Below are 56280 nucleotides of genomic sequence, written 5' to 3' on the forward strand. Positions count from 1 at the left end.
GCCCCACCGCGGCCGGAGCCGCGAACTGATCAGCCGCCACCGCGCCGGCCAACGGCTGCCGCTCCTGCGCCTCCGCCACCACCGGAGCCGCGGCCTGCGCGGGAATCCGGTCTTCGGCCTGCTGCTGGGCGGCCTGGGCCAGCCCACCGCTGGTACGCAACGGAACCTCCTTGATGAAGAGCACGACGACGAGGGCGACGAACGCGCAGGGCGCGCCGTAGAGGAAGACATCGGCGATGCCGTGGCCGTAGGCGCTCTCCAGCCAGGTGCGCACCGCGTGCGGCAGCGCCTTCATGTCGGGCAGCGCCCCGTCCCCGCCCATCGCCTTGGCGGCGGCGGCCCGTGCCTGCGGGGCGAGGGAGGTGATGGTGTCCTTGGCGTGGTCGGCGATCCGGGTGGACATCACCGAGCCGAGCACGCCGACGCCGACCGCGCCGCCGAGGGTGCGGAAGAAGCTGACCGTGGAGGAGGCGGCGCCGAGGTCCTGCGGGGCGACCTGGTTCTGGGTGGAGAGGACCAGGTTCTGCATCGTCATGCCGACGCCGATCCCGAGCAGCGCCATGAAGACGGCCAGCCGCCAGTACGGGGTGTCGTAGCGCATGCTGCCCAGCAGGGCCAGGCCCGCGGTGAGCGACACACAGCCGCTGACCAGCCACGCCTTCCAGCGGCCGGTACGGCTGATGATCTGGCCGGAGACCATGGAGGCGACGAAGAGGCCGCCGATCATCGGGATCGTCATGACACCCGACATGGTCGGCGTCTTGCCCCGGGCCAGCTGGAAGTACTGCGAGAAGAACACGGTGCCCGCGTACATGCCGACGCCGACGAACAGCGAGGCCACCGCGGCCAGCGCGATGGTGCGGTTGCGGAACAGCCGCAGCGGGATGATCGGCGCGCCGGCTCTCGTCTCGGTGAAGACGAACAGCAGCGCCAGCACGATCGTGCCGCCCACCATGAGCGCGGTCTGCCACGACATCCAGTCGTACTTGTCGTTGGCGAAGGTGACCCAGATCAGCAGCAGGGACGCGGCGGCGGTGATGAAGAAGGCACCGGTCCAGTCGACCTTGACCTGGCGCTTGACGACCGGCAGGTGCAGGGTCTTCTGGAGCACCAGCAGGGCGATCAGCGCGAAGGGGATGCCGACGAACAGGCAGTAGCGCCAGCCGAGCCAGCTCGTGTCGGTGATGACACCGCCGAGCAGCGGGCCGCCGACGGTCGCGACCGCGAACGTGGCGCCGGTGTAGCCGGAGTAGCGGCCGCGCTGCCGCGGGGCGATCATCGCGGCCATGATGACCTGCACGAGCGCGGACAGGCCGCCCGCGCCCAGGCCCTGCACGACACGTGCGGTGATCAGCATGGCGGGGTTCTGCGCGAGCCCCGCTATGACCGAACCGCAGACGTAGATGATCAGGGCTATCTGGACGAGCGCCTTCTTGCTCAGCAGGTCGGCGAGCTTGCCCCACAGGGGGACGGAGGCCGTCATGGCGAGCAGCGCGGCCGTGACGACCCAGGTGTAGGCGGACTGGCCGCCGCCCAGGTCATTGATGATCGTCGGCAGGGCGTTGGTGACGATCGTGGAGGACAGGATGGCGGCGAACAGGCCGAGCAGCAGCCCGGAGAGCGCCTCCATGATCTGCCGGTGCGTCATCGGACCACTGTCCGGGGACGTGCCCCCGTGCTTGGCGTGAGCCCGCACACCGTCCGGTGTGGTCGTTGCCATGGGCTTCCTTTGCTTACGTGCGTGCATGCTTGCGTGTTTGCGGGTGTACCGGTGTACGGGTGTACTCAGGTGCTTGCCGGTGTACGGGCGGTGTCGTGGGCCGCGGGCCCGGGGACGCGCACCGCGGTGGCCCGGCAGTCGCCGAAGCTGACGCGCAGCCGGGTCATCAGCCGGATCAGCTGTCCCACCTCGTCGTCGCTCCAGTCGCTCAGCCGTTCGGCGAGCAGCCGCGAGGTCCGCCGGGAGAGGTCGTCGAGCCGGTCGAGGCCCGCGGGTGTCAGGCGCAGGATGCGCGAGCGCTTGTCCACCGGGTCCGGCAGCCGGTCGATCCAGCCGCGCGCCGCGACATGCGCCACGTGCCGGCTGACGACGGACATGTCCACCGCGAGCAGCTCGGCGAGCTTGCTCATGCGCATGTCGCCGTGATGGCCCAGCAGGGTCAGCACGGCGGCGGAGCCGGCCGGGCAGTCGGCCGGCAGGATCCGGCCCAGGTCCCGTTTCACGGCACCGACGGCGCTGAGCTGACGGGCCAGCTCCTCGTACTGCGCCTGCTCGGCCATCACACCTCCGGTAATCGTTGCTTAGAGCAACCATAAGCCCGCCAGGTTGCCTCGGGCACCCAAATCGGCGGGCGCGGGCTAAAAAGTTGGCAAAGGCAAGCATTGCGAACGTAAATGCTGGTGCGGTCGCCCCGGACACGGCGAACGGCCCGGTGCCGTCCGGCCCTGTCGGTGGGACAGGGCCGGACGGCACCGGGCCGGGTTCTTCTCGCGGAGGCGGGCCGCTTCCGTCAGCTCTTGCGCAGATCGGGGGCGGGCACGCCGATCAGCAGACGGCGCAGGGCGTCCCAGGCGGCACGCAGGGCGCGGGCGACCACGGGCGGGTCGCTGCCCATGATCCGGGCCCATGCCCCGCAGTCGTCGGGCAGCACGCTCACGCCGAAGGCCGGTCCGGTGCCGGCCAGTGCCTCGTGCAGGGTGTCGGCGACCTCGGCGGCGGGGGCCAGCGGGGTGAGGGCGTAGAGCGTGGCCATCAGGTCGTGGCCGCCGAAGACCGCCGGGCCGGTCACCGAGCCGGACTCGTGCGGGTCCAGCCGGACGGTGTCCACCACCAGGAGTTCGCCGTCGGGGCGGCTGATCTCCAGGTCGCTGTAGAGCAGGCGGTAGGCGTGCCGCTCGTCCCGGGCCAGCCGGCCCGCCGCGATCGTCTCGCCCAGCAGCACGGTGGCCGTCGGGTCGGCGGTCACCAGGGTCTGCTGGTAGAAGCGGGCGTCCCGGTACGGGATCAGCGGGTCGGGCAGGTACTCGACATAGCTGTCGGCGCCGGCCGTCAGGTGCACGACCTGGGTGGCGTGGTCGAACTCCATCCGGTGCAGCTTGGTGGCGGCCTGGGTGGTCAGGTGCACGGCGGCGCCGGCGCCGCAGTCGATGTCGACGCGGTTGCGGTCCGCCTGGACGATGCCGCCGCCGGTGGACATCAGATAGGTCACCGGCATGTCGGGCCGCGCGGGGTCCACGTACAGCGGGCGCATGATCTGCAGCGGCGACTTCTGGTAGCGGTCGACGAGTTCGGTGCGGTCGCCGACCCGCGCGTAGCGCAGTTCGAGCAGGCCGACCTTGCCGGGGCGCCCGGCGGCCAGGGTGTCCGGAATGCCGGTGAGGCCGAGCATCCGGGCCGGTACCCGCCGGGGTTCGTAGTGTGCGGGGTCCAGCCGCGCGGGCGCCGTGGTCATGCGGAGGCCGCCGCCCGGCCGGCCGGCCGGGCGGCCTCGTGGGCGAGCACGAAGTCGGCGATGGCGTCCAGGCCCTGACCGGTCAGGGAGTTGGTGAGCACCACCGGCCGCCCCTGCCGCACCTCGTGGGCGTCGGACTCCATCCGGTCCAGGTCGCAGCGCACGTACTGGGCGATGTCGACCTTGTTGATGACGAGCAGCTCGCACTCGGTGATGCCCGGGCCGCGCTTGCGGGGCATCTTGTCGCCCTCGGCGGTGTCAAGGACGAACAGGAAGAGGTCGACGAGCGCCGGGCTGAAGGTGAGCGTCAGGTTGTCGCCGCCGCTCTCGAAGAGCAGCGTGTCCACCTCGGGGAAGCGTTCCAGGATCTCGTCGGCGGCGGCCTGGTTCATCGTCGGGTCGTCGCGGACCGCGGTGTGCGGACAGGCACCGGTCTCGACGCCGACGATCCGGTCCGCGTCGAGGATCCCGGCCAGGGTGCGCCGCACATGGGCGGCGTCCTCGGAGGTGTAGATGTCGTTGGTGATCACGGCGGGGGTGCGGCCGCGTTCGATCAGCACCGGCACGAGCGCTTCGATCAGGGCGGTCTTGCCGGAGCCGACCGGCCCGGCGACGCCGACGCGCAGCACGCCGTCCCTGGGCCGCTGGACGAACTCGTCGTGGTCGTGGTGGTGGGAGCCTCGGACCTGTGTGGGGTCGTGCATGGTGGTGATCCTTGTCAGGGGTGGTGGGGTGACTTCACGGGGGGGGAGAGACCTCCGGGGCCCGGTGCCGCAGGCCCGGGAGACACCCGGCCCACGGCACCCCGCAGGCGCTAACTCGCGAACAGCCGGGCCTCGGCCCGTTCGTGCCGGCCGGCCATGACGTCGGCCACGGGGACGCAGCCGCCGAGGTCGGGCAGCTCCCGGCGCAGCGCCTCCTCCACGGTCTCCTCGATCACCGGGGCGGCGCCGTGCAGGACGACCTGCGCCCGGCGGTGGTCGGTGAGCCGCAGCCGCAGAGCGGCGCCCACGAAGCTGGCCGCGAAGGCGAACAGCTCGCAGGTGACCGCCTGCCGCGCGGTGAGGCCGCACCCCGCGTGGACGACCCCGGCGACGACCGGCTGGCAGCCGCGTACCGCGCCCTGCCGGTACAGGGCGCGGTACCGCTCGGTCTGCGGCGCGCCGTAGACCTCGCCGGCCAGGTCGAGCAGCTGGCGTCCGGTGCGTACGGCGGCCTGCCGGGCCTCGCGGCCCAGCTTGGTGGCGTACAGCCGCCGTTCCACGGCGACCACTTGGTCCCAGTCGTCCTCGGTCACCGCGCGGTGGGTGAGGGCGAGGGCGGTGGCGTCGGCCGGTCCCGCGCTGTGGCGGAGCAGGTCGGCCAGGAGGGCGGGCAGGGTGCGCGGGGTGACCGCGCGGGCCTGCTGGAAGCCCTCCAGGCCGTGCGAGAGGGTGTAGTAGCCGCTGGGGAAGGCCGAGTCGGTGAGCTGGAGTCCGGTCAGCAGCGCCGGGATCGGCATCGGGTCGTTCACGCCGGGTTTCCGTTCCTGCCGGGTGGCCGTCCGCGCGGGCCGGCCGGTGGGTGGCCGCGGGGCGCACGGGGCGCCCCGCGGGCCGTGGGAGGGGTCAGGCGATGTAGAAGAGCTGGTTGAGCGGCAGGCGTTCGGCCGGCTCGATGGTGGCCGGCTCGCCGTCGACGGTGACCTTGTACGTCTCCGGGTCCACCTCGATGCGCGGCAGCGCGTCGTTGCGGAGCATGTCCTGCTTGCCGATGGTGCGGCAGCGGCGCACCGGCTCGATCCGCCGCCGCAGGTCCAGTTCGCCGGGGACGCCCGCGGCGATGGACGCCTGGGACATGAAGGTGACGGAGGTGCGCTGGCGGGCCCGGCCGTAGGAGCCGAACATCGGCCGGTAGTAGACCGGCTGGGGGGTCGGCAGGGAGGCGTTGGGGTCGCCCATGAGCGCCCAGTTCACCATGCCGCCCTTGATGATCAGCTTGGGCTTGGCGGCGAAGGAGTGGATCGGCCAGAGCACGATGTCGGCGAGCTTGCCCGGCTCCAGGGAGCCGACCACGTCCGAGGCGCCCACGGCGATCGCCGGGTTGATGGTGAGCTTCGCCAGGTAGCGCAGCACCCGCGCGTTGTCGTTGCGGGAGCTGTCCTCGGCCAGCGCGCCGCGCACCTCCTTGCAGTGGTGGGCGGTCTGGAAGGCGCGGGCGAAGGACTCGCCGACCCGGCCCATGGCCTGGGAGTCGGAGGAGAAGATGCTGATCACGCCGAGGTCGTGCAGCACGGTCTCGGCGGCGATGGTCTCGGCGCGCACCCGGCTGTCGGCGAACGACACGTCCTCGGGGATGTCCCGGGACAGGTGGTGGCAGACCATCACCATGTCCAGCAGTTCGTCGACCGAGTTGATGGTGTACGGCAGGGTGGGGTTGGTGGAGGACGGCAGCACGTTGGGCTCGCCGGAGACCCGCATGATGTCGGGGGCGTGGCCGCCGCCCGCGCCCTCGGTGTGGAAGGTGTGGATGGTCCGGCCGTCGATCGCGGACAGGGTGTCCTCGAAGAAGCCGCCCTCGTTGAGGGTGTCGGTGTGCACGGCGAGCTGGATGTCGTGCTCGTCGGCGACGCGCAGCGCGTTGTCGATGGCCGCGGGGGTGGCGCCCCAGTCCTCGTGCACCTTGAGTCCGGCGACGCCCGCCTCGACCTGCTCGCGCAGCGCCTCGGGCAGGCTGCCGTTGCCCTTGCCGAGCAGGCCGACGTTGACCGGGAGGTCCTCGGCGGCCTCCAGCATCCGGTGGATGTTCCACGGGCCGGGGGTGCAGGTGGTGCCGTTGCTGCCGTCGGTGGGGCCGGTGCCGCCGCCGAAGAAGGTGGTGATGCCGTTGGACAGGCCCTCCTGGGCCTGCTGCGGCGAGATGAAGTGGATGTGGCTGTCGATGCCGCCGGGGGTGGCGATGAGGTGCTCGCCGGAGATGACCTCGGTGCCCGGGCCGATGACCAGCTTGGGGTCCACGCCGTTCTGCGCGTGCGGGTTGCCGGCCTTGCCGACGCCGACGATCAGCCCGTCGCGTACGCCGATGTCGCCCTTGACGACGCCGAGGACCGGGTCGAGGACCACGACGTTGGTGATGACCAGGTCGAGGGCGCCCTCGCGGTTGAGCGCGGCGGGGTCCTGGGCCATGCCGTCGCGGATCGCCTTGCCGCCGCCGTAGACGGCCTCGTCCCCGTAGGAACCGGCGTTGTGGTCGTGCTCGACCTCGACCACCAGATTGGTGTCGGCCAGGTGGAACCGGTCGCCCACGGTGGGGCCGAACAGGTCCGTGTACTGCTTGCGCGGGATGAGCGCCATCAGTGGTCGGCCCTCTCGTTCTCGGTGCCGGCGTTCCCTGCGGTGCCGGCGAAGCCCAGGTGTTCGGCGCGGCGCAGTGCGGCGCGCCGGGTGTCGGCGGCGTTCAGGCCGCCGTTGACGAGTCCGGTGAAGCCGACGAGCCGCCGGGTCCCGCCGAAGGCGACCAGCTCGACCTCGCGGGTGTCCCCGGGCTCGAAGCGCACGGCAGTGCCGGACGGGATGTCCAGGTGCATGCCGTAGGCGGCCTCGCGGTCGAACCGCAGTGCGCGGTTGGCCTCGAAGAAGTGGTAATGGGAGCCGATCTGGACGGCGCGGTCACCGGTGTTGGCGACGGTCACGCTTGCCTTGGCCCGGCCGGGGTTGATCTCCACGGGGTCGTCCCCGTAGAGGTAGTGTGCTCCACCCGACATCGTTGTCTCCTACTTTCAGGCGGTGGTTCAGGCGGTGGTCGCGCTGATGGGGTCGTGGCAGGTGACGAGCTTGGTGCCGTCCACGAACGCGGTCTCGACCTGGAGGACGGTGAGCATGTCGCGCACGCCGGGCATGACCTCGTCGGCGCTGACGACCTTGCGGCCCAGTTCCATGCACTCGGCCACGGTGTGGCCGTCGCGGGCGGCCTCCAGGACGGCCTCGGTGATCAGCGCGGCCGCTTCGCTGTAGTTGAGCTTGGTGCCCCGGGCCCTGCGGCGGCGGGCCAGGTCCGCGACCACGTAGACGTGGAGCTTGTCGATTTCGCGCGGTGCGAGGTTCATGGCGTCACTTCGCTTTCTCCAACGAGATGCCGGGCCGGTCCAGGGCGGGAACGGCCGCGAGGAAGAGCCAGGTCGTCACGACGAACGGCCAGGTGTAGGGGGAGCCGCCGGAGGGCTGGGCGAAGGCCTGCCAGGCGGCGGTGAAGGGGACCGAGGCGACGGCGGCGAGCGTCGCGTAGCCCGCGGTCCACGGCGTGCGGGCGAGGAAGGTGGCGCCGAGCGCGATGGCGACGAGCACCGCGTTGTAGCCGAACAGCCCTTCGCTGATCCGGTCGTCGGGCAGGCCCATGGCACAGGCGGTGACGATGGCGACGGCACTGCCGCAGGCGGCGGCGAGGGCGGCGGCCCGGGAGGCGACGAGCAGCCCGGCCAGCAGGATCAGGCCCGCGTACCACTTGTCGAGGAAGAAGACCTGGCCGATGTTGTCGCAGAAGGCCCGGCCGAGTTCGGCGGCCGACAGGGAGGTGAACCCGTCGCCCTCGATCGGCGCCGCGGCCGGGGCGGCCGGGGCGGCCGGCACCGCGATCGCCAGCACTCCGGAGACCAGGCAGAAGGGGGCGGTCAGCGCGGGCAGTCCGACACGGCCGAGGAGCCGGCCGGCCGCCGCCCCGGCGACCGCGCAGACGGCGCCGGCGAGCACGGCGAGCAGCGCGGTCCGCCAGGAGGCGCCGAACCGGACGACGACGGCGATGCCGGTCAGGCAGCCGCAGTAGCCTTCCAGGCCCTTGGCCAGGCCGTCCCGGTCGGCGCCCAGCAGGGCGGCGGCCCCGGTGGACGCGGCGGCGCCGAGCAGACCGTAGAGGCCGATGCGCCAGCCGTCCGCGAACAGGGCGACGGCGAACAGCAGACCGGTCCACGGGCTGGCGCTCAGGGCGACCTGGGCGATGCCCCGCAGATGCATCCGGCCCACGTCGCCGGGGAGCAGGCTTCCGCGAAGCACCCGCCCTCCACCAGGCATGCCTTCTCCTCGTTCACGGCGCACCGCAGCGTCAACGCCCGCTGATTCACGGCAAGATGCTGCTTGATCAACAACTTGTTGAAGGCTACGCCTGGACTTCAGGAGAAAGTACGCCAACGCCCGGTGACGAAATGGGCACCACGCGGAATCGATGCTGGTGACGAAGGGGTACGTGCGGGTAGGAATGCCGTCTTCCTGATCTCAAACCTGTAATCTTGGCCAGCCCTTGGGGTTTTCCAGATGAAAAACCAACCAAAGGACGGCACGGCATTTCAGCATCCGGATACGGGTACGGGGGAACCGCCGGAGAACTGCCAGGAAAGTCGCCAAGCCGGTGAATTCATGGCACGACGAAGTGCCGCCGTCCCCGCGCACAGGGGGCGGCGGCACCGGCCACCGTGGCGCTCAGGGCACGCCCGAGTCCCCTTCTTCACTGTCAGCTCTCCCCGCCCCGCACTCCGCCCACCACGCCGGGTCGTCCCGGGCAGGCTGCTGTTGTCCTTGTGCATCCCGGCGGCGCCGTCGGCGAGTTCACGGAGGATGTCGGCGTCCGCGGGCGGCGCACCTCGTACTCCGAGAGCCCTTCGAGCTTCCACAGCAGGGCGTCCCGGGCGGTCTGGAGGTAGTGGCGGAGGTGGGACTTGGCATCGGTCGCGGTCATGGGGTCAGTCTGCCGTGTACATGATCTCCGTCCGCCGCCTTTTCCCTCACCAAAGGGGTCGTGGTGTGGGAGATGTGCGCGGTGGGTACGCGGGGCCATCGGACACCTCGGCGGCACGGCGAGGTGACAGTGCAAGGAGGGAAGATCATGAAGAAGCTGACGCGGCGCATCGCGATGACAGGGGTTTCCGCCGCGGTGGCGGGAGGCGCCCTGTTCGCTACCGGCGGTTCCGCGATGGCGGCCACGTCGGCGTCGTGCGGCGGCGCCGGCCATACGCCGGCCCGGCACTCCGTGGCCGCCCCCGCGCACCACTCCTCCGCGTACCGCGCCGTCTCCGCCCGGCACCCCGCCCCCGTCACCCACCGGCACATCGACCAGTGGGTCGCGGACCAGATCGCGTGGTTCCTCCCGTCGGCCGCCCAGCGGCTGGCGATCTACGACCCGTGGGTGAAGGACCAGCTGGCGCTGTTCGGGCTGGACGGCCGGTAGCGGCGCGGGGTGCGGGCGGGCCGGCGGGACCGGCGGCTGTACGTCGGCGCGGCGGGTCAGTGGGGCCGATGCCGATACGGCGGTGGAGGCGGCGGTACGCCGGTGAGGCCGGCGACGCGGGCAGGCCGGTAGCTCGTTGCGTGCCGGCGTCGCCCACGGGCCGCGTCGGGCGGGCTCGGGCTCCGGAGTCGAGCGTGCTCGGCGCGTCCACCGGCTCGGCGCCCCGATTCCGCCGCTCCCGGCTCCGGCGCCGACCTGCCACCGAGCGAGCACCGCGCCCGGCCCGCTCCTCCCCGGCGCCCAGATCCCGCCCGGGCTTGAGCCTGCCCACCGCCGTCCCGGCGCCGACGTTCGATACGGCCCCGTACCGGGCGAACGGTGAACGCCTCATCCACACGATCACCGACCCGGCGACCAGTCACCGCAGCCCCGCGCCCCGGCTTCTCTCGCCGAACGGCGCGGCAGCGCGTCCATCGGCCCACGCGCCCCTGATCCACCGCACAGACCCACGGCTCGCTCCTCCGGCGTCTCCCCGACGCCGGAGGAGCGCCGCGCGCGGAGGCCCGCCCCGTTCAACAGCGCCCACACCGGTCCCCGGTCCCCGCTCCCGGCCTCGCCCGCAACCGTCGCAGCGCGGCGCTCAGCGGGCGAGCAGCGAGTCCGCCAGGGCCGTCGCCGTGGTGGTGTCCAACGGGGCGTGGCCGAGCAGGAAGCGGTACCAGAAGAAGCCGTAGAACTGGTCTACGAGGAGGTCGAGGTCCTGGTCGGCGGCGAGTTCGCCGCGGTCGCGGCCGCGTTCCAGGAGCCGGCGTACGGCGGTCCGGCGGGTCCGGGTGAAGGTGCGGACGAGGTCGGCCAGGTGGGGGTCGCGGGCCGCCTCCTGGACGAGGGCGCGCAGGACCGGCCCGGTGGGCGGGCGCTGGGACGCCTCGAAGGTGGCGACCGCGAGCGCGCGCAGGTCCTCGCGCAGGCCGCCGGTGTCCGGTGCGGGCACGTCCTGGGCGGCCCGGTCGCTGAGCGCGTCCAGCAGGACGGCGCCCTTGGACGGCCACCACCGGTAGAGGGTCTGCTTGCCGACGCCCGCCGCCCGCGCGATGGTCTCCACGGTCACCGGAGCCCCGTCGGCGTCGGTGAGCAGGGCGAGGGCCGCGTCGAGGATGGCCCGGCGGGCGGCCTCGTTGCGCCGCCGGCCGGTGTGGGGGCGGCGCGCCGCGCCGGGGGTGGCGGCTGGTTCTTCCGTGCCCATGGGGTCGTCCTCTCCGTGCATGACGCCATCATCCTCTCCAGAATCCCTTGACGAGAACCACGGTCTCGACAACACTTTGACGAGACCGCCGTTCTCGGCAACCGGCAACCGGCCGGGACGGCGGGTGATACGCACGGTCGTACGCAGAGAGGGCACACCCATGAGCAGCACTGCGAAGAACCCCGCCTCCCCCGTCGCCAGCCCCCTGGAGGGACGGCGTGTCGTCGTCATGGGCGGCAGCTCGGGGATAGGCGAGGCGACGGCCGCGTTCTTCGCGGCGGACGGCGCGGAGGTGGTGATCACCGGCCGTGACCAGGGGCGGCTGGACGCGGCCGCCGCCCGGATCGGCGGCAAGGTGTCGGCGTACCGGGTGGACGCGGGCGACCCGGAGGCGGTCGACGCGTTCTTCGCCGGCTTCGGCGCCGTCGACCACCTGATCCTCGCGCTCAGCGGCGCCAAGGGCGGCGGCCCCTTCGCCGAGCTGGACCTGGCCGATCTGGCGGCGGGCTTCGACGGCAAGTTCTGGCCGCACGTCCGCGTCCTGAAGGCGGCCCTGCCCACACTCGGCCGGGACGGCTCGGTGACGCTGGTGACAGCGGCCTCCGCGCACGCCGCGCTGCCCGGCACCGCCGGTCTCGCCGCGATCAACGGCGCCCTGCAGGCGATGGTCCCGCCGCTCGCCGTGGAGCTGGCCCCGCTGCGGGTCAACGCCGTCGCGCCGGGCCTCGTCGACACCCCGTGGTGGGACGGCGTACCGGACGAGCAGCGCAAGGCGCTCTTCGAGAAGGTCGGCGCCGCCACCCCGGTGGGCCGCGTCGGCCGCCCCGAGGAGGTCGCCCGCGCCATCCACATGCTCGCGGCCAACGGTTTCATCACCGGTGTGGTGCTGGACGCGACGGGCGGCGCCAATCTGGCGACGGGCCGCTGAGCCATCGCGAGCCACCGCGGGCGGATGCCGGCGATGGCTCGCGGGACCGTCCGCCGGGCCGGTCAGGCCAGTGCGCCCAGGGCCTCCCAGGTGCGCAGCCGGTCGTCCGGGCCACCGAGTTCGCTGCCGGAGACGACGACCTCGGTGGCGCCCGCGTCCCGATAGGCGCGGACCGTCTCGGCGAGGTGCTTCGCGTCGCCGATGGCGGCCAGCTCGGCGGCGTGGCCGACGCCGGACTGCTCGATGACACGGGCGTAGGACGGGATCTGCTGGTAGAAGGTGAGCGCCTCGTGGACGGTCGCGCGGACCCGGTCGGGCTCGTTGGTGACGACGGCGGGGACGAACGCGACGACCCGGGGCGCGGGGCGGCCCGCCTCCTCGGCGGCGCGGGTGACGGCCGGGACGATGTGTTCCGCGAGGGCGCGCGGTCCCGCGAGGTAGGGCAGGATGCCGTCGGCGAGCCGGCCGCTCACCCGCAGCGCCTGCGGCCCCATGGCGGCGACGAGCAGCGGCACCGGCGGCTCGGCGCCCGGCACGGCCGCGGGCCGCAGGGTGCGCGCGGTGAGCAGTTCGCCCCGGAAGTCCGCGCTGCCCGTCTCGGTCAGCGGGCGCAGCGCGGTGAGGAACTCCCGCAGCCGGGCCACGGGCCGTTCGAAGGGCAGCCCGAAGGCTTCTTCCGTGAACAGCTGCGTGCCGAGGGCGAGCCCGAGGTGGTAGCGCCCGCCGAGGGCGGCCTGGACGGTCCGGGCCTGGCCGGCGACCAGCAGCGGATGGCGGCCGAAGACGGGCAGCGCGGCGGTGCCGAAGTGGATGCCGGGCACCTCGCGGCCGACGATCGCGGCGAGCGTCGGGGCGTCGTAGCCGAAGGCCTGGCCGAACCAGACGGAGGTGAGGCCGGCCGCCCGTGCCTCGCTCACCTGGCGCACCACCTCGTCCAGGGGCGGTGCGGAACCTGTCATGTCGATGGTCGCTCCCACAGTCATGAAGATGCCAACGACCGTGACCGGCGCGGGTGTTCCGCCGCGCGTATGAACGCTGTGTGTCGGGGTGGGCTCTGCGTGTAGGGGTGGATGTGTGTGTGTCGGGGTGGACCGTGAGCCGCACGGACACGGTGAGGCAGGCGGACACGGTGAGCCGGGCCCGCCGCCGTCACGTCCCGGTGACGAGCATGACGACCAGGACGAGGGCGAGCAGGGCCACGTAGGCGGCGGAGTGCAGCCGGTCGGGGACGTGCGCGCCGAGCCTTCTGACCAGGGCGATGGTGGGCAGTGAGCCGCAGAGCAGGGCGGCGCACGCCACGAGGTCGACGTAGCCGATGTAGCCGACGCGGCCGGGGTGCGCGGGGGCGGCGGGTGCCAGTGCGTAGACGAGGCTGCCCGCGAGGGCGACCGGCACGCTGAGCGGGTTCGCCAGCGCGGTGGCGGCCGCCATGGGCAGTCCGCGGCGGCGCAGCAGCGGGACCGTCATGACGCTGCCGCCGACACCCAGGCTCGCGGCGACCGTGCCGATGCCGACGCCGCCGAACGTGGTCGTGAACCGGCCGAGCGGTCGCGGCGGCCCGTCGTCCGGGACCGCGAGGAACCCCTTGCGCAGCAGGCTGTCCGCGATCGTGACCAGCAGGTACGCGGCGAACAGCATGTGCAGCAGGCCGCCGCTGAGCCGGGTGGCGGCCAGTGAGCCGAGTGCCGCGCCCAGCAGGACGAAGCCGGCCAGCGGCCACACGTACTCCTGCCGCAGCCGGCCGGCGCGGCGCTGCGCGAGTGTGGCGGTCACCGCGTTGACGACCATGACGGCCGTCGAGGTCGCGACGGCCACGTGCATGGCGTCGGCGGCGCCGTCATGCGCCGTGGCGAGCAGGGAGCCGTAGACGACGGGGACGGTGACGAAGCCGCCGCCGAAGCCGAACAGCACCGTGGTGACGCCGGTCAGGCAGCCGAACAGGAGGAGGGTGAGGAACGAGGTCAGCACGTGGGAAACGCTAGGAAGCGGCGCGGGTGGCGGGCAATCGACCGTTCGCCAGGTTCTTACGCGCAGCCGACAGCCGGAGGTAGGGTCGGCCGCGTGCGCAACGTTCCCGTCGCCGAGGTGGACGGCCTGGACCGCGCGGTGCTCGCCATCGGCACCGACTACCCGGACGAGCATCTGCTGCCCTTCCACGAGCACCGCCGCGCCCAGGTGCTGTACGCGGCGACGGGGGTGATGCAGGTGGAGACGGCGGACGGCGCCTGGACGGTGCCCACGGCCCGCGCGGTCCTGGTGCCGCCCCGCGTCCCGCACCAGGTCACCATGACCGGGGTCAGCACCCGCAGCCTGTACATCGAGCCGGACGCCGTTCCGTGGTTCCCGGGGCGCTGCCGCGTGGTGGACGTGTCCGCGCTGCTGCGGGCGCTGATCCTGGCGGCCGTCGACATGGCGCCCCGCTATCCCGCGCACGGCCGGGACGCGGCGGTCGTCGACCTGCTCCTGCACGAGCTGCGGAACCTGGCGCCGCTCCCCCTGGACGTGCCGCTGCCCGCCGACCCCGGGCTGCGGCGGCTGTGCGTCGCGTTCCTGGCCGCCCCCGACATCCACGACCCGCCCGCCCGCTGGGCCGCCGCCCTGAACGTCAGCGAACGCACCCTCGGCCGGCTGTTCCGGCGCGGTACGGGGCTGAGCTTCGCGCAGTGGCGGCAGCGCGCCTGCGTGCTGCGGTCGGTGCACGCGCTGGCCGCGGGGACTCCGGTGACCCGGGTCGCGGTCTCCCTCGGGTACGAGAATCCCGCCGCGTTCACGGCGGCGTTCCGCGCCCTGCTGGGCCGCGCGCCCTCCGCGTACCGGGACCGGCCGCCGACGGACGCACCCGGTACGCGCCGCGACCGGGCGGGCGGGTGAGGCGGTGCCCGGCGGCTGGGCGAGGCGGTGCCCGGCGACTGGGTGAGGCGCGGTCACGCGGCCGGGAGGGGCGCGGTCACGCGGCTGGATGAGGCGCGGTGCCGCAGCCGGGTGGGACGCGGTGCCGCAGCCGGGTGAGGCTTCGTCACGCGGCCGGGTGAGGTGGGCCGTCCGGTGTCCGCCGGTGGGGGAAACGCCGGTGGCGGACCTGGCGCGGACGGGGTGCGGCGGGGATGCTGTCCGGGGCACAGCCGCCCCGCGCGCCGATGCCGCCCACGTCCCCTCCCCCAGGAGGCCCCGTGCGCCACCTCGACCTCGTAGTGATCGCCGTGTATCTGGTCGCGGTCGCCTGGCTCGGCCTGCGGCTGTCGGGGCGGCAGGGTTCGGCCGAGGAGTACTTCACCGGCGAGGGGCGGATGCCGTGGTGGACCGTGTGCTTCTCGGTGGTGGCCACCGAGACCAGCGTGCTCACGGTGATCAGCATCCCGGGCGGCGCCTACGGCGGCCAGGCGTTCGGCAACGTGGAACTCGCGCTGGGCTATGTGATCGGGCGCGTCGCCGTCGCCGCCTGGCTGGTCCCGCTCTACCGGCGGGGCGGCTTCGTCAGCGCCTACGCCTACCTCGGGGACCGCTTCGGCCACCGCCTCCAGGGACTGGCGTCGGTCACCTTCGTGGGGACCCGGCTGCTCGCGGAGGGCGTACGCCTGTTCGCCTCCGCCATTCCGATCAAACTCCTGCTGGACGAGCTGGGCGTCGGCGCCGACTACCGGACGATCATCGTGGCCATCACCGCGGTCACCGTGGTGTACACGTTCCTCGGCGGCATCAAGGCGGTCATCTGGACCGACGCCGTGCAGATGCTGCTCTATCTGGGCGGCGCGCTGCTGGCGATCGCGGTGCTCTCGGGGCACGTCGGGGCGCGGGGCTTCGGCGCCGCGCTGCACAGCGGCCATCTGCGCGTCTTCGACCCGGACTTCACGCCCGCGCACATCCTGACCAGCTCCTTCGCCCTGCCCACCGCGATCCTCGGGGGCGCCGTCTTCGCCATGGCCAGCCACGGCTCGGACCAGCTGATCGTGCAGCGCGTGCTGGCCACCCGCGACCTGCGCGCCGGCCAGAAGGCGCTGATCGGTTCGGGGATCTTCATCACCGTCCAGTTCGCGGCGTTCTCCCTCGTCGGCGCGCTGCTGTGGGCGTACCACGGCGGCCGGTCCGTCACCGGGCTCGGGCTGCGCGGCTCGGACGACCTCTATCCGGACTTCATCCTCCACGGCCTGCCGGTGGGCGTCTCGGGGCTGCTGGTGGCCGGCATCCTGGGCGCGGCCATGGGGTCGCTGTCCTCGGCGCTCAACTCGATGTCCCACTCCACCGTCTCCGACCTGGTCCGCGGCCTGCTGCGGCGTACGCCCTCCGAGGCGGCCATGCTGCGGCTGGCGCGCGGGACGACGCTGGTGTGGGCGGTCCTGATGGCGGTCTTCGCCTGCGCGTTCAGCACCGGCACGGGCAACGTCTACCTCACCGGCCTGACCATCGCCGGGTACACCTACGGCGCCCTGCTCGGCGCGTTCCTGCTCGGCCGCCTGGTTCAACGGGCCGACGAGAAGGACTCGCTGGTGGCGTTCGTGGTGACCGTGGCGGTGATGACGTATCTGGTGCGGGGCGTCCGGATCGACACGGTCGTCGCGGGCGCCACCGTGTCCGCGGGCATCGCCGCGCAGTGGCTCGTACCGGCCGGTGTGGTCCTGACCCTGGCCGTGGGCGGCGCGCTGAGCCTCCTGCACCGGCCACCGGCCGATGACGACGCCGCCGCCGTACCGGACCCGCCGCAGGAGGCGGCGCCGCAGGGCGCCCGGTCCGTCTGACGCACCGGAGCCCGCCGCCGCCCGTCCGGGGCCTCCCCGGCCGCCTACGAAGGGACGCGGTCGCCTTGCGCGTGATCGGTCTGATGTCGGGCACCTCCTACGACGCCGTCGACGCGGCCGCCACCGAACTGCGTCTCGAAGGCGACGAGTTGGTCATGTCGCCGCTCGGCGCGATCAGCGTGCCCTGGCCCGGGGAGGTGCGCCGGGGCATCGAGGACGTGCTGCCGCCCGCGGTCACCACCGCCGAGGCCGTCTGCCGCCTGGACACCGACGTGGGCCGGGTCTTCGCCGACGCCGCCGTACGGGCCGTCGAGGCGCTGTGCCCCGGCGGTGCGGATCTGGTGGTCTCGCACGGCCAGACCGTCCACCACTGGGTGGAGGACGGACGGGTCCGCGGCACCCTCCAGCTCGGCGCACCGGCCTGGATCGCGGAGGCGACCGGCCTGCCCGTCGTCTCCGGCCTGCGCGGCCGCGACGTGGCCGCGGGCGGCCAGGGGGCGCCGCTGGTCAGCATGGTCGATGCCCTGCTGCTGCGCGGACGGCCGGGGGTGGCCGCCGCGCTCAATCTCGGCGGCATCGCCAACATCACCGTGCTCGACCCGCGGACCGGCCCCCTCGCCTTCGACACCGGCCCCGCCAACGCGCTGCTCGACGCCGCCGTACGGCACTTCACCGGCGGCGTACGGCACTACGACGAGGACGGCCGCGGCGCCGCGCGCGGCCGGGTCAGCCCCGGGCTGCTGGCGCTGCTGCTGGCCGAGCCCTACTACCGGCGGCCCGCCCCGAAGACCACCGGCAAGGAACTGTTCCGCCTGGACCGGCTGCTGGACGCGCTCGCCGCCGAGCCCGTACCCGAACCCGACGACGTGCTGGCCACGCTGACCCGGCTGACCGCGGTGACGGTCGCGGACGCCTGCCGCGCACACGGCGTCGGTGAACTCGTCGTCTCCGGCGGCGGAGTCCGCAACCCGGTGCTGCTGCGCGTGATCGGCGAGGAACTGCCCGGCGTGCGAGTCCTGCCGAGCGACGCCCTGGGACTGCCGGCCGCCGCCAAGGAGGCCCTCGCCTTCGCGGTCCTGGGCTTCCTGACCGTGCACGGCCTGCCCGGCACGGTGCCCTCGTGCACCGGGGCCCGGCACGCCTCGCTGCTGGGCGGCATCACTCCCGGCCGGGAGCCGCTGCGCCTTCCCCCACCGGCCGCCGACGCACCGACGCGGCTGCGGATCGCCCCTCCCCCGCGCTGAACCCGTGCCCCGCCCGTCACCGCGCTCCTCCCGGAGAACCCCGTGGCCCGCAGGAACCGTTCGCCTCTCGGCCGCGCCCTGGCCGCCGCCGCGGCCGCCGCCGTCATGCTCGGCACGGCGGCACCTGCGCTCGCCCCGGCAGGCCGGCCGACTGCTGCGGGGCGGGCCGCCGGGTAGGCGGCGGACGCCGCGGGGCGGCGGCCCCGCCTACCCGGCGGCGGACGCGGTCCAGCGGATCGAGCCGGTGACGGTCTCCCCCGGCATCACCGTCACCGGTGACGCGAGAGCGCGAGCGTGGCCTCCGGCCACCGGCCCGTCGCCGCCGGCCTCCTGCTCCACCGGCCCGCTTCCCGACCGTCCGGCCGCGATAGCGTGGGGGAATGCGCTACGAGGTGACCGACGAGGACACGGCGGCGGCGGTGGGCAGCGGAGACGTGCCCGTGCTGGCCACGCCCCGGCTGATCGCGTGGCTGGAGGCGGAGACGGTACGGGCCGCCGCGCCGTTCACCGCGGCGGGCGAGACGACCGTGGGCACCGCGATCCGCGTACGGCACCTGCGCGCCACCCTGGTGGGCGGCCGCGTCGAGGTCGTGGCCGAACCGCCCGCCGCGCCGGAGGGCCGCCGGCTCACCTTCGCCGTGCGGGCCGTCGACGGTTCGGGCGAGGTGGTGGCGGCCGGCGAGATCGACCGCGCGGTCGTCGACCGCGAGCGGTTCCTCGCCTCGGCGCCCGATCCCGCGGCGGGCGGCTCCGGCCGGTAAGGGCCGCGCTCACGCCGAGGCCATCCTGGTCAGCCCAGCGGCCGCGTCGCGTGGCGCGCCGCGCGCCGGGCGGTCTCCAGGGCCCCTTCCCGGGTGGCACCGCGCAGGCCGAGGACGACGCGGGTGCTGAGTCCGTCGAGGAGGGCGAGGAGTTCGTCGGCGGCCGCCGGGACCTCCTGCGCCGTCAGGCCGAGGCGTCCCTGGCGCACCCCGCGGAGCAGCAGTTGCTCCAGGTCCTCCTGCCAGGCCCGGTCGATCTCCTCCTGGGCCGCGGTGAGTTCGCCGTCGCGCGCGGACCGCGCCCACAGCTCGACCCACAGCATCCAGCGGGAGTCCCGGGGGCCCTCGGGGAGGTAGAGGCCGAGGAAGGCGTCCAGGCGGCGCGGGACGGTGGTGCGGCGCGAGAGCAGGGCGCGGCGGTCCTCGGTCAGCCGGTCCTCGCTCCAGCGCAGCGCTTCCAGGAGCAGCCGGTCCTTGCTGCCGAAGTAGTACAGGATGTGGCCGCCGGAGGTGCCCAGGCGCTCGGCCAGTCCGGACATGGTGAGCGTGGCCAGGCCGTGCTGCGCGATGGCGCGCATCGCCTCTTCCAGCATGCGTTCACGGGCGACCGCGCCGCCGCGCCTGCGTCGTGCCCCCTGCGCCCCCTGCGCCACCTGTGCCGTCACGCCGGCCAGTCTAGCGGCACCGCCCGATTTTTTTGAACGCTGGTCAAGTTTTGGATGGCCTCCGGTCGACCTCTTGACAGGACAGGACCGCCGTACACATCTTGTATGGCGTTCAAAGTCCTTGAATCGCGTTCAAGAAACCTCTTCCTCTTCGGCTCCTCCGCACGCGGTTCGCCGCCCGATCCCGGGGATGCACCTCCATGACGCACACTCCTGCGGACACACCGCACGGCACCTCACCGCCGACGCCCGCCCCCGCCTCCCCCGTCTCCGTCTCCCCCGTCGCGTCGGCCGCCGCCGCCGACGTGGCGGACATGGCCGGTGCGGCGGAGGGCGCCGCGGCGCCCGGCCTCGCCCGGGTCCTCGGCCCGGTGGGCGCCGTCCTGCTCACGCTCTCCTGCATCACCCCCGCCTCGTCCCTGTTCATCCTCGTCCCCGAGCTGTTCGCCGGACAGGGCACGGGCGCCCCGCTGACCATCGTGGTGGGGATCGTCATCTCGATCGCCGTGGGCGCGTGCTACGCCGAACTCGGCACCCTGACCCCGAGTTCCGGCGGCGAGTACGCCATGGTGGACGCGCTGCTCGGGCGTTTCCTCGGCTGGGTGACCTTCGCGATGACCATCGCGATGCTCGTGGTCATCCCGCCGGTGATCGCGCTGGGCATGGCCGACTACCTCGCCGACCTCGTCCGGGTGGACCCGCAGGTCGCCGGGTGTGCGGTGATGCTCGTGGCGATCGCCACGGCCGTCCTGGACATCAAGTCGAACGCGCTGGTCACCGGCGCCTTCCTGATCCTCGAACTGATCGCCGCCGCGGTGGTGGCGGCGCTCGGGCTGACCCATGTCCACCGCTCGCCGTCCGTCCTCATCCACCCCGAGGTGCACGCGGCGACCGCCGGGCAGTCCACCTTCACCCTGGGGCTGCTCGTCTCCGGCCTGGCCGCCGCGATGTTCGTGGTCAACGGCTTCGGCACCGCCTCCTACCTCGCCGAGGAAATCCACCAGCCCCGCCGCAACGTGGCGCGCACCGTCTTCTGGTCGCTGTTCATCGGGGCCGCCGTCATCGTCGTCCCGGCGGTCGCCGCCGTGCTCGGCACCGGCTCGACCCGGGCCCTGTCCACCGCGACCTTCTCCGATCTGGTGCGCGGCTGGGCCGGCGACACCACGGCCACCGTCATCGACCTGTGCGTCGCCCTCGCCATCCTCAACGCCGTGCTGGTGATGGTGCTGCAGAACGCCCGGGTCGTCTACGCCTCCGGCCGGGACCGGGCCTGGCCCGCACCGGTCAACCGGGCGCTGACCCGGCTGCACCCCCGCTTCGGCTCCCCGTGGGTCGCCACCCTCGCCATCAGCCTGCCCGGCGCGGCGCTGGCCGCCTTCGCCGACCTGTCCACGCTGTACGAGGCCACCGGCGCGATCCTCGCCGTGGTGTACGTGCTGCTCGCGCTCGCCGCCCTGGCCGCCCGCCGCGGCACGCTGCGCGAGCGGCCCGCCTGGCGGATGCCGCTGTGGCCGCTGGCACCGGTCGTCGTGCTCGCCTCCGTCGGTTACGTCCTGTACCAGCAGGCCGGACGGGATCTGGCCATCACCGGCGGCGTCATCGTCCTCGCCGCCCTCTACTACGCCCTCTACCTGCGCCGCCACCCCCACGACCGGTGGCAGGTCGCCGCTCCCGACGACGACAGCTGAGCCGCACGGCGCACGCCCGCCGACCCGCGCCCAAGAGCAACAGCAACAGCAACAGCAACAGCAACAGCAACAGCAACACCGCACACCGCACCGACTGGAGAACCCGATCGTGACTGCCCCCTCCCCCGCCCAACTGGTCCTACGCAACGCGCGCATCCACACCGTGGACCCGGCGCTGCCCTCGGCCGAGGCGCTCGCCGTCCGCGACGGCCGCATCGTGTGGCTGGGCTCCGACGCGGACGCCGCGGCGTGGACCGGCCCCGGGACCGAGGTGCTCGACGCGGGCGGGCGGCGGGTCCTGCCGGGCTTCGTCGACGCGCACAACCACGTACGGCTGGGCTCGGACGCCGAGTGCGTGCAACTGGCCGGGGCGCGCTCCCTCGCCGAGGTCACCGCCCGTATCGCCGCCTGGCGCGAGCGGCACCCCGGCGCCGGGTGGATCGAGGCGGAGGGCTTCGACTACTCGGTCCTGCCCGACGGCCGGATGCCCCGGGCGGCGGACCTGGACGCGCTCACCGGCGACACCCCCGCCTTCGTCCTCAGCTACGACGTGCACACCATGTGGCTCAACAGCGCGGCCATGGCCCGCCTGGGCGTCACCCGCGGCTGCGGCCCGCTCCCGTTCGGCGTACCCGAGACCGACCCGGACTCCGGCGAACCCACCGGTTTCGTCAAGGACTTCGCGGTGCGCGGCCTCTCCCGCGAGGGGCACCGGGCGCTGCGCGAGCTGGGGGTACCGTGGGCCTCGGCCGAGCGGCAGTACGGACGGCTGGTGAACAGCCTGGACGACGCGATCCGCTTCGGCATCACCACCGTCGTGGAGCCGCAGAACTCCCTCGACGACCTGGAGCTGTTCGAGCGTGCCCGCAAGGAGGGGCGGCTGCGTTCCCGGCTGGTGGCCGCGCTGTTCCATCCGCGCGGCACCACCGAGGCCGACCTGGACGAGTTCGCCGAGGCCGCGCGCCGCTTCGACGACGAGCGGATGCGGGTGGGCCCGCTCAAGCTGTACATCGACGACGTGGTCGAGCCGCGCACCGCGGCCCTGCTGGAGCCGTACACGGGCTGCCGGCACCGCGGGGACACCTTCTACCCGCCGGAGGAGTTCGCCGGGCTGCTGGCGCGGCTGGACGAGCGCGGCTTCCAGTGCTTCGTGCACGCCACCGGTGACCGCGGCATCCGCACCGTGCTGGACGCGGTCGCCCGGGCCCGGGCGGCGAACGGCCCGCGCGACGCCCGGCACCAAGTGGTCCACGTGGAGTGCTGCGACCCGGCGGACGTGCCGCGTTTCGCGGAACTGGGCGTCGTGGCCTGCATGCAGCCGCGCCACTGCGCCCCGGAGATCGCCGGTCCCGGCCAGGACTGGGCGCGGAACGTCGGTCCCGGGCGGTGGCACAAGGCGTGGCCGATGCGCAGCCTGCACCGGGCGGGGGCCACGCTGGCCTTCTCCAGTGACTGGAACGTGGCGGAGATGGACCCCATGATCGGCCTGTACACGGCGGTCACCCGGCGTCCGCTGGCGGGCGGCGAGCCGTGGATGCCGGAGGAGACGGTGGACGTGGAGACCGCCGTGCGCGCCTACACGATGGGCTCGGCGTACGCGAACTTCCTGGAGCACGAGCGGGGTTCGCTCTCCGTCGGCAAGGTGGCCGATCTGGTCGTGCTCTCCCGTGACGTGCTCGCGGCCGAGCCGGCCGACATCCCGGGGACGGTGTGCGAGATCGTCATGGTCGGCGGTGAGGTCGTCCACCGGGCCTGAGTCCGAGCGGGCGGTGCGGGGGTGTGGCCGGCGCTTCATCCCCCGCCCGCACAGGAGTTACCCGGTGGTAATTCCCGGTGGTTGGATGGCGACGCCGCCCCGCCCCCCCTCATCCCACCGGGAGATCCAGTGACGTCCTTCGTGCCGCGCCGCGCCCTGGGCGCGCTGGCGCTCGCCCTCGCCCTGCCCGCCGCCACGGTGGCGGTCGCGTCGCCCGCGGCGGCGGTCGCCCCGGCCCCGTCGCTGCGGGTGCTGACGTACAACACCTTCCTCATGAGCCGGAACCTCTACCCGAACTGGGGTCAGGAGCACCGGGCCGCCGAGATCGCGAAGGCGCCCTTCTTCCACGGCGACGACGTCGTCGTCCTGGAGGAGGCGTTCGACAACTCCGCCTCGGACACCCTGAAGAGCGGCGCCGCGGCCGAATACCCGTACCAGACACCGGTGGTGGGCCGGAGCAGGAGCGGCTGGGACGCGACCGGCGGGGCGTACTCGGCGACGACGCCCGAGGACGGCGGGGTGACCGTGCTGAGCAAGTGGCCGATCGTGCGTGAGGAGCAGTACGTGTACCCCGACGCGTGCGGCTCGGACCGGTGGTCGAACAAGGGGTTCGCGTATGTGGTGCTGAACGTCGGCGGCACCAAGGTGCATGTCGTCGGCACCCACACGCAGTCCACCGACCCGGGGTGCGGCGCGGGGCAGGCGGCGGCGGTCCGCGGCCGGCAGTTCAAGGCGATCGACGCCTTCCTCAAGGCCGAGAACATCCCGGCCGGCGAGGAGGTGATGGTCGCCGGTGACCTGAACGTCGACTTCCACGGCGGCGAGTACGCCTCGATGCTCGCGGACGCCGGGCTCGTGGCCGCCGACGCGCGCACCGGCCATCCGTACTCCTTCGACACCCAGGAGAACTCGATCGCCCGCTACCGCTACCCGGACGACCCGCGCGAGGACCTCGACCACGTGCTGCACCGCGCCGGTCACGCCCGGCCCGCCGGGTGGACGAACGAGGTCGTCCAGCAGGAGTGCGCGCCCTGGACGGTGTCGAGCTGGGGCACCTCCTACACGTACACCGACCTCTCCGACCACTACCCGCTGACCGCGTACGCCGGATAGGGCGCGCCGGGTAGGGCGCACGGCCACGAGTGCCGGACGACGGCGGGAGGGTGACCGGCGGGAGGGTGACTGACGAAAGGGACCCACGGGGGTACGCGGACATGGCCAGAAATCGCCAACAGTTCTTCGCGAAGAAGTCTTTGCGAAGAACTGTTCGCGGTCTAGAGTGCGCGTCATGACGGACACGAATGCGGGGAAGGACGCGCCCCGGCCCGCCGTGGACGCGGTGGTCCTGGACGCCAAGGGGCTGCGTGCCATGGCGCATCCGGTGCGGGTCCGGCTGATCGGGCTGCTGCGCAAGCACGGTCCGTCGACGGCGACGCGCCTGGCGGAGCGGCTGGGCGTGAACTCCGGTACGGCCAGCTACCACCTGCGCCAGCTCGGCGCGGCCGGTTTCGTCGAGGAGGACACCGAGCGCGGCAACGCCCGGGAGCGGTGGTGGCGTGCGGTGCACCAGATGACCGAACTCAACGACCGGGACCTCGCCGAGCGGGAGCCGGAGGCCACCTTGGCCTATCTCCAGTCCGTCGCCGCCGCCCACGCCCTGCGCGCGCAGCAGGCGCTGAACGAACTCCAGACGACGCCCCGCGCCTGGCGGGACACCTACGACATGAGCGACTGGGCCCTGCGGCTCACCCCCGAGGAGGCCGGCGCCCTGCGCCGCGAGCTGCACGCCGTCGTCGCCCGCTACCGGCCGGACACGCCGGAGGCGGCGGCCGACGCCCCCGAGGGGGCCGAGCGGATCGGTCTCGTCACGCATCTGCTGCCCGAGCTGGACACGCCCGCCCCCTCCGCCCCGGCGGACTCCGCCGACGGCCAGGAAGCGGCCGGGGCAGGGCTCTTGGAGTCATGAGGAGAACCGTCGCCGGGACCGGCGGCATACCCACCGGGCGGACACCGCGGCCGCTGGCGGGTGTGCTCACCGCCACCGCCGTCTCGCTGACCGGCACGCGGATCTCGGCCGTCGCGCTGCCCTGGTTCGTGCTGGTCACCACAGGCAGCGCCACCCGGACCGGCCTGGTCGCCTTCTGCGAGATGACCCCCTATGTGCTGGTCAAGGCGTTCACCGGTCCGCTGGTGGACCGGCTGGGACCCCGGACCGTGTCGTGGACCGCGGATCTGGTCAGTGCCACCGCCGCCGCGGCCGTCCCGCTGTGCCACGCCCTGGGGGTGCTCTCCCTGCCGCTGCTGCTGGCCCTGGTCGCGGTGGTCGGGGCCGCGCGCGGCCCCGGCGACCTGGCCAAGGGGGTCATGGTCCCGGAGGCCGCCGACCGTGCCGGGGTGCCGCTGGAGCGGGCGACCGGGCTGGCCGGGGTGACCGAGCGGCTGGCGTCCACACTCGGCCCGGCGGCCGGCGGCGCGCTGGTGGCCGCGCTCGGCCCCATGACGGGCCTCGTCGTCAACGCGGCCTGCTTCGCGCTGGGTTCGGTGGTGATCGCGCTGTCGCTGCCCCGCGGCATGGGAGGTGCCGCCGAGTCGGCCGCCACCGCGGAGCGGACCTACTGGCGGCGCTTCGGCGAGGGCCTCACCTTCCTGCGGGGCGAGCCGCTGCTGCTCACCGTCATCGTCATGATCGGGATCACCAACCTGCTGGACGCGGGGTTCAGTTCGGTGCTGATGCCCGTCTGGGCCGAGCGGTCGGGCCGCGGCCCGAGTGCGATCGGCCTGATGGGCAGTGTGGCGGGGGCCGCGGCGGTCGGCGGCAGCCTGATCGCCGCGACGGCCGCGCACCGGCTGCGGCGCCGGGTCGTGTTCTTCACCGGCTTCCTGCTGGCCGGGGCACCGAAGTTCCTGGTCCTCGCCTCGGGTGCGCCGATGGCGGCGGTCCTGGCGGTGTTCGCGGTCGGCGGTTTCGGCGCGGGCTTCCTCAACCCCGTCCTGGGCGCCGTCCTGTTCGAACGGGTGCCCCGGCACATGCTGGGCCGGGTCAACGCGCTCGGCGACTCGCTGGCCTGGGCCGGCATCCCGCTCGGCGGACTGCTCGCCGGGTGGGCGGTGGCCGCCGCCGGACTGGTGCCGATGCTCCTGGCCTGGGGCAGCGCGTACTTCCTCACCACCAACCTGGCCGGACTGCGGCCGGAGTGGCGCGAGATGGACCGGGCGGGCACGCGGCCCGGCCATGCGCGGGCGGATGCGGACGAGAAGGCACCCGCTACCGCAGCGCGTACAGGCGGATGACGACGACGTCGTCGCCGTCGGGCCGGGCCAGGCCCACGAACACGGTCTCCGCGAGCCGGCGGTGGGCCGGGGCGTCCGTACGGAAGACCGGTGACGTGCGGTAGTAGTGACCGGCGTGCGTGACGTGCAGTGTGCCGTCGTACTGGTCGGGGCTGCCGGGGGCGGGATGGCAGAAGCCGCGGTCGGCGATGTCGATGACGGCGCCGTCCTCGGCCGCGCGGCCCCGCGCGAGCGGCGCCTGCCGTACGTCGCGGCGCTGACGCTGCTGGGACTTCCGGGGTGGCGGGTCTGCCCGCGCCATCTCGTGCCCGATCTGCTGCCGCTGGTCCTGGTGCAGGTGACGACGTCCTTCGGGTACATCCTGCTCGACGTGGCCGCGTTCTCCTTCATCGGCCTGGGCGTCCGGCCCCCGGACGCCGAGTGGGGGCTGATGGTGGCGAACGGCGCCTCCGGGATCCTCGCCGGGCGGCCCGAACAGGCGCTGTACGCGGGCCTGGTGATCGTCGTGTTCGTGATCGCCTGCAATCCGCTCGGCGGCGCCCTGTCCCGACGGCTCCTGGGAGACGACCGATGACCGCCGCCCCGCCCGCCCTGCTGGAGATCGACTCCCTCGCCCTCACCCTGCCGGTGCGCGGCGAGCCCCGTACCGTCCCGCACCGGGTGGACCTGGCCGTCCCGGCCGGCACCGCGCTCGGGCTGGTCGGCGAGTCGGACTCCGGGAAGTCGCTGACCGCCCGCGCGGTGCAGCGGCTGCTGCCGCCGGGCGCGCACCGCGGGCGACATCCGCTTCGACGGTGTCAGCGTCCCCGCGACGGCACCGGCCGCGCTGCGCCGGCTGCGCTCCCGGGAAGCCGCCATGGTCTTCCAGGACCCCCGCGCCCACATCAACCCGGTGCGCACCGTCGGGGACTTCCTCACCGAGGGCCTGGTCACCACCGGCGGCGCCCGCCGGAGGGACGCCGAGGCGACCGCGACCGCGCTGCTGTGCGACGTGGGCGTGGCCGACGCGTCCCGCAGGCTGCGCCAGCGGCCCTCGGGGCTGTCCGGCGGCCTGCTCCAGCGCGTCATGATCGCCGCCGCGCCGGCGACCGGGCCCCGGCTGCTGCTGGCCGACGAGCCCACCACGGCGCTCGACGTCACCACGCAGTCGGAGGTGATGGCCGTCATCGAGGAGAGCCGCGCACGGCGGGGTCTGGCGACGCTGTTCCTCACCCACGACCCGGCGCTGGCCGCCGCGGTCCGCGACCGGATCGCGGTCATGGAGGACGGCCGAGCGCCGGGCCGGAGCGGCCTTGCCGGTCCCGTCCTCCCGGACCGCCCCGCCTGACCCCCATGCTGCCGGGGCGCCCGCGCCCCGGCCCCGCGTGGTCGGGGTCGCCCGGGGGTGCGACGCTGGGGTGGAGAGGTGTCCGAGGAGAGGCAACCCGGGAGCGCCGATGGGACGGGACGTCCCGGCCATGGTCTTCACCCGTGAGGACCGCCGCCGGTACCGGATCAAGATGCAGGAGTGCCTCGACGCGTTCGCGCTGATGCTGCGCGAGTCACGGTTCGACTCCGAGCGGCCCCAGGTGGGCCTGGAGATCGAGCTGAATCTGGTCGACGACCGGGCGGAACCCACGATGCGCAACAGCGACGTGCTGGCGGCGATCGCGGACCCCGCCTGGGCGACCGAGCTGGGCCGGTTCAACCTGGAGACCAACATCCCGCCCCGTACGCTGACGGCGGGCGGCCCCGACGCCTGGGAGTCCGAGATCCGGGCGGCGCTGAACCACGCGGACGAGCGCGCCGGGTCGGTGGGCGCCCATCTGATCATGATCGGCATCCTGCCCACGCTGCGGCAGGAGGACGTCGGCCACGCGGCGCTCTCGGAGAACCCCCGCTACCGGCTGCTCAACGACCAGGTCTTCGCGGCCCGCGGCGAGGACCTGCACATCGAGGTGGACGGCGTCGACCGGCTGCGGACCTACGCGGACACGATCACCCCGGAGGCCGCGTGCACCAGTACGCAGTTCCATCTCCAGGTGTCCCCGGAGGAGTTCGCCGGCTACTGGAACGCGGCCCAGGCGGTCGCCGGGGTGCAGGTCGCGCTGGCGGCCAACGCGCCGTTCCTGTTCGGCAGGGAGCTGTGGCACGAGACCCGTATCCCGCTGTTCGAGCAGGCCACCGACACCCGGCCGCAGGAGATCAAGGTGCAGGGGGTGCGGCCCCGGGTGTGGTTCGGGGAGCGGTGGATCAACAGCGTCTTCGACCTGTTCGAGGAGAACCTGCGCTACTTCCCGGCGCTGCTGCCGCTGTGCGAGGAGCAGGACCCGGCGGAGACGCTGGACCGGGGCGACGTACCGGAGCTGGCGGAGCTGACCCTGCACAACGGCACGATCTACCGCTGGAACCGCCCGGTCTACGCCCTCGCGCAGGACAAGCCGCACCTGCGGGTGGAGAACCGGGTCCTGCCCGCCGGGCCGACCGTCGCCGACACCCTCGCCAACGGGGCCTTCTACTACGGCATCACCCGGGCCCTGGTGGAGGAGGACCGGCCGGTGTGGTCGCGGATGTCCTTCTCGGCGGCCGAGGAGAACCTGCACACGGCGGCCCGGCACGGCATCGAGGGGCGGCTGTACTGGCCCGGCATGGGCGAGGTGCCGGTGCCCGAACTCGTCCTGCGGCGGCTGCTGCCGATGGCGCACCGGGGACTGGAACTCTCCGGCATGGACGCGGCCTGGCGGGAGCCGCTGCTCGGCATCATCGAGCAGCGGTGCGTGACCGGCCGCAACGGGGCGGTCTGGCAGAAGGAGATGTTCCACCGCCTGGACGCCTCCCTGCACGCCGGCCGCCACGAGGCCCTGCGCCGGATGACCCAGCTCTACATGGACTACATGCATCTGAACGCCCCGGTCCACACCTGGCCGGTGGACTGACCGGGGCGGCGGGGCCGGTCACCCCCGTGCGGGCGCTCCGGGCGCCGCCCCGGCGGAGCGCGGTCAGCGGGCGGTCACCGTCAGGTAGGAGGTCCGCCTGACGCGGCCGTGGTGGCTGACGACCGTCACGGGGTAGCGGCCCGGCTTCAGCCGGGCACGGACGGTGGCGGTGCCGCGGTAGCGCGGGGAGTCGCCGTCCGACGCCTTGCTGTCGTCGGCTTCGAGGCGCAGCGCGCGGGTGAAGGCCGGGGAGAGGGCGGTCAGCCGGCCCTCCTCGCCCTGGTCCGGGTTCTCGTCGTGCCACATGACCGAGACCAGCCCGCCGCGGTGGACCGTGAGGCCGTGGCCCGGGGCGTGCCTCCGGTAGCCGGTGCCCGGGGCGTACAGGTCGGGGCCGGTCACCCGGCCCAGGTAGTCGCGGTCGCCGGGGCGGGCCGCGCGCACGGTCAGCCGCTTCTGCGCGACGCGCCGGCCGTGCGGGCCGTACAGGTCGAAGGCGTACGAGCCGTCCGGCAGGGCGGTGCGCAGGATCGGCGCGGCCGTGAACGAGCGCGGGTTGTGGAACTCGTACCGGTCGCGGCCCAGGCGCACCGGCCCGGACAGCGCCGCGGACCGTACGGTGAAGCCGGTGCCCCGCTCGCCGGGGAACAGGTCGTCGAAGCCCAGCCACACCCGCTCGCCGGGCCGGGACGGGTCCGAGCCCGACACGGTGAAGGACGGCCGCCGGGAGCGCACCACCTGGACGCGGTCCCGGGCGACGACCCGGCCCGCGACGGCGACCGTGAGCGGGTACCAGCCGGGCTCGGCGGTCGTGGCGACCGCGGGCGCGGCCTCGAAGGCGCCGTAGCGCTGCCAGCGCAGCCGTACGGGTCCGTCGAGGGCCGGGGAGGCGGCGGTGACCCCGTCCTCGCCCTGCTCGCTGGCGAGGCCCTCGACGCGCACTCCGAGCAATTGCCCGGGGCGGGCCTCGATCTGGCCGTCCAGCAGCAGGGTGACCCTCGGGAGGGCGGCGGCGGGTGTGCTCGCGGCCTGGTGCGCGCCGTGTGCCGGGGTGCCGGGATCGCGGGGCGTGCCGGTGCTTCCGGTCTCGTCGGCGCAGCCGCACAGCACGAGGCCGGCCACCGCGACCCAGGCCAGCCTGGACCAGTTCATCGTGTCCCCCAGTCGCTCGGTCACCCGGGAAGACGTCGAGAGGGCCCCGCCGGTTGTCTGCCGGCGGGGGCCTGGTCCCTCCGGTCACTCCCCCGGTGCGAGGATGCGCGCGACGACCGCCGCCGCGTCGGCGATCAGTTTCTCGTCCACGGGGGCGTCCTCGGCCGGTTTCCTCGTCAGCACCGCGAGGGCGATGGGGGTCCCCCGGGTCGTCCAGGCGACGCCCACGTCGTGGGCGGACGCGTAGTCGCCGGTGCCCGTCTTGTCCGCGACGGTCCAGCCCTGGGGCAGTCCGGCGCGGAAGCGCGCGCCGCTCGTGGTGGTGCCCTTCAGCCAGGTGACGAGCTGCCGGCGGGCGGCGCCGTCCAGCGCCTGTCCCAGGGCCAGCTGTTCGATGTCGCGGCCGATCCGCTCCGGGGTGGTGGTGTCGCGCGGGTCGCCGGGGACGGCCGCGTTCAGGTCGGGTTCCCAGCGGTCGAGGCGGCTGACCGGGTCGCCGAGCGAACGGAAGAACCGGGTCAGGCCGGCGGGGCCGCCGAGCCGGCGCAGCAGCAGGTTCCCGGCCGTGTTGTCGCTGCGCTGGATCGCTGCGGCGCACAGGTCGCCCACGGTCATGCCGGTGTCAAGGTGTGCCGCGGTGGTCTCCGAGTTCGACAGGATGTCGGCGGGCGGATAGTGGATCACCTTGTCGAGGGGGGCGCAGTCGCCGTGGTCGCGCAGGACGGCCGCGGCGGCGAACGCCTTGAACGTCGAGCACATCGCGAAGGGTTCACCCGCCCGGTAGGAGACGGTCCCGCCGGTGCGGAGGTTGTGGGCGTACACGCCGAGGCGGGCCGCGTAGCGCTGTTCGAGGTCGCGCAGCCCGTCCTCGGCGCGGCGCGCTCCGGCGGGCGTGGCCGCCGCCGCGGCGCCGGCCGCCGCCGCGGGCGCGGTCAGGGCCGTGGAGAGGGCGGCGCCGGCCCGCAGCAGGCGGCGCCGGGGCATGAAGGTGGCACGTGAAGCGTCACTGGTCATGCGGGACAGCGAAGCAGCCGGACTCCACTCATGTCCAAGAGTGAACTTTGAACGCGGCATAACTTATTGATATGACTGCTGGATGGACCTCCTCGCCCACCTGGAGGCGTACGTCGCCGCCGTCGACGAGGCGAGCTTCTCGCGCGCCGCCGACCGGCTCGGCATCGCCCAGCCCCTGCTCAGCCGCCGGGTCAAGACGCTGGAGGAGCACTTCGGCGGCCTGCTCTTCGACCGCTCCCGACGGCAGGTCACCACCACCGAGCTGGGGGTCCTGCTGCTGCCGTACGCCCAGGACGTGCTGGAGCGGGCCCAGCGGCTGCGCCGTGTCGCGCACGAGGCCCGGCAGTCGGCGGTGCGGGTGGTCGGGGTGCCCGCGGACTGCGCTCCGTCGGCCCTGGCCCGGGTCATCCGGGCCGGCGCGGAGCGCGGCGTCACCCTCGGCGTGCGGCAACTGCCGCCGCAGGAGCGGGAGTCGGGCCTGGCCGACGGCTCGCTGGCGTACGCGCTGGTCCGCGTCGCCCCGGAGGGCGCTGCGCTGCGGGTGCCGCTCGGCCTGGCCCGCGCGGCGGCGCCGGAGGCGGAGCGGGACGGGCGCGGGTCCGGTGCGGGCGGTGCCGTCCGGCCGGTGCACCTGGAGGACCTGCGGCCCCGGCGGGGACAGGGCGCGGCGCCCGGGCCGCGCGGCGCCCTGCCGGTGCTCACCCTGGCGGAGGAGGAGGTCCCCGTCGCGCGCGACCGGCTGGGCCGGGCCGCCGCCCGGGCCGGGCTGCCCGAGAACCTGCTCCGCCCGGCCGGGCCGGTGGCGACCGCGCTCGCCGAGACCCTGGCCGGGCGGGCGACGCTGCTGTGCGCCGAGCCGTTCGCGCGGCTGCACGGCGCCCGCTGGGCCGCGCTGGCCGACACGTCGCTGCACCGGGGTTACGTCCCGGGCGCCGCGCGGCGCCCGCACGGCACGGCGGATGTGCCGGGCTGGCTGGTGGCGCTGCTGGCGGCCGGCGTCGGAGCCGTACCGGATCCACCGGACGCACCGGACGTGCCGGGGGCGTCGGCCGGGGCGCGTTCCGGGGTGGCGGGCGAGGGCGAGGACGCCCCGGCGCGGCTGGCGGCCCGCGGATGAGCGCCGGACCGGCCGGCGCCGCGCGGACGAGCGCCGGCGCCCCGCACCGCCCGGCCCTCGTCGCCGGTGACGGTGGCCTGCTCGACGCCGCCGAGGCCGTCGCCGCGGACTGGGCGGCGCTGGGGGTGCGCGGCTCGTTCCTCGCGCGCCACCTCGACACGGGCGAGCAGCTCGGTTTTGACATCGACGAGCCGCTGCCGCTGGCCTCGGTGGTCAAGGTCCCGCTCGCGCTGGTCGTCCTGGACCGGATCGCGAGCGGCGGCCTGGACGCCGCGCGGCCGGTGGTGCTCGATCCGGCCACGAGCAGTGTCGGGCCCACCGGGCTCGCCGCGTTCCGCCACCCGGTCACCGTGGCCGTCGGCGATCTGCTGGTGTCGATGCTCTCGGTGAGCGACAACGCCGCCGCCGACGCGCTGTTCGCGCTGGTGCCGCCGGCCGAGGCCGACGCCCGGCTGCGCGCCTGGGGGTGCGCGGGCATCCGGGTACGGCACCGGATGAACCGTATGTTCGAGTGCGCCGCCGGCGCGGCCGGCAACGACTTCTCGCTCGCCCTGGAACTGGCCGTCCGCGACGAGAGCACCGGGCGGCACACCATCGAGACGCTGGACCCGGCGCACGCCAACACCGGCACCGCCGCCGCCCTGGTCGCCCTGCTGGAGCGCGTGTGGCGGGACGAGATCGCCGGGCCCGGGGCGACGGCGGAGCTGCGCCGGATGATGGGGGCGCAGGTCTTCACCCACCGGCTGGCGAGCGAACTGCGCGCCGACACCCTCCGGGTGAGCGGCAAGACCGGGACGTTCCTGCACCTGCGGCACGAGATCGGGGTGGTGGAGGCCGCCTCGGGCGACCGGGTGGCGATGGCCGCGCTCACCCGCTCCGACCGGCGGGCGGGCCTGGCGCCGGACATCGACCTGGCCATCGGGACCGCGGCGCGGGACGCGTTCGAGGCCCTGCGCCGCTGAGCGCCGTCCCGGCCCGCCCGGCCCGCGCCGGCGGCCGGATCGGAACGTCTTTCCAAAGACTCGCTTTGATGTTCTCAAAGTTCAAGTGTTAACGTTCCTGTCATGAAGACAGCAGCCGCGCACCGCGCCGACGCCGCACCGCGCGCCGGCCGCACCGCCATGGGCGTTCTGCTCGTGGCGCGCCTGCACGTCGATCTCTGCCGCTGCATGTCCGCGGCTTGTCGCGCCTGATCGCGAACTCCCCGATGCAGCGGCGCCGTTGACACACCCTCACGGCCGCCGCTCCCGTACGTCCCGCTCGTCCCCGCCCTAGCGCGCCACCACTGGAGTGTGTCCGTGTCCGCGAACACCAGCGATCCGCAGCCCGCGAAGCCCCGCTTCCGGATACCCGTCCCCTTCTGGGGCCAAGTGCTGCTCGGCCTCGTCGTCGGCCTGGTCCTCGGCTTCGTCGCCCGCACCTACGACGTGTCCTGGCTCGCCACCACCCTCGACAAGGTGGGCGGCATCTTCGTGCAGCTGCTGAAGCTGGCCGTGGCCCCGCTGGTGTTCTTCGCGATCATGGTGTCCATCACCAACCTGCGGAAGGTCAACAACGCGGCCCGGCTGGCCGGCCGCACCCTGCTCTGGTTCATGATCACCTCGCTGATCGCGGTGGTCATCGGTCTCGCCATCGGCCTGATCTCCAACCCGGGCTCCGGCTCCGACCTCACCCCGGCCGACGGCGCCAAGCCGGACCACGCGGGCAGCTGGCTCGACTTCCTGACCGGGATCATCCCGACCGACGTCGTCACCCCGTTCACCGAGCTGAACGTCCTGCAGATCGTCTTCATGGCGGTCGTGGCCGGCATCGCCATCCTCAAGATCGGCTCGAAGGCGCAGCCGATCCTGACCCTGTCCGAGTCCATCCTGGAGCTGCTGCAGAAGGCCCTGTGGTGGGTGATCCTGCTCGCGCCGATCGGCTCGGCGGGCCTGATCGGCCGCGCGATCGTGAAGTACGGCTGGAACCTGCTCGGCAACTACGCCACCTTCACCGCCGACATCTACATCGGCTGCGCCCTGGTCCTGTTCGGCGTCTACCCGCTGCTGCTGGCCACCGTCGCCAAGCTGAACCCGCTGCAGTTCTTCAAGGGCGCCTGGCCCGCCATCCAGCTGGCGTTCGTCTCCCGCTCCTCGGTCGGCACCATGCCGGTCACCCAGCAGTCGGCGATCCGCCTCGGTGTCCCGAAGGACTACGCCTCCTTCGCCGTGCCGTTCGGCGCGACCACGAAGATGGACGGCTGCGCGGCGATCTACCCGGCCATCTCCGCGATCTTCGTGGCGCAGATCTTCGGCGTCCACATGGGTGTCAAGGAGTACGTGCTCATCGCCTTCGTCTCGGTGATCGGCTCGGCGGCCACGGCCGGCCTGACGGGCGCCACGGTCATGCTGACCCTCACCCTGTCCACCCTCGGCCTGCCGATGGAGGGCGTGGGCCTGCTGCTCGCGATCGACCCGATCCTGGACATGATGCGCACCGCCACCAACGTCGCCGGACAGGCCCTCGTCCCGGTCCTCGTCTCCGCCCGCGAGAACATCCTCGACCGGGTGAAGTACGACAACGCCACGGCCTCCCCGGTCGAGGACGTGGAGAGCGTCTACAGCGAGCCGCAGCCGGCCACCCCGGCCGCCGCCTGATCCCAGGCCGCCCGCCCGCCTCACGCGCGCGCCGCCTCCCGCTCCGGGAGACGGCGCGCGCGTTCGTCCGTGCGTGTCGTGGGTGACGGCGAACGGCCCCCGCCGGGAGGTTCCCGACGGGGGCCGACCGCTGTCCGGGCAGGGACCGGCCGCTGCCCGACGCGCACTCCAGGCGGGCGCGTTCCCGATACGCTCCGGGCGAGCACGTCCCCGCGCGCTCCAGGCGCACGCGTCCCCGGCACACGCTCCAGGCAGACGCGTCCCCGGCGCGCACTCCAGACAGGCGCCCTCCCGACGCGCGCCTCAAGCAGACGCGTCCCCGGACCGTGCCTCCCCCGTCCGCATGCCGCCGACGAGCCGGCGCAGGCAGCGCACCGCGAGGTCGGCGGGTGAGTCCGGGCCCTGGGCGCCGGCCTCGCCGGCGGCCCAGGTCTCCAGCGCGATCCGGATGGCGTCGGTGGCCGCGGCCGCGGCGAGCCGCACCTCCAGCGGCCGGGCCCGCTCCCCCGCCAGCCGGGCGATCACCGGGACGAGGCGCTCCTCGGACTCCTGGTTCACCCGGTACCAGACGGCCCGCAGCGCGGCGTCGTCCGCCGCGGCCCGCAGCAGCCCGCGGGTGCGCAGCAGCGCCTGGACGGCCTCTTCGTCCGGCACCGCCAGCGCCTGGCGGACCGCGGCCTCCAGCGCCTCGGGCAGCGCCGTGCCCGGCTCCGTGGCCTCCAGCAGGGCCCGCCAGCGCTCGGCGCCGGTGGCCAGCAGCGGGCTCACCGCGTCCTGCTTGGAGCGGAAGTACCGGTAGAAGGTGCGCAGCGCGACCCCGGCCTGCCGGGAGATCTCCTCGGCCGTGGTGCCGTCCGGCCCCCGGGTGGCGAACAGCTCGGCCGCCGCGTGCGCGATGTCGAGCTGGGTGGCGGCCTTGCGGCGCTCGGTCAGGGAGGGGGACGGCTTGGTGCTCACCCGCAGAAGACTACGCCCCGCGAGCAGTCGTATGCGTGTTTTGACGTGGTGGCAAAACGTGCCATCCAGGCGTAACGTGAAATGCATCGAGAGCGCCGGCAGGCAAGAGGCCGGCGTCGCATGGCCGCGCCACAGAGCGGCGCGGGCCGGGTTGGAGACACACATGAACCGCTATGAAGGCCGCCGCGCGCTGATCACGGGCGGTGGCTCCGGCATCGGTCAGGCCACCGTGCTGCGCATCCTCGCCGAGGGCGGCACCGTGGTGGCCGCGGACATCAGCGAACGGGGCCTGGCGGACACCGTCGCGAAGGCCGGCGCCCACGCGGACCGGCTCACCACGCTCGTCGTGGACATCGCGGACGAGACTTCGGTGCGCGAGGGGGCGGCCGCCGCCGTCGCCGCGCTGGGCGGCCTGGACGTCCTGGTCAACGCGGCCGGGATCCTGCGCTCCTCGCACACCCACGAGACGACCCTGGACGCCTTCACCCGTGTCCTCCAGGTCAATCTGGTCGGCACCTTCCTGATGATCCGCGAGTGCGTGCCCGCGCTGCTGGCGGGCCGGGACGCCGCGGTCGTCAACTTCAGCTCGACCTCCGCGATGTTCGCGCACCCGTACATGGCGGCCTACGCGGCGAGCAAGGGCGGCATCCAGTCCATGACGCACGCCCTGGCCGCCGAGTACGCCAAGCAGGGCATCCGCTTCACCGCCGTGCAGCCGGGCTCCATCTCCTCCGGCATGACCGACGGCAGCGGCGCCAGCGGGCAGAGCGCGGGCCCGGGCCTGCCCGAGGACGCCGACATGAGCCTGTTCATGAAGCTCGCCCCGGCGCTCGGCCAGGGCTTCGCCGGGCCCGAGACGGTGGCGTCCGTGGTGGCGATGCTCGGCAGCGAGGACGGCCGGTTCATCACCGGCACCGAGGTCCGTGTCGACGGCGGCACCCACTACTGACCGCACCGACCACCGTCCGCACGCAGCCACGCAGCCACGCAAGGAGCGCATCATGCACGACCTCACCGGCAGGATCGTCGTCGTCACCGGCGGCGCCCGGGGCCTGGGGGCCGAGGCGGCCCGGCAGGCCGTCGCGGCCGGAGCCCGGGTGGTGATCACCGACGTCCTGGACAGCGAGGGCGAGGCCACCGCCGCCGCACTCGGCGCGAACGCCCGCTTCCTCCACCACGACGTCACCTCCGAGGAGGACTGGCGGCGCGTCGCCGAGCACGCGGTCGCGGAGTTCGGCGGCCTGCACGGCCTGGTCAACAACGCGGGCATCTCCACCGGCCAGTTCCTGGAGTCGGAGTCCGTCGAGCGCTTCCGCAAGGTGCTCGACGTCAACCTCACCGGCGTCTTCATCGGTATGAAGACCGTGATCCCCGCGATGAAGGAGAGCGGCGGCGGTTCCATCGTCAACATCTCCTCGGCGGCGGGCCTGATGGGACTGGCCCTGACCGCCGGCTACGGCGCCTCCAAGTGGGGCGTGCGGGGGCTGACGAAGATCGGCGCCGTGGAGCTGGGCACCGCCCGGATCAGGGTGAACTCGGTGCACCCGGGGATGACGTACACCCCGATGACCGCCTCCGTCGGCATCGAGCAGGGCGAGGGCAAGTACCCGAACACGCCCATGGGCCGGGTCGGCGAGCCGCACGAGATCGCGGGCGCCGTCGTGTACTTGTTGTCCGACGCGGCCTCCTACGTCACCGGCGCCGAACTCGCGGTGGACGGCGGCTGGACCACCGGGCCGACCGTTCAGTACGTCATGGGGCAGTGAGCGGCGCGCGGCCGTAGGGTGAGCCGTCAACTCCTCCCACCCACAGGAGAACTGATGGCACGTAGGGTCTCGTCCGCGACCGGTGCCCTGCGCTACGCCGCCACCTGCGCGGCGGCGCTGCTGCTCGGCGCCGGGCTCGCCCCGGCCGCCTCGGCCGCCGGGGCCCCGGCCGCGCCCGGTCCGGCCGCCGCCCGCCTCGACGCCTACTGGACCCCGGCCCGGATGGCGGCCGCCCTACCCGCGAGCACCAGCGCCGCCGCCCCCGCGGTGGACGGCCCGCAGCCGGGCGAGCGCATCCCGCCCAGCCGGAGCTTCGACGGCATCCCCCAGGCCGGGACCTTCTTCTGGACCGACGCCACCGGCACCGGGCGCACCTGCAGCGGCTCGGTGGTGCGCAGCCCCGCCCGCACCCTGGTGCTGAGCGCCGGACACTGCCTGAAGGACTACTCCGGCCCCTCCCCCGCCCGCCGCCTGGCCTTCGTGCCCCAGTACCACGACGGCCGCAAGCCGTTCGGGGTCTTCCCGGTCGAGGACGACGGCGTCTACGTCCCCCAGCGATACTACGACCTCGGCGAGCACGCCGGGGCCGCGTACGACTTCGCCTTCGCCGTCACCGGGCCCGACGAGCAGGGGCGGCGGATCGAGGACGTGACCGGTGGGGTGCGGCTGCGCACCGGGACGGGCTACCGCCACGCCCCGGTGCGGATGATCGGGTACCCGGCGCACGCGGACAAGCCCCTGGAGTGCTGGAGCCGGACCACCGCGTGGGCCAGTGACGACCCGGCCGATCCCGGCACCTTCCCGCGCATCGCCTGCGACGCCTTCGTGGGCGGCACCAGCGGCGGCCCGATGCTCGTGCCGGCGCGGGACGGCTGGGCGGTGATCGGTGTGATCGGCGGCTACCACACCGGCGGCAACACCTCCCAGGTCTCCTACAGCGCCTACTTCGGCGACGCCACCCGGGTGCTGTACCGCGCCGCGGTCACCGGCGCCCCGCCGGCCCACTCGGCGTCCTGAGCGGCGCGGTCCCGACCCGGTGAAACGGACCCCTCCCTTCCTGGAACCGCGGGCCGGAACCGTTCGTTCATCCGAATCTCATCGCGCCGGTCTGGTGTTTCCCCCTTGGCGCGAGCACGCTGGCGCGCGGCGTGCCGCAGGGGCACTCCGTGACGAAGGCGGGGCGAATGACACCGATCAGCCGAAGAGGCTTCGTGGGGCTCGGCGCGACCGTGGCGGCGGGGGCGGCGCTGGGCATCGGCACGCGGGCGGCGGCCGCGGCGGGGAGCACGGCCACCGGCACGATCAAGGACGTCAAGCACGTGGTGATCCTCATGCAGGAGAACCGCAGCTTCGACCACTACTTCGGCCGGCTGAAGGGGGTGCGCGGCTTCGACGACCGCAGCGGCATCCCGCTGGCCGGCGGCTACCCGGTGTTCAACCAGCCCAACGGCACCGGCCGCCAGTACCCGTGGAAGCTCAGCGCCACCCCCGCGGCCGGCGGCAAGGACGGCGAGACGCTGGCCCAGTGCAGCGGCGACCTGCCGCACTCATGGGCCTCGCAGCACGCCGCGTGGAACAAGGGCCGGATGGACAACTGGGTCGCCGGGGTCGGCAACGTCCGCTCGCTCGGCTACCTGGACCGCGACGACATCCCCTTCCACTACGCGCTCGCCGACGCCTACACGGTCTGCGACGCCTACTTCTGCTCCACGCTCAGCGCCACCGGCCCCAACCGCACCTACCTGTGGAGCGGCAAGGTCGACGCGGCCAGCTTCGACGGCGGCGACGAGTCCGGCCTGACCTGGCAGAACTACGCCGAGGCGCTCCAGTCGGCCGGAGTGAGCTGGAAGGTGTACCAGAACGCCCTGGACAACTACGGGGACAACGGCTGCGCCTACTTCAAGAAGTTCACCGCGGCGGCCGCCGGCGATCCGCTGCACGACCGGGGCATGTCGTCGGTGCCGAAGGCGACCGGCTCGACCCCGGACGACATCGCCGCCGCGATCAAGGCGGACGTCGTCGCCGGCACCCTGCCGCAGGTGTCCTGGGTGGTGCCCAACCAGGCGTTCTCCGAGCACCCGTACGCCACGCCCGGCGACGGCGCCCACTTCGTGCACCTCGTCTACCAGGCGCTCGCCGCCGACCAGGACGTCCTGGACTCGACGGTCCTGTTCCTCAACTACGACGAGAACGACGGGTTCTTCGACCACGTGCCGCCGCCGTCGCCGCCCGCCGGGACCCCGGGCGAGTTCCTGAACGGGGTGCCGTTCGGGTTCGGCTTCCGGGTGCCGATGGTCGTGGTCTCGCCCTGGACGCGCGGCGGCTGGGTGTCCTCGGAGGTCTTCGACCACACCTCGGTGCTGCGCTTCCTGGAGACCTGGACGAAGGCGCTCGGCACGCCCGCGGCCTGCCCGAACATCAGCGACTGGCGGCGCAAGGTCAGCGGCGACCTGACCGGGGTGTTCGACTTCGGACACCCGGTGAACGGCGCGGCCCAGCTGCCCGCCACCAGTGTGATCGGCTACGCCACCTGCGGTCCGCTGCCCAACCCGGCGCCGACCACCAACGCCCTGCCCGCGCAGGAGACCGGCACCCGTCCGGCCCGTGCGCTGCCCTACCAGCCGGGCGGCCACCTGGACCGCCTGCAGTTCGGCGCGAACGGCCAGATCCTCGCCTGGTTCACCATGACCAACCAGGGCGACGCGGCGACCCGGGCGGCCCACTTCTCCCTGCACCCGGCCGCCTACCGCGACACCACGCCCTGGCAGTACACGGTGGACGCGGGCGGCAGCGCCGCCGACTCCTTCAACATCGGGGCCGGGTACGGCGACGGCAAGTACGACTTCGCCATGGCCGGGCCCAACCGCTTTCTGCGCCGCTTCCGGGGCGACGCGACCAAGGCGGGCAAGTCGGCCGAGGTGCACACGCGTTACGGCGTCGAGTCCGGCACCGGGAAGCTGGCGATCTGGTTCACGATGCTCAACTCGGGCACCTCGGCGGTGAAGTTCACCATCACCTCCACCCACTACCGCGGTGACGGCCCCTGGACCTACACGGTGCCGGCGGGCGGCTCGACGGAGGACTTCTTCAACGCCGTGGCGTACCAGAACGGCTGGTACGACTTCACGGTCACCGTCGACTCCGACGCGAGCTGGTCGCGCCGGTTCACCGGGCACCTGGAGACGGGCGCGACCAGCGTCAGCGGCTGACCGCGCGGCGGGTCCGCCGTCGTGCGCCGGGCGCTCGGTACGCGCCAAAGTGCGCCGCGGCGGACTCCGGCGTTCCGGCGTCCGCCACCCCCCTCGCACCATGTGTCACCCTGCCGGTACCGTGCGTGTTCGACCGTCGCACGGGTGTCTCACGGCTTCTCCACGGTGCTTTCACCGGACGAGCACCTTCGGCCAGTGGGCGTCCGGGAGACCTCCGTGGGGCAGACGGGGCGTGTGCCGTTTGCCTAGCCTCCCGGGCCATGCGATCACCTCTGATGAGGCGCCTCGGCCTCTCCGCCGTCCTCGGTCTCGCCCTCGCCGTCTTCGGCCTGGCGCCCAGCGCGAGCGCGGACCCGGCGCCCGCCGCCCTGACGTTCTCCACCGACACCGCCACCGTGAAGCCCGGCGGCACGGTCCAGCTGTCGATGACGCTGACCAACAACAAGACGTACGACGTGCTGTTCGTGTACCAGACGATCGACCCGACCTGGCTGACCACCCAGCGCCCGGACCTCAAGTACAGCTTCACCGGCTGCACGCTGGCCACCGCGACCGGCAGCGCCCCCTGTTCCGGCACCGGCCCGGCCAACCTCGGCACCAACTACGGCGCGACCATAGCGCCCGGGCAGAGCCGGACCGTGACCCTGACCCTGCAGATCGCCCCGGACTCGGGCTGCAACGGGAACATCGGCTTCTACTCGTACTACTACGCCGAGTTCAGCGACAGCACGAACAGCAGCGGCGGGCCCGTCTACACCCCGGACACCCGCGTGGCCTGCGCCTGACGCGCTCACACTGACCTGATTTCGACCGGCGGCCGGCCGGGCGCCGTCCGCCCCGGCCGGCGCCACCGGCACCGGCGGCCCGGTGTGGTCCGCCGGTGCCGCGTACCGCCACGACCTGCGCGGACGCGGCACCGGCCCGGCGCGCCCGGCACCCTCGCCCACTCCGGCGGGGTGCTCCGGGGGCCGTGCGCCGGCCGATGGTCACCTGCGTTTTTCCGTCAGGACCCGTAACACGGCCACATCAGTCACACAAACCCTTCACCATATGACGCGACGGATGCGTGACGACCGGTGTCCGAGGGGGGTGCCGGCGTCGCGCGAGGGGGTGCGTCCGCTCCATGGGAGCCGTACTCACCCCTGCCCGGGGGGAGAGGACCTACACCGCATGAAGCGGACCATACGCACCACCGTGCTCACGGTGGGCGCGCTCGTCGCCGCGCTCGGGCTGCCGGCGGGGGCCGCGCAGGCCGCCGCGGGCACCGCGCCCCGCGTGGACCTGCGCACGCTGATCGTCAGCGACGGCGGCCCGTCCACGGACGCCATCGCCGCGGAGTTGGACACCGCGGGCACCCCGTACACGAAGATCGACCTCACCCAGGCGAACAGACCCGTGATCGACGCGGCCTTCCTCGCGGACACGGTGGACGGCCGGCCGCGCGCCAAGTACCAGGCCGTCGTGCTGCCCAACGACAACCCGTTCCCGGCGAACTCGCCCGAGATGGCGGCGCTCTCGGCGTACGAGAAGGCCTACGCGGTCCCGCAGGTCGACGCCTACACCTACGCCCGGCCCGAGGCGGGGCTCCAGTACCCGGTGAACGGCGGCTACTCCGGCAGCATCGACGGCGTCCGGGCCCAGGTGACCGCCGCGGGCAAGGCGGGCCCCTTCGGCTACCTCAAGGGCGCCGTGCCCTTCGAGGACAACTCCCCCACCGTGGGCGAGAGTTACGCCTACCTCTCGCAGCCGGTCGCCGGCGCGGACTTCACCCCGTACGTGGACGCCCCGATCCCCGGGCAGTCCGGACGCGGCTCGCTGGTGGGCGAGTACCGGCACGACGGGCGGCGCGAGCTGGTCGTCACCTTCGTCTACAACCAGTACCAGCAGCAGTTCCGGCTGCTGGCCCGCGGCATCGTCGAGTGGATGACCGGCGGCGTGCACCTGGGCGCCTCGCGCAACTACTTCGCCGTGCACGTGGACGACGTCTTCGCCGCCGACGACCGCTGGGACACCAAGCTCAACTGCACGCCCGGCGACGTGGACTGCCCGGTCGGCGAGGGCACGCCCGACCCGATCCGGATGACCCCCGCGGACGTCGACCACGCCACCGACTGGGAGCGCGGCCACGGCTTCACGCTCGACCTCGTCTACAACGGCGTCGGCAGCGACGACGAGCGCGCCGACCACGGCGGCGCCGACCCGCTGGCCGACAAGCTGATCGCCGACCGCGACCAGTTCCGCTGGGTCAACCACACCTACACGCACGCCTTCCTCGGCTGCCAGCAGGACGTGTCCGTGGTGCCGTGGAAGTGCGCCACCAACCCCGACGGCAGCACCAAGTGGGTCAGCCGGCAGGACATCTCCGACGAGATCTCCGTCAACCGCGCCTGGGGGCAGAAGGCCGGACTGCCGCTGAACACCACGGAGCTGGTCACCGGCGAGCACTCCGGGCTGCGGGTGCTGCCGCAGCAGCCGGACGACAACCCCAACCTGGCGTCCGCCCTGGCCGGCAACGGCGTCACCTGGCTCGCCTCGGACAACTCCCGCGACCCCGTGCAGCGCAGGGTCGGCCCCGCCACCACCGTCTCCCGCTACCCGATGAACGTCTTCTACAACGCCGGGCGGGCGAGCGAGCAGGCCGACGAGTACAACTGGATCTACACCAGCCGCGCCCAGGGCGGCAGCGGCATCTGCGAGGACAACCCGGCCACCACCACCTGCCTGCCGGCCCCGCTGGACACCGCCACCGGCTACAGCGACTACATCGTGCCGCTGGAGACGCGCATCGACCTCGGCCATGTGCTCTCCAACGACCCCAAGCCGCACTTCATCCACCAGTCCAACCTCGCCGAGGAACGCATCGCCTACCCGGTCCTGGACGGCGTGCTCGACGGCTACCACGCGCTGTTCACCGACGACGCCCCGCTGGTGAACCTGCGGATGGCGGACATCGGCGTGGAGTTGCAGCGCCGCGCCGCCTGGCAGACGGCCGTGAAGAACAACCAGGTCACCGCGTACCGCATCGGCGGCACGGTCACCGTGACGGCGCCCGCCGGCGTGGCCGTCACCGCCACCATGCCCGCCGGCACCACCCTGGCCGGGCGCGGCTTCGGCACCGCCTACGCGGGCACCCTCTCCGGCTGGACGCCGTCCGCCGGGCAGCCGCTCGCCCTGGCCCTTCCGGCGTCCTCCCCGGCGCCGGCCCCGGCCGCGCACGCCGCCGCGCCCGCAGCGGTCACCGCCCCGGCGCCGCGCACCCGGGTCCCGGCGGGTGTGACCCCGCCCGCCGCGCGGACCGCCGCGCACTGAACGGCGCACCGACCGTCCGGTCCCGGCCGCGTGCGCGCGGCCGGGACCGGCGCGACCACCCCACACCTCGGCCGTGGAGCACCTCGATGCACGTTCACCACGGCGCGCGCCGCCCAAGCGACCCGACGCGCGTCACCCTGCTCACCGAAGGCACGTATCCGCACAGTCACGGCGGCGTCAGCGTCTGGTGCGACCAGCTCGTCCGTGGCATGCCCGATCTCTCCTTCGACGTCCTCGCGGTCACCGGCACCGGCCGCGAGCCGCTCGCGTGGGACCTGCCCGCCCACGTCTCGCGCGTGCTGTCCGTCCCGATGTGGGGCGACCCGCCGCAGGGCCGGCCGCCCCGCGGCCGCGTCCGCAACCGGCTCACCGCCGCCTACGAACGGTTCCTGGCCGCGCTGCTCGACCCGGGCGCCGAGGACGGCTTCGCACCCGCCCTGTACACGATGGCACGGGCCGCCGCGGACGGGGCGCTGAGCGCCTTCCTGCGCGGCGACCGGGCCGTCGCGGTGCTCAGCTCCGTGTGGAACCGGCCGGGTCTCGTGGTGCGCGAGGCCCGGCCGACCCTGCACGACGCGCTCACCGCCACCGGCCTGCTGGAGCACGCCTTGCGCCCGCTGGCCGCGCCGCTGCCGCACGGCGGGGTGGCGCACGCGGTCAGCGGCGGCGTCGCCGCGCTGCCCGGACTGGCCGCGCTGGAACAGCACGGGGTGCCGCTGCTGCTCACCGAGCACGGCGTGTACCTGCGCGAGCGCTACCTCGGCTACCGCACGGCGCCCTACCGCTGGCCGGTCAAGGCGGTCGTCCTGGGCTTCTTCCGGCTGCTGGCCGAGGAGAGCTACCGCAGGGCCGCGCTGATCACCCCCGGCAACCGCTACAACCGGCTGTGGGAGGAGCAGGGCGGGGCGGCCCCGGAGGCCATCCGCACCGTCTACAACGGCGTGGACCCAGCGGCCTTCCCGCCGGCCGGGCCCGAACCGCAGACGCCCACGCTCAGCTGGGCGGGCCGGGTCGACCCGATCAAGGACCTGGAGACCCTGATCCGCGCCTTCGCGCTGGTCCGGGCCGAACTGCCCGCCGCCCGGCTGCGGTTGTTCGGCGGCACGCCGCGCGGCGGGGAGGCGTACCGGGAGCGCTGCGAGGCGCTGGCCGCCTCCCTCGGGCAGGCGGACGCCGTCCGGTTCGAGGGCCGGGTGGAGGACATCAAGGACGCCTACGCCGCCGGGAACGTGGTCATGCTCTCCAGCATCAGCGAGGGCTTCCCGTTCACCCTGATCGAGGCCATGTCGTGCGGGCGGGCGACCGTCTCCACCGACGTGGGCGGGGTGCGCGAGGCCGTCGGCGACACCGGACTGGTCGTCCCGCCGCGCGACCCGGCCGCCATGGCGAAGGCCGCGCTCGCGCTGCTGGGCGATCCCGGGCGCCGCGTGGCCATGGGCGAGGCGGCCCGGCTGCGGGTGATCGAGCAGTTCACCCTGCGCCGGACCGTGGAGACGTTCCGGTCCGTCTACCTGGAACTGTCGGCACCGGCACCGGCACCGGCGCTGGCACCGGCGCGGCTGTCGACACCGGCACCGACACCGGCCGCCGCCGCGCCCACGGCTGTCGGTCCGGTCGGTCCGGTCGGTCCGGTCGGTCCGGTCGGTCCGGTCGCGGGGAGCGTGGCCGTATGAGTGGTCCGATAGCCCTCGAACCGGGCGGCCCCGAACAGGACACGCTCGCGATCCGGCTCGCCGCGCCGCGCCCGCGCCGGTCCGACGAGCACACCCTCACCCTGCGGCTGCCGCGGCCGGGCCCGGACGAGGAGGAGATCAGCCGGCTCGCCGCCGAACTGGCCGACCGCGTAGGTCCCGCGGTCCACCCCTACGAGGTGGCCGCGCTGCTGGAGGCGGAGGGCCTGTCCGCCGAGGTCATCCGCAACCGGTACGGCCACCCGAACCTGTTCTCCCTGGCGGCCGCGCTGTACGACCGCGTGCCCCGCAGCTTCCCGGAGCCCGCCCCGGCCGCCGACCCCTGGCGTCCGGACCATGTGCGCTGCCTGCTGCGCGGTGTCCTGTTCGCGCTGCCGGGCCTCGCGTATCTGCTGGCCGGGCCGCTGTGGGACGCCGGGGAGCACGCCGGCGCGCTGGTGGTGGCGGGCGCCGTCTCCTGGGCGTGGGGCCAGGCGCTGGGCCACCGCGCGCATCTGCGGCGGGCCACCGGCCCCCGGGAGGCCGGCCGCACCCTGCTCGCCGGTGCTCCGCCGGGCGCGGTGCTGGCGACGGCCGCCGCGGCGCCGTTCACCGGCGGCGGCCCGGTGCTGTGGGTGGCGGCCGGGCAGTCGGTGTACCTGGCCGCGGCGGGCGTGCTGCTGGTCCTCGCCCGGGAGCGGTGGCTGCTGGCCGCGCTCGCCCCGCTCGTCGCCGGTGCCGTGCTGCTGCCCTGGTGGGAGCCGCCTCCCGGGGTGCGCGCCGGGCTGCCGCTGCTGGCGCTGGCGGCCACCTGCGCCGTCACGGCCCTCGCCCTGCGGGCGGTCTGCCGCGTCCCCGCGGTCACCGGCGCCGTCCGGCCCCGGCTGTCCGCCTCCCTCCCGTACGGCCTGTTCGGGCTGGCCGCGGCGGTCCTGGTCCTGCTGGAGGGCCGACGGCACCCGTACGCGGTGATCGCGCTGACCGTGAGCATGGGCCCGGCCGAGTGGCTGCTGTACCGCTACCGGGGCTGGTCGGTGGCGGCGCTGCGCGCCACCGCCACCCCCGCGGGCTTCCTGCTGCGCTCGGCCGGCATCCTCGGCGGCTGTCTGCTGGCCTACCTGCTGCCGCTGCTGCCGGTGGCCTGGCTGACCGGGGCCCGGCCCGCCGAACTGCTTCCGCTGGCCGCCGCGTTGTGGACGGCACTGCTGCTCCAGGCGTTCGGGGCGGCCTGGCCGCCGGCCGGCCTGTGCCTGCTGGCGGCGGGCTGTACCGGCGCGGTCACGCTGCTGCGGCTGCCACCGGGGGCCGCCGCGCTGCCGCTGTGCTGCGGCGCCGCCGCCCTGCTCCTGGCGGTGTGCGCACTGCGGCTGCTCGGCCGGCCGGCACCCCATCTGTGACCGGACCGGAGCAGACCAGGGCGCGGACCGCACCGCACCGCGCGGCCCCCGGAGACCACTTCGCCGGACCGCCCGCTCGTACGGCACCTCCGGCACCTGCGAAAGGACACCACCATGACATCCGCACCGCTCGCCGCCGTCACCGGAGCCGAGGGCTTCATCGGCTCGCACCTGACCGAGGCACTGGTCGCCTCGGGGCACCGGGTCAGGGCGATGGCCCAGTACAACTCGTTCTCCTCCTACGGCTGGCTGGAGACCCTGTCCCCCGACGTGCTCGACCAGGTGGAGATCGTCCTCGGTGACGTCCGCGACCCCGGCTCGGTCCGCGGGCTGCTGGAGGGAGCCGACTGCGCCTACCACCTGGCCGCGCTCATCGCCATCCCGTACTCCTACCAGGCGCCGCACAGCTACGTGGACACCAACGTCACCGGCACCCTGAACGTCCTGGAGGCGGTGCGCGCCCTCGGCACCCCGCGCCTGGTGCACACCTCCACCAGCGAGACGTACGGCACCGCGCGGACCGTGCCGATCACCGAGGACCACCCCATCAACACCCAGTCGCCGTACGCCGCTTCGAAGGCGGGCGGGGACCGGCTGGCCGACAGCTACCACGCGAGCTTCGGCACCCCGGTGGTGACACTGCGGCCGTTCAACACCTTCGGCCCGCGCCAGTCGATGCGCGCGGTGATCCCCACCGTGATCGGCCAGGTGGCCGCCGGGCAGCACACCATCACCCTCGGCGACCTGCGCCCCACCCGCGACTTCACCTATGTCGCGGACACGGCGCGGGCGTTCCTCGCGGTGGGCACGGCGGACGCCGAGCACGTGGTGGGGCGCACCTTCAACGCCGGGACCGGCGGGGAGATCTCGGTCGGTGACCTCGTCGCGCTGGTCGGCAAGGTCATGGACACCGCCCTTGACGTGCGCGAGGACGCCGCACGGCTGCGCCCGGCCGACTCCGAGGTGATGCGGCTGGTCGCCGACGCGACGCGGCTGGCCTCGGCCACCGGCTGGCAGCCGGCGCACACCCTGGAGCAAGGGCTCGCCCGCACCGTGGAGTTCTTCCGCGACCCGGCCAACCTGGCCCGCTACAAGACCGGCATCTACAACATCTGACCGCCCGGCACGTCCACGAAGGAGAGGCTCCATGCACGCAGTCATCCTGGCCGGAGGCAAGGGCGTCCGGCTGCGGCCCTACACCACGGCCCTGCCCAAGCCGCTCGTGCCCATCGGCGACCAGCACGCCATCCTGGAGATCGTGCTGCGCCAGCTCGCCGCGGCCGGCTTCATCCGCTGCACCATCGCCATAGGCCACCTGGGCGAGATCATCCGCGCCTACGTCGGCGACGGCTCCCAGTGGGGCCTGAGCGTCGACTACTCCACCGAGGAGAGCCCGCTGGGCACCATGGGCCCGCTGCTGACCATGCGCGACCGGCTGCCCGAGACGTTCCTGGTGATGAACGGCGACGTCCTCACCGACCTCGACTACGCCGACGTACTGCGCCGGCACCGGGAGTCGGGCGCGCCGCTGACCATCGCCACCTACGCCCGCAAGGTGCACATCGACTTCGGGGTGCTGACCACCGACGCGAGCAAGGTGGTCGCCTTCACCGAGAAGCCCAGCCTGGACTACCGGGTCTCCATGGGCGTGTACGGCCTGTCCCGGGCCACGCTTGAGGGGTACACACCCGGCCTGCCGCTGGGCTTCGACGAACTCGTCCTGGACCTGCTGGCCGAGCAACGCCCGCCGCACGCCTACGACTTCGACGGGTACTGGCTGGACATCGGCCGACCCGACGACTACGACCGGGCCAACGCCGAGTTCACCAGCCACAAGCCGCTGCTGCTCAAGGGGGCCTGAGCCCCGTATGCGCGTTCTCGTCCTGGGCCGCACCGGCTATCTGGGACGCCATGTCGTCGAGCACCTGCGCGCGCTGCCGCACGCGCGGGTGCTCGGCGCGGGCCGCTTCCCGGGCGCCGACGTCGCCGTCGACCTCGCCGCCGATCCGCCCGAACGCCTGGCCAAGGCCCTGGCGTCGGTGGCGCCGGACGCCGTGGTCAACTGCGCGGGCGCCACCGGCGGTGACGCCGTCGCCCTCGCGGAGGTCAACGCCCGCGGCCCCGCCGTGCTGGCCGCCGCGCTGCGCGAGGCGGCGCCCACCGCCCGTCTGGTGCACCTCGGTTCGGCCGCCGAGTACGGTCCGGGCCGGCCGGGCACGAAGGCGGCCGAGTCGGCCGTGGCCGCTCCGGCCGGCCTGTACGGCGCCACCAAGCTCGCGGGCACGGTCGCGGTCACGGCCTCCGGCCTGGACGCGGTGGTGCTGCGCGTGGGCAACCCGGTCGGTCCGGGGGCGCCTGCCTCCGGGCTGCCCGGCCGGGTGAGCGCGCTGCTGCGCGCGGCCGGCCCGGACCCGGGGGCGGTGCTGCGCCTCGGTGACCTGTCCGCCTGCCGCGACTTCGTCGACGTGGGCGACGTGGCCCGGGCGGTGGTCCTCGCGGTCACGGCCGCCGGGCCGCTGCCGCCGGTGCTCAACATCAGCGGCGGGACGGCCGTCCCGGTCCGCGCCCTGGTCCGGCGACTGGCGGACGCGGCCGGTTTCCGCGGCCGCGTCGAGGAAGCCCCGCACGACACGACCGGCCCGAACGCCCCGACGAACTCGACCGGCCCGGCTGGCACGACCGGTTCGGCCGGTTCGGCCCGCTCGGCGCAGGTGTCCTGGCAGTGTTCCGACATCACCGCGGCCGCCACGGCCCTGGGCTGGCGCCCGTCGCGCACGCTGGAGGAGTCGCTGGCCGCGCTGTGGGCGGCGAGCGCCCCGCAGCCGCGCGGCCGGGAAGACGAGGGAGCCTCGTGAACCTGCTGATCCCGCTGTACGTCCACCCGGCCGACGACCCGGGCGCCTGGCACCGCCTGGTCACGGCGGCGGAGCGTACGTACGGCGTCGTGCTGAACCCGGCGAGCGGACCCGGCCCGGCCCCCGACCCCGCGTTCACGGCGGTGGCCGACGCGCTGCGGCGGGCCGGTGCCCGGCTGCTCGGCTATGTGGACACGGACTACGGCGCCCGTGACCCGGCCGAGGTCGTCGACGAGGTCCGCAGGCACCGCGCGTGGTACGGGGCGGACGGCTGCTTCCTGGACCGGGTGACCGCGGCGGCCGGGTCCCTGCCCGCCTGCCGGAAGCTGGTGCGGGCCGTGCGCCGGCTCGGTGCCGGGCCCGTGGTGCTGAACCCGGGCGTGCACCCGGCGCCCGGCTACGCGCGCCTGGCCGATCTGACGGTCACCTTCGAGGGCCACTGGTCGACGTACGTGTCCGCCTTCCAGCGTCCGTCCTGGGCGGCCCGGCAGCCGCCCGGCCGGATCTGCCATCTCGTCTACGGGGTGCCCGCGGCGCTCGTGCCGCTGGCCGTGCGCACGGCACGGGAGCGCGGTGCGGGGGTGTGCGGGCCCGTCACGGGTGAGCCGCCCAACCCGTGGGCCCGGCTGACCCCCGCGCTGACCGGGACGGAGCGATGAGGTGACGAGGACGACCCTGCGGACGAGGGCGAGGGCACTGGCGTACGCGGCGGTGCCGGCCGCCCTCGTGCTCGCGGTGCTGACCGGGTGCACGGGCCCGGACCGGGACGCGGACGCCGGCCGCTCGCCCGGCGCGCGGACCACGCCCGGCGGACGGGACGGCACCGGACCCGGCACCGGACGGCCCTCCGCACCCAGCACGCGACGCCCGTCCCCGTCCCCGAGCGGGCGGCCGTCCGGCGGCCCGCACCGGGCGCGCTGGCAGCCGCGCCCCGGGCTGGCCTGGCAGTGGCAGCTGGACGGACCCGTCGATCCCTCGGCCGACGTGCCGGTCTACGACATCGACGGCTTCGAGAACACCGCCTCGGACGTGGCCCGCCTGCACCGGGCCGGCCGCAAGGTGATCTGCTACGTCAACGTCGGCGCCTGGGAGGACTTCCGGCCCGACCGGAAGGCCTTCCCCCGCTCGGTGCTGGGCGCGGACAACGGCTGGCAGGGCGAGCGCTGGCTCGACATCCGCCGGCTGTCCGTGCTGCGGCCGGTCATGGAACGGCGCTTCGACATGTGCCGCGACAAGGGCTTCGACGCGGTGGAACCCGATCTGGTGGAGGGCTACGGCAACCACAGCGGTTTCCCGCTCACCGCCGGTGACCAGCTCCGCTACAACCGGATGATCGCCGCCCTCGCGCACGAGCGCGGCCTCGCGGTGGGCCTCAAGAACGACCTGCCGCAGATCCCGCAGCTCCTCCCCGACTTCGACTTCGCCGTCAACGAGGAGTGCGCGCAGTACGACGAGTGCGCGCAGCTCACCCCGTTCGTCGCGGCCGGCAAGGCGGTCTTCCACGTGGAGTACGCGGAACCCACCAGCAGCTTCTGCGCACAGTCGCGCAAGCTCAGGCTGTCGTCGATGCTGAAGAAGCCGGAACTGGGGGTGTGGCGCAAGCCCTGCTGACGCGAGCCCCGCTCGGATCAGCGAAGGACCTTCTCCTTGTATGCCTCCGGGTAGCGCTCGGTGAACTTGACGGCCCACACCAGCAGTACGGCGGGAACGACCCAGTTGCACCAGTCGCTCGCGGACGGGAAGCGGATGGCGAGCCAGCTGAGCACGGCCATGACCAGGAAGACACCGCCCCACATGGCGGTCAGGACCACGTTGACGTGCTTGAAGACGGGCGTGTTCCACAGGTGCGGTGGCGTGCCGCGCCGGGCGTACTGCGCGGTGAAGGGGTCGAAGGCGAGCGATCCCAGGGCCACGACGGCCACCGCCAGGCTCGCGATGACCTGGGCGTAGGTCTCCACCCAGATCAGGGTGTGCCGGTCGAGGACCAGGGCGAGGACGCAGAGCACGGCGAAGAACACGATGCCCGTCACGTCGAGCACGTTCCACTGCCGATGGGTGAGGTCGCGGCCCGAGACGAGGAGCGAGGCGGCCAGCGCGGCCAGCGCCGCGTACTTCCAGGTGCTGGGTCCGGCCACGACCCCGAAGATGATCCAGGGCAGGAAGGAGACGAAGACATTTCCGGCGCCGACGGCCTTGCGGGGCGGCGCCTTGGTCGCTGTCTGCTGTTGCATGGGAGGGCCTCCCGTCGCGCGGTCCGCCTCGGACGCGGGCGGTACCGCTCCTCCCATCATGCCGACCCCGGCGCCCGGCCACCTGCCGCGCCCGCGCCGGGGCACGCACGGGCCGGGGCACACATGGTCCAGGGCACGCACGGGCCGGAGTGCTCATGGGCCGGAGTGCGCCCTGGCGGCCGCGCTCCTACCGTGAAGGCGGGGCAGTGCCCGGTCCGGGGCGTGCCGCCGGCCGTCTGGAGCCGTGATGACCTTCCGCTTCCACCAGGACGAGCAGTTCGACTACGAGATCAGGGTCGCGCTGGGCTCCGCCTGGCAGCACGGCGCCGACGTGGGCGAGGTGCTGGCGGTGGCGTCGGCCGTGGGCGACGGGGACGGCGCCGCGTGGTTCGCCGCCTGGACCGAACTCGCGCACCGGGTGCGCGGGCGGGCCGAGGAGTGCGCGGGGCGCGGGCGCGTGGTCTCCGCCCGGGACGCGTGGCTGCGGGCCGCCGGGTACTTCGGTACCGCGCTGGCCGGTGTGGACGCCTGCGCCGACCCCGGGGCGCGGCTGGCGGAGGCGTTCACGGCGCACCGGGAGTGCTTCGACCGGTTCGCGCGGGCCTGGGAGCCGGCGGCGGAGCGGGTGGAGATCCCGTACGAGGGCATGTCGATGCCCGGGTACCTGTTCGCCCCGCCCCGGGGACGCGAACCGCTGCCCACGCTGATCGTGACCAACGGCAGCGACGGCCCGGTCAGCTCCGCCTGGACCCTGCTGGGCGCCCCGGCCGTGGCCCGCGGCTACCGTGTCCTGCTCTTCGACGGCCCCGGCCAGCAGTCGATGCTGTTCGAACGCGGGACCACCTTCCGCCCCGACTGGGAACAAGTGATCACCCCGGTGGTGGACTACCTGACCGGCCGTCCGGACGTCGATGCCGGGCGCCTGGTCCTGGCCGGGATCAGCCAGGGCGGTTACTGGGTGCCCCGGGCGCTCGCGTTCGAGCACCGGATCGCGGCGGCGGTCGCCGACCCGGGTGTGGTGGACGTGGCCGAGAGCTGGTGGCCCCACCTCGGTCCCGAGCTGCGGGCGCTGTGGGAGTCCGGGGACCGGGCGGCCTTCGACGGCGTGCTGGGCCAGGCGCTGGCGGCCGATCCGGCGCTGGCCGCGACCTGGCGCTGGCGGGCCAAGCCCTACGGCATCGACTCCCCCTACGACCTGCTCACCGAGGTCGCCCGCTACACCGTCGAACCGGTGGCCGGCCGGATCACCACCCCGCTGCTGATCACCGACCCGGAGGGCGAGCGCTTCTGGCCCGGCGCGGCACAGCGCCTGTACGACGCCCTGCCCGGCCCCCGGGAACTGGTCCGCTTCACCGCGGCCGAGGGCGCCTCCCTGCACTGCGAGCCGCTGGGACGCGCGGTGTTCGAACAGCGGGTCTTCGACTGGCTGGACGGGCAGGTGGGCGGCTGAGCGGGAGGAGGCGGATGCCAGGAGGCCGGCTCGGGGGCCGCCGCGCTATCCGGTGAACCGTACGGGCAGGCTCCGGGGGCCGCGGATCATGACACCCGGACGCCAGGTGAGCGCCGCCGGGTGGATGTCCAGGGCCAGGCCGGGGCAGCGCGCCAGCAGCGTCCCGATGGCGACGCGGGCCTCCAGCCGGGCCAGCGGCGCGCCCAGGCAGTGGTGGATGCCGTGGCCGAACGCCACATGGCCGCGCGCGTCGCGGGTGATGTCGAAGCGGTCGGGTGCGGGGAAGCGCGCGGGGTCGCGGTTGGCGTCGCCCATGGCGATGAGGACGAGTTCGCCGCCGCCGGGGACGACGGTGTCGCCGATCGGCACGGGTTCGGTGGTGAAGCGGAACGTGGGGGTCTCCAGGGGGCCGTCGTAGCGCAGCATCTCCTCGACCGCGCCGTCCAGGAGGGCGGGGTCCGCGCGCAGGGCGGCCAGTTGGGCGGGGTGGGTGAGGAGGGCGAGGACGCCGTTGGAGATGAGGTTGGCCGTCGTCTCGTGGCCGGCGACGAGCAGCAGCCAGGCCATGCCGACGAGTTCCTCGTGGGAGAGGGCGTCGCCGTCCTCGTCGCTGCCGTGGATCAGGGCGCTCATCAGGTCGTCGCCGGGCCGCTGCCGCTTGCCGGCCACCAGCTCCCGGATGAACCGCCCCATGGCGGCGGCCGCGGCCCGGCGGTCCTCGACGTCGGTGGCGCCGATCGCGTCGTGGGACCAGGTGCGGAAGTTCTCGCGCTCCAGGTCGGGCACGCCGAGGAGTTCGCAGATCACCGAGATGGGCAGCGGGAAGGACAGCGCCTCGACGAGGTCGGCCCGGCCGTCCGGCGCGGCCAGCATCCGGTCCAGGAGCGCGTCGGTGGTCTTCTGGATGCCGGGGGTGAGCTGCTCCACCCGGCGCGGGGTGAACTCCCGGGCGACCAGGCGGCGCAGCCGGGTGTGGTCGGGCGGGTCGGCCCTGAGCATGTGGTGACCGGAGGAGATGGCGCCGAGCGGGAACGAGGGCGACACCTTGCTCCAGTCCTTGGAGAGCCGGGGGTCGGCCAGCGCGGCGCGTCCGGCCGCGTACCCGACGACGAGCCAGGCGAGCGCGCCCCCTTCGGGCATCCGGATGCGGTGCACCGGGCCCCGCGCCCGTAAGCGGGCGTAGACGGGATACGGGTCGCGGGTGAACGACTCGCCCAGCGCGGCCAGGTCGACGATGTCCATGGAGCCCCCTCAGCACGGCCCACCCTCAGCACGGCCCACCGACTCTATCCCGGGCGGCCGGGACCGGGCCTCGCTTTCGGCCTCGCTTTCGGCCTCGCTCTCGGCCATGCCGGGCCCGGCCGCGATCCCCCGCCCTCCCGGCCCCGCCCTGTCCTGTCCGGTCCGGGGCGTCAGCCGGTCCGGTGGTCCGGGCCCAGGTCGGCCTCGACGGTCCCGCCGTCGCCGACGACGACCTCGGTGGCGTGCGGCGGGGCGCCGCCGGCGATGACGGTGTAGGCGCCCGGGGCCAGGCCGGTGAGGGCGTACGTGCCGTCGGTGCCGGTGGTGACCGAGTCGACGACCTCGCCCCGGCCGTTCAGCAGGGTGACGCGGGCGTCGGGGACGGGCCGGCCGGTCTCCTGGTGGCGGACGGTGCCGCGCAGGGCGCCGGCGGGGTCGAGGACGATGTCGGACACGTCCGGCCGCCGCTCGCCGGTGAACCGTACGGCCCGGGGCTGGTGGCCGGCCGAGGACACGATCAGCACCCAGGAGCCCGGTCCGGGGTCGGGCAGGGTGTACGTGCCGTCCTCCTGGGTGCGGGCCAGGGCCTTCTGGTGGCCGTGCGCGTCGACCAGGGTGAGCGTGGCCCGGGCGGGACCGCCGCCCGCGCTGTCCCGTACCCGGCCGCGCAGCACGGCCCGGCCCTCGCCGTGGACGGCGTGGCCCTCGCCGTGGGCGGCCTGCTCCGCGCCGGGCGTGCCGGGACGCGGCCGCGCTGCGGCCGTCGTGGAGGAGGGCGTGGGCGCCGGGGAAGGCGACGCGGCCGGCGCCGGCACCGCGCGGCCGCGGATCAGCGAGGCCGCCGCGGCGGCCAGGGACATCGCGATGGCGAGGGAGAAGACGACGACGAGACCGTGGTGGAACGGCTGGGAGATCAGGTGGGGGAAGAACTCCCGGCCGGTGAGGTGCGCGTTCGCGGCGGGCGAGAGATGGCCGAGGATGCCGGGCCCGAGCAGGTGCTCGATCGGGTTGTAGCCGAGGAACGCGGCGAACAGGACGCCCACCGGCGGCAGCCCGGCGACCGTGTGGGCGGCGTCCGGCGGGACGCCCTGGGCGGTCAGGCCCGAGGCCAGGGTGTGCGGCAGGGTGCCGGAGAGGCCGGCCACCATGAGCGAGAAGAAGACGCCCATGGACAGCACCATGCCGGCGTTCTGGAAGGTGGCGCGCATCCCGGAGGCGGCGCCCCGGGCGTCGGCGGGCACGCTGGACATGATGATCGAGGTGTTCGGGGCGGCGAACAGGCCGCCGCCGAGCCCGTTGAGCAGGATCAGCACGGCGAACGTCCAGTAGCCGAAGTCGCTGGGCACCACGAGCAGTCCGGCGAACGACACCGCCATCACCGCGAACCCCGACGCGGCGAACATG

General features: G+C 74.0%; 52 protein-coding genes and 1 pseudogene (1 of these 53 only partly in view). 32 read left to right on the plus strand and 21 right to left on the minus strand.

The annotated features are described in order from the left end of the window. The 10 genes and pseudogenes from ABZ858_RS16785 to ABZ858_RS16830 all read right to left on the minus strand — a co-directional run. The coding region (locus ABZ858_RS16785) for an MDR family MFS transporter (protein WP_361378063.1) at nt 1-1720 on the minus strand (1720 nt) is incomplete at its 3' end. A gap of 65 nt (nt 1721-1785) precedes the next feature. After that, nucleotides 1786-2280, minus strand: a complete 495-nt coding sequence (locus ABZ858_RS16790; RefSeq protein WP_361378066.1) for a MarR family transcriptional regulator — start codon at nt 2278-2280, stop codon at nt 1786-1788. Nucleotides 2281-2510: 230 nt separating this feature from the next. After that, complete coding sequence (locus tag ABZ858_RS16795) at nt 2511-3389, minus strand: urease accessory protein UreD (protein ID WP_361378816.1); 879 nt, start codon at nt 3387-3389, stop codon at nt 2511-2513. A gap of 59 nt (nt 3390-3448) precedes the next feature. Further along, entirely contained in the window at nt 3449-4156 is a 708-nt protein-coding gene (gene ureG, locus ABZ858_RS16800) for an urease accessory protein UreG (RefSeq protein ID WP_361378069.1), read from the minus strand. 110 nt (nt 4157-4266) lie between these two features. After that, nucleotides 4267-4953, minus strand: a complete 687-nt coding sequence (locus ABZ858_RS16805) for an urease accessory UreF family protein (protein WP_361378819.1) — start codon at nt 4951-4953, stop codon at nt 4267-4269. A 106-nt stretch (nt 4954-5059) separates the two neighbouring features. Beyond that, the gene (gene ureC, locus ABZ858_RS16810) at nt 5060-6784 is read right to left on the minus strand and encodes an urease subunit alpha (protein ID WP_361378072.1); all 1725 of its coding nucleotides are present in this window, start codon (nt 6782-6784) and stop codon (nt 5060-5062) included. Then, on the minus strand, nt 6784-7194 hold the full coding sequence (locus tag ABZ858_RS16815; protein WP_361378075.1) for an urease subunit beta: 411 nt from the start codon (nt 7192-7194) through the stop codon (nt 6784-6786). The genes ureC and ABZ858_RS16815 overlap by 1 nt, the downstream gene beginning before the upstream one ends. 27 nt (nt 7195-7221) lie before the next feature. Continuing rightward, on the minus strand, nt 7222-7536 hold the full coding sequence (locus ABZ858_RS16820) for an urease subunit gamma (RefSeq protein ID WP_361378078.1): 315 nt from the start codon (nt 7534-7536) through the stop codon (nt 7222-7224). A 4-nt stretch (nt 7537-7540) separates the two neighbouring features. After that, nucleotides 7541-8476, minus strand: a complete 936-nt coding sequence (locus ABZ858_RS16825; protein WP_361378081.1) for an urea transporter — start codon at nt 8474-8476, stop codon at nt 7541-7543. A gap of 559 nt (nt 8477-9035) precedes the next feature. Next, nucleotides 9036-9155, minus strand: a pseudogene (locus tag ABZ858_RS16830) (DUF664 domain-containing protein); the annotation flags it as partial. A gap of 147 nt (nt 9156-9302) precedes the next feature. Here ABZ858_RS16830 and ABZ858_RS16835 point away from each other — a divergent pair. Continuing rightward, nucleotides 9303-9644, plus strand: coding sequence for a hypothetical protein (locus ABZ858_RS16835; RefSeq protein WP_361378084.1), 342 nt, complete (start codon nt 9303-9305; stop codon nt 9642-9644). Between the two features lie 640 nt (nt 9645-10284). On the opposite strand, the gene ABZ858_RS16840 is transcribed toward ABZ858_RS16835, so the two are convergent. Next, nucleotides 10285-10911 carry a TetR/AcrR family transcriptional regulator gene (locus ABZ858_RS16840; RefSeq protein ID WP_361378087.1) on the minus strand — a complete coding sequence of 209 codons (627 nt, stop codon included), beginning with the start codon at nt 10909-10911 and terminating at the stop codon, nt 10285-10287. 139 nt (nt 10912-11050) lie between these two features. Here ABZ858_RS16840 and ABZ858_RS16845 point away from each other — a divergent pair, with 139 nt between their 5' ends. Next, on the plus strand, nt 11051-11818 hold the full coding sequence (locus tag ABZ858_RS16845) for an SDR family oxidoreductase (RefSeq protein WP_361378089.1): 768 nt from the start codon (nt 11051-11053) through the stop codon (nt 11816-11818). A 62-nt stretch (nt 11819-11880) separates the two neighbouring features. Here ABZ858_RS16845 and ABZ858_RS16850 read toward each other — a convergent pair whose 3' ends face one another. Then, nucleotides 11881-12801, minus strand: coding sequence for an LLM class F420-dependent oxidoreductase (locus ABZ858_RS16850; protein WP_361378092.1), 921 nt, complete (start codon nt 12799-12801; stop codon nt 11881-11883). Nucleotides 12802-12967: 166 nt separating this feature from the next. Continuing rightward, a complete protein-coding gene (locus ABZ858_RS16855) occupies nt 12968-13786 on the minus strand; it encodes a sulfite exporter TauE/SafE family protein (protein WP_361378095.1) in 819 nt (272 codons plus the stop codon). Between the two features lie 93 nt (nt 13787-13879). Between ABZ858_RS16855 and ABZ858_RS16860 the strand changes: the two genes are divergently transcribed. From ABZ858_RS16860 to ABZ858_RS16875, 4 genes are all read left to right on the plus strand, one after another. Continuing rightward, entirely contained in the window at nt 13880-14689 is an 810-nt protein-coding gene (locus tag ABZ858_RS16860) for a helix-turn-helix transcriptional regulator (RefSeq protein WP_361378098.1), read from the plus strand. Between the two features lie 299 nt (nt 14690-14988). Continuing rightward, nucleotides 14989-16551, plus strand: a complete 1563-nt coding sequence (locus ABZ858_RS16865; RefSeq protein ID WP_361378101.1) for a sodium:solute symporter — start codon at nt 14989-14991, stop codon at nt 16549-16551. A 65-nt stretch (nt 16552-16616) separates the two neighbouring features. Continuing rightward, the gene (locus ABZ858_RS16870) at nt 16617-17795 is read left to right on the plus strand and encodes an anhydro-N-acetylmuramic acid kinase (protein WP_361378104.1); all 1179 of its coding nucleotides are present in this window, start codon (nt 16617-16619) and stop codon (nt 17793-17795) included. A gap of 380 nt (nt 17796-18175) precedes the next feature. After that, nucleotides 18176-18556, plus strand: a complete 381-nt coding sequence (locus ABZ858_RS16875; protein ID WP_361378107.1) for a thioesterase — start codon at nt 18176-18178, stop codon at nt 18554-18556. Nucleotides 18557-18585: 29 nt separating this feature from the next. Here the strand turns inward: ABZ858_RS16875 and ABZ858_RS16880 are convergent, their stop codons facing one another. Next, the gene (locus ABZ858_RS16880; RefSeq protein ID WP_361378110.1) at nt 18586-19221 is read right to left on the minus strand and encodes a TetR family transcriptional regulator C-terminal domain-containing protein; all 636 of its coding nucleotides are present in this window, start codon (nt 19219-19221) and stop codon (nt 18586-18588) included. Nucleotides 19222-19421: 200 nt separating this feature from the next. Between ABZ858_RS16880 and ABZ858_RS16885 the strand changes: the two genes are divergently transcribed. The 5 genes from ABZ858_RS16885 (at nt 19422) to ABZ858_RS16905 (ending at nt 25956) form a co-directional block, all read left to right on the plus strand. Continuing rightward, a complete protein-coding gene (locus tag ABZ858_RS16885; protein ID WP_361378113.1) occupies nt 19422-20909 on the plus strand; it encodes an APC family permease in 1488 nt (495 codons plus the stop codon). Nucleotides 20910-21018: 109 nt separating this feature from the next. Continuing rightward, the gene (locus ABZ858_RS16890) at nt 21019-22665 is read left to right on the plus strand and encodes an amidohydrolase (protein ID WP_361378116.1); all 1647 of its coding nucleotides are present in this window, start codon (nt 21019-21021) and stop codon (nt 22663-22665) included. Between the two features lie 129 nt (nt 22666-22794). Further along, nucleotides 22795-23778, plus strand: coding sequence for a sphingomyelin phosphodiesterase (gene sph, locus ABZ858_RS16895; protein WP_361378119.1), 984 nt, complete (start codon nt 22795-22797; stop codon nt 23776-23778). 175 nt (nt 23779-23953) lie between these two features. Beyond that, nucleotides 23954-24631, plus strand: a complete 678-nt coding sequence (locus ABZ858_RS16900; RefSeq protein ID WP_361378122.1) for a helix-turn-helix domain-containing protein — start codon at nt 23954-23956, stop codon at nt 24629-24631. After that, nucleotides 24628-25956, plus strand: a complete 1329-nt coding sequence (locus ABZ858_RS16905; protein ID WP_361378124.1) for an MFS transporter — start codon at nt 24628-24630, stop codon at nt 25954-25956. The genes ABZ858_RS16900 and ABZ858_RS16905 overlap by 4 nt, the downstream gene beginning before the upstream one ends. Here the strand turns inward: ABZ858_RS16905 and ABZ858_RS16910 are convergent. Continuing rightward, on the minus strand, nt 25931-26257 hold the full coding sequence (locus tag ABZ858_RS16910) for a DUF3237 family protein (protein WP_361378126.1): 327 nt from the start codon (nt 26255-26257) through the stop codon (nt 25931-25933). The two genes, ABZ858_RS16905 and ABZ858_RS16910, sit on opposite strands and share 26 nt — an antisense overlap. On the opposite strand from ABZ858_RS16910, the gene ABZ858_RS16915 reads away from it, so the two are divergent. The 3 genes from ABZ858_RS16915 to ABZ858_RS16925 all read left to right on the plus strand — a co-directional run bounded on the left by ABZ858_RS16915 (nt 26222) and on the right by ABZ858_RS16925 (nt 28871). Next, on the plus strand, nt 26222-26530 hold the full coding sequence (locus ABZ858_RS16915; protein ID WP_361378822.1) for an ABC transporter permease subunit: 309 nt from the start codon (nt 26222-26224) through the stop codon (nt 26528-26530). The two genes, ABZ858_RS16910 and ABZ858_RS16915, sit on opposite strands and share 36 nt — an antisense overlap. Before the next feature lie 252 nt (nt 26531-26782). Further along, on the plus strand, nt 26783-27283 hold the full coding sequence (locus ABZ858_RS16920; RefSeq protein ID WP_361378825.1) for an ATP-binding cassette domain-containing protein: 501 nt from the start codon (nt 26783-26785) through the stop codon (nt 27281-27283). A gap of 109 nt (nt 27284-27392) precedes the next feature. Then, nucleotides 27393-28871 (plus strand): glutamate--cysteine ligase, encoded by a 1479-nt coding sequence (locus ABZ858_RS16925; protein ID WP_361378128.1) that lies wholly within the window; start codon nt 27393-27395, stop codon nt 28869-28871. 63 nt (nt 28872-28934) lie between these two features. Here the strand turns inward: ABZ858_RS16925 and ABZ858_RS16930 are convergent, their stop codons facing one another. Together ABZ858_RS16930 and bla are read right to left on the minus strand one after the other, a co-directional pair. Further along, nucleotides 28935-30047 carry a hypothetical protein gene (locus ABZ858_RS16930; RefSeq protein WP_361378130.1) on the minus strand — a complete coding sequence of 371 codons (1113 nt, stop codon included), beginning with the start codon at nt 30045-30047 and terminating at the stop codon, nt 28935-28937. Between the two features lie 60 nt (nt 30048-30107). Continuing rightward, nucleotides 30108-31037: a class A beta-lactamase gene (gene bla / locus ABZ858_RS16935; RefSeq protein WP_361378132.1), complete on the minus strand. Its 930-nt coding sequence runs from the start codon at nt 31035-31037 to the stop codon at nt 30108-30110. A gap of 82 nt (nt 31038-31119) precedes the next feature. Between bla and ABZ858_RS16940 the strand changes: the two genes are divergently transcribed. The 4 genes from ABZ858_RS16940 to ABZ858_RS16955 all read left to right on the plus strand — a co-directional run bounded on the left by ABZ858_RS16940 (nt 31120) and on the right by ABZ858_RS16955 (nt 34790). Beyond that, nucleotides 31120-32154: a LysR family transcriptional regulator gene (locus ABZ858_RS16940; RefSeq protein WP_361378135.1), complete on the plus strand. Its 1035-nt coding sequence runs from the start codon at nt 31120-31122 to the stop codon at nt 32152-32154. Further along, nucleotides 32151-33116: a serine hydrolase gene (locus ABZ858_RS16945; RefSeq protein WP_361378138.1), complete on the plus strand. Its 966-nt coding sequence runs from the start codon at nt 32151-32153 to the stop codon at nt 33114-33116. The genes ABZ858_RS16940 and ABZ858_RS16945 overlap by 4 nt, the downstream gene beginning before the upstream one ends. A 102-nt stretch (nt 33117-33218) precedes the next feature. Continuing rightward, complete coding sequence (locus ABZ858_RS16950) at nt 33219-33347, plus strand: hypothetical protein (RefSeq protein ID WP_361378141.1); 129 nt, start codon at nt 33219-33221, stop codon at nt 33345-33347. Between the two features lie 105 nt (nt 33348-33452). Next, nucleotides 33453-34790, plus strand: a complete 1338-nt coding sequence (locus ABZ858_RS16955; protein ID WP_361378144.1) for a dicarboxylate/amino acid:cation symporter — start codon at nt 33453-33455, stop codon at nt 34788-34790. Between the two features lie 303 nt (nt 34791-35093). Here the strand turns inward: ABZ858_RS16955 and ABZ858_RS16960 are convergent, their stop codons facing one another. Further along, nucleotides 35094-35747: a TetR family transcriptional regulator gene (locus ABZ858_RS16960; RefSeq protein ID WP_361378147.1), complete on the minus strand. Its 654-nt coding sequence runs from the start codon at nt 35745-35747 to the stop codon at nt 35094-35096. A gap of 163 nt (nt 35748-35910) precedes the next feature. Here ABZ858_RS16960 and ABZ858_RS16965 point away from each other — a divergent pair, with 163 nt between their 5' ends. The 13 genes from ABZ858_RS16965 (at nt 35911) to ABZ858_RS17025 (ending at nt 51564) form a co-directional block, all read left to right on the plus strand. Further along, the gene (locus tag ABZ858_RS16965; RefSeq protein WP_361378150.1) at nt 35911-36696 is read left to right on the plus strand and encodes an SDR family oxidoreductase; all 786 of its coding nucleotides are present in this window, start codon (nt 35911-35913) and stop codon (nt 36694-36696) included. 52 nt (nt 36697-36748) lie between these two features. Next, nucleotides 36749-37513 carry a glucose 1-dehydrogenase gene (locus tag ABZ858_RS16970; protein ID WP_361378153.1) on the plus strand — a complete coding sequence of 255 codons (765 nt, stop codon included), beginning with the start codon at nt 36749-36751 and terminating at the stop codon, nt 37511-37513. Between the two features lie 54 nt (nt 37514-37567). After that, nucleotides 37568-38530 carry a hypothetical protein gene (locus tag ABZ858_RS16975; protein WP_361378156.1) on the plus strand — a complete coding sequence of 321 codons (963 nt, stop codon included), beginning with the start codon at nt 37568-37570 and terminating at the stop codon, nt 38528-38530. Nucleotides 38531-38697: 167 nt separating this feature from the next. Continuing rightward, a complete protein-coding gene (locus ABZ858_RS16980; protein WP_361378159.1) occupies nt 38698-40722 on the plus strand; it encodes a phosphocholine-specific phospholipase C in 2025 nt (674 codons plus the stop codon). Between the two features lie 260 nt (nt 40723-40982). Beyond that, a complete protein-coding gene (locus ABZ858_RS16985) occupies nt 40983-41507 on the plus strand; it encodes a hypothetical protein (protein WP_361378162.1) in 525 nt (174 codons plus the stop codon). Between the two features lie 385 nt (nt 41508-41892). Then, nucleotides 41893-44031: a hypothetical protein gene (locus ABZ858_RS16990; protein ID WP_361378165.1), complete on the plus strand. Its 2139-nt coding sequence runs from the start codon at nt 41893-41895 to the stop codon at nt 44029-44031. 86 nt (nt 44032-44117) lie between these two features. After that, a complete protein-coding gene (pelF, locus tag ABZ858_RS16995; RefSeq protein ID WP_361378168.1) occupies nt 44118-45704 on the plus strand; it encodes a GT4 family glycosyltransferase PelF in 1587 nt (528 codons plus the stop codon). Next, complete coding sequence (locus tag ABZ858_RS17000; RefSeq protein ID WP_361378171.1) at nt 45701-47098, plus strand: hypothetical protein; 1398 nt, start codon at nt 45701-45703, stop codon at nt 47096-47098. The genes pelF and ABZ858_RS17000 overlap by 4 nt, the downstream gene beginning before the upstream one ends. A gap of 114 nt (nt 47099-47212) precedes the next feature. Beyond that, on the plus strand, nt 47213-48214 hold the full coding sequence (locus ABZ858_RS17005; protein ID WP_361378174.1) for a GDP-mannose 4,6-dehydratase: 1002 nt from the start codon (nt 47213-47215) through the stop codon (nt 48212-48214). Between the two features lie 31 nt (nt 48215-48245). Next, the gene (locus tag ABZ858_RS17010; RefSeq protein WP_361378177.1) at nt 48246-48959 is read left to right on the plus strand and encodes a sugar phosphate nucleotidyltransferase; all 714 of its coding nucleotides are present in this window, start codon (nt 48246-48248) and stop codon (nt 48957-48959) included. Nucleotides 48960-48966: 7 nt separating this feature from the next. After that, nucleotides 48967-49953, plus strand: coding sequence for an NAD-dependent epimerase/dehydratase family protein (locus ABZ858_RS17015; protein WP_361378180.1), 987 nt, complete (start codon nt 48967-48969; stop codon nt 49951-49953). Beyond that, nucleotides 49950-50612, plus strand: a complete 663-nt coding sequence (locus tag ABZ858_RS17020; RefSeq protein ID WP_361378183.1) for a spherulation-specific family 4 protein — start codon at nt 49950-49952, stop codon at nt 50610-50612. The genes ABZ858_RS17015 and ABZ858_RS17020 overlap by 4 nt, the downstream gene beginning before the upstream one ends. 1 nt (nt 50613) lies before the next feature. Further along, a complete protein-coding gene (locus ABZ858_RS17025; RefSeq protein ID WP_361378186.1) occupies nt 50614-51564 on the plus strand; it encodes an endo alpha-1,4 polygalactosaminidase in 951 nt (316 codons plus the stop codon). A gap of 17 nt (nt 51565-51581) precedes the next feature. Here ABZ858_RS17025 and ABZ858_RS17030 read toward each other — a convergent pair whose 3' ends face one another. Continuing rightward, nucleotides 51582-52184: a hypothetical protein gene (locus tag ABZ858_RS17030; protein WP_361378189.1), complete on the minus strand. Its 603-nt coding sequence runs from the start codon at nt 52182-52184 to the stop codon at nt 51582-51584. 247 nt (nt 52185-52431) lie between these two features. Here ABZ858_RS17030 and ABZ858_RS17035 point away from each other — a divergent pair, with 247 nt between their 5' ends. Beyond that, complete coding sequence (locus ABZ858_RS17035) at nt 52432-53634, plus strand: dipeptidyl aminopeptidase (protein WP_361378192.1); 1203 nt, start codon at nt 52432-52434, stop codon at nt 53632-53634. Nucleotides 53635-53679: 45 nt separating this feature from the next. Here the strand turns inward: ABZ858_RS17035 and ABZ858_RS17040 are convergent, their stop codons facing one another. Both ABZ858_RS17040 and ABZ858_RS17045 read right to left on the minus strand, forming a co-directional pair. Next, nucleotides 53680-54876, minus strand: coding sequence for a cytochrome P450 (locus tag ABZ858_RS17040; RefSeq protein WP_361378195.1), 1197 nt, complete (start codon nt 54874-54876; stop codon nt 53680-53682). Nucleotides 54877-55046: 170 nt separating this feature from the next. After that, a protein-coding gene (locus tag ABZ858_RS17045) for an MFS transporter (RefSeq protein WP_361378198.1) crosses the window boundary here: on the minus strand, nt 55047-56280 show its 3' portion. Its footprint extends 1094 nt past the window's final position; the window shows 1234 of its 2328 coding nt (coding positions 1095-2328); its start codon lies beyond the right edge, outside the window — the gene reads right to left on this strand; the stop codon is at nt 55047-55049.

The organism is Streptomyces sp. NPDC047017 (genome assembly GCF_040644175.1).
In the GTDB taxonomy this organism is placed as follows: domain Bacteria; phylum Actinomycetota; class Actinomycetes; order Streptomycetales; family Streptomycetaceae; genus Streptomyces.

What these genes read in the sequence shown, in the direction of transcription:
- ABZ858_RS16940 (WP_361378135.1), top strand. Translation starts at nt 31,120, where the DNA reads ATGGACCTCCTCGCCCACCTGGAGGCGTACGTCGCCGCCGTCGACGAG.
- bla (WP_361378132.1), bottom strand. Translation starts at nt 31,037, where the DNA reads ATGACCAGTGACGCTTCACGTGCCACCTTCATGCCCCGGCGCCGCCTG.
- ABZ858_RS16840 (WP_361378087.1), bottom strand. Translation starts at nt 10,911, where the DNA reads ATGCACGGAGAGGACGACCCCATGGGCACGGAAGAACCAGCCGCCACC.
- ABZ858_RS16850 (WP_361378092.1), bottom strand. Translation starts at nt 12,801, where the DNA reads ATGACTGTGGGAGCGACCATCGACATGACAGGTTCCGCACCGCCCCTG.
- ABZ858_RS16970 (WP_361378153.1), top strand. Translation starts at nt 36,749, where the DNA reads ATGCACGACCTCACCGGCAGGATCGTCGTCGTCACCGGCGGCGCCCGG.
- ABZ858_RS16985 (WP_361378162.1), top strand. Translation starts at nt 40,983, where the DNA reads ATGCGATCACCTCTGATGAGGCGCCTCGGCCTCTCCGCCGTCCTCGGT.
- ABZ858_RS16875 (WP_361378107.1), top strand. Translation starts at nt 18,176, where the DNA reads ATGCGCTACGAGGTGACCGACGAGGACACGGCGGCGGCGGTGGGCAGC.
- ABZ858_RS17000 (WP_361378171.1), top strand. Translation starts at nt 45,701, where the DNA reads ATGAGTGGTCCGATAGCCCTCGAACCGGGCGGCCCCGAACAGGACACG.
- ABZ858_RS16805 (WP_361378819.1), bottom strand. Translation starts at nt 4,953, where the DNA reads ATGCCGATCCCGGCGCTGCTGACCGGACTCCAGCTCACCGACTCGGCC.
- ABZ858_RS17030 (WP_361378189.1), bottom strand. Translation starts at nt 52,184, where the DNA reads ATGCAACAGCAGACAGCGACCAAGGCGCCGCCCCGCAAGGCCGTCGGC.
- ABZ858_RS16845 (WP_361378089.1), top strand. Translation starts at nt 11,051, where the DNA reads ATGAGCAGCACTGCGAAGAACCCCGCCTCCCCCGTCGCCAGCCCCCTG.
- ABZ858_RS16910 (WP_361378126.1), bottom strand. Translation starts at nt 26,257, where the DNA reads ATGGCGCGGGCAGACCCGCCACCCCGGAAGTCCCAGCAGCGTCAGCGC.
- ABZ858_RS16905 (WP_361378124.1), top strand. Translation starts at nt 24,628, where the DNA reads ATGAGGAGAACCGTCGCCGGGACCGGCGGCATACCCACCGGGCGGACA.
- pelF (WP_361378168.1), top strand. Translation starts at nt 44,118, where the DNA reads ATGCACGTTCACCACGGCGCGCGCCGCCCAAGCGACCCGACGCGCGTC.
- ABZ858_RS16945 (WP_361378138.1), top strand. Translation starts at nt 32,151, where the DNA reads ATGAGCGCCGGACCGGCCGGCGCCGCGCGGACGAGCGCCGGCGCCCCG.
- ABZ858_RS16990 (WP_361378165.1), top strand. Translation starts at nt 41,893, where the DNA reads ATGAAGCGGACCATACGCACCACCGTGCTCACGGTGGGCGCGCTCGTC.
- ABZ858_RS16965 (WP_361378150.1), top strand. Translation starts at nt 35,911, where the DNA reads ATGAACCGCTATGAAGGCCGCCGCGCGCTGATCACGGGCGGTGGCTCC.
- ABZ858_RS16790 (WP_361378066.1), bottom strand. Translation starts at nt 2,280, where the DNA reads ATGGCCGAGCAGGCGCAGTACGAGGAGCTGGCCCGTCAGCTCAGCGCC.
- ABZ858_RS16975 (WP_361378156.1), top strand. Translation starts at nt 37,568, where the DNA reads ATGGCACGTAGGGTCTCGTCCGCGACCGGTGCCCTGCGCTACGCCGCC.
- ABZ858_RS17035 (WP_361378192.1), top strand. Translation starts at nt 52,432, where the DNA reads ATGACCTTCCGCTTCCACCAGGACGAGCAGTTCGACTACGAGATCAGG.
- ABZ858_RS17015 (WP_361378180.1), top strand. Translation starts at nt 48,967, where the DNA reads ATGCGCGTTCTCGTCCTGGGCCGCACCGGCTATCTGGGACGCCATGTC.
- ABZ858_RS16835 (WP_361378084.1), top strand. Translation starts at nt 9,303, where the DNA reads ATGAAGAAGCTGACGCGGCGCATCGCGATGACAGGGGTTTCCGCCGCG.
- ABZ858_RS16885 (WP_361378113.1), top strand. Translation starts at nt 19,422, where the DNA reads ATGACGCACACTCCTGCGGACACACCGCACGGCACCTCACCGCCGACG.
- ABZ858_RS16795 (WP_361378816.1), bottom strand. Translation starts at nt 3,389, where the DNA reads ATGCTCGGCCTCACCGGCATTCCGGACACCCTGGCCGCCGGGCGCCCC.
- ureG (WP_361378069.1), bottom strand. Translation starts at nt 4,156, where the DNA reads ATGCACGACCCCACACAGGTCCGAGGCTCCCACCACCACGACCACGAC.
- ABZ858_RS17040 (WP_361378195.1), bottom strand. Translation starts at nt 54,876, where the DNA reads ATGGACATCGTCGACCTGGCCGCGCTGGGCGAGTCGTTCACCCGCGAC.
- ABZ858_RS16900 (WP_361378122.1), top strand. Translation starts at nt 23,954, where the DNA reads ATGACGGACACGAATGCGGGGAAGGACGCGCCCCGGCCCGCCGTGGAC.
- ABZ858_RS16925 (WP_361378128.1), top strand. Translation starts at nt 27,393, where the DNA reads ATGGGACGGGACGTCCCGGCCATGGTCTTCACCCGTGAGGACCGCCGC.
- ABZ858_RS16815 (WP_361378075.1), bottom strand. Translation starts at nt 7,194, where the DNA reads ATGTCGGGTGGAGCACACTACCTCTACGGGGACGACCCCGTGGAGATC.
- ABZ858_RS16980 (WP_361378159.1), top strand. Translation starts at nt 38,698, where the DNA reads ATGACACCGATCAGCCGAAGAGGCTTCGTGGGGCTCGGCGCGACCGTG.
- ABZ858_RS17010 (WP_361378177.1), top strand. Translation starts at nt 48,246, where the DNA reads ATGCACGCAGTCATCCTGGCCGGAGGCAAGGGCGTCCGGCTGCGGCCC.
- ureC (WP_361378072.1), bottom strand. Translation starts at nt 6,784, where the DNA reads ATGGCGCTCATCCCGCGCAAGCAGTACACGGACCTGTTCGGCCCCACC.
- ABZ858_RS16950 (WP_361378141.1), top strand. Translation starts at nt 33,219, where the DNA reads ATGAAGACAGCAGCCGCGCACCGCGCCGACGCCGCACCGCGCGCCGGC.
- ABZ858_RS16820 (WP_361378078.1), bottom strand. Translation starts at nt 7,536, where the DNA reads ATGAACCTCGCACCGCGCGAAATCGACAAGCTCCACGTCTACGTGGTC.
- ABZ858_RS17005 (WP_361378174.1), top strand. Translation starts at nt 47,213, where the DNA reads ATGACATCCGCACCGCTCGCCGCCGTCACCGGAGCCGAGGGCTTCATC.